This is a genomic window from Streptomyces bottropensis ATCC 25435 (assembly GCF_000383595.1).
Lineage (GTDB): Bacteria > Actinomycetota > Actinomycetes > Streptomycetales > Streptomycetaceae > Streptomyces > Streptomyces bottropensis.
Genome location: NZ_KB911581.1, coordinates 8,878,541 through 8,935,919 on the forward strand (window position 1 = coordinate 8,878,541; position 57,379 = coordinate 8,935,919).

Sequence of the window (57,379 nt, forward strand, 5' to 3'; positions counted from 1 at the left end):
TCACCGGCTTGGCCAGCAGATACACCACCGAGCCGTCGTCGATCTCCGGCCCGATCGCGCCCGTCCCGGCGATGACGCCGATGATCGGCACCATCGTGGCGAGAGCGAACCCGCCGAGGAGGTCCGAGGCAACCTGGTCGTCGGCGCCGCTCAGGGCGCGGACGGCCACCGAGAGCAGGATCAACAGGGCAGGAAGCGCACTGAGAATGAGGGCCCGACGGCGGCCGAGCAGAGCCCGGTAGGTGAGCCGGGCGACTGTGGGGTCGTACATCTTGGGCCTCCTACGCCGCGACGAGATACGAGAAGACGGACTCGAGCGACTCGTCCGACGGCGAGACCGTGAGCAGACGGATGCCGTGGTCCCGGGCCACCCTCGGCAACAGGGTCGTGAACCTGCCGAAGTCGACGGCCTGGATACGCAGGGCACCCTCGGCCAGGTCCACTTCGATCCCGGCGGTCGACGGGTCGGCGATCAGTGCGGCGGCCAGGGCACGGTCGTCGCTGGAGCGCACCAGATAGCGGTGCGGGCGGTCGGTCATCAGGCGGCGGATGCGCCGGAAGTCACCGCTCGCCGCATGCCGTCCGGCGACGATCACCTCGATGTGGGCCGCCAACTGCTCGACCTCTTCGAGGATGTGGGACGAGAACAGCACCGTGCGGCCCTCGTCGCCCATGCGCCGCAGCAGGTCCATGAGCTGCATGCGCTGGCGCGGGTCCATGCCGTTGAACGGCTCGTCCAGCAGAAGCAGGGACGGTTCGTGCACCAGCGCGGACGCCATCTTCACGCGCTGGCGCATGCCCTTGGAGTACGTGGAGATCTTGCGGTCCTGCGCGTACTCCATCTCCACCGTGGCCAGCGCCCGCTGGGCGGCCTTGGCCCCGAGGCCGTGCAACTCGGCGTTGGCGACGACGAATTCGCGACCTGTGAGGAAGTCGTACATCGCCTCGCGCTCGGGAACGATGCCGATGTGCTTGTAGATCTGCTCGTTGCGCCACACCGGCGTGCCGTCGAGCGTGACGGAGCCCGTGGAGGGGGCGAGGAAGCCGCCCATCATGTTGATGAGGGTGGACTTCCCGGCGCCGTTCGGGCCGAGCAGGCCGGTGACACCGGGGCCGATCGTCATCGTGACGTCGTTGACCGCCACCACGTTGCCGAACCAGCGTGAGACGTGGTCGATGTTGAGCGTGGTCACAGCCCGACCTTTCGGTAGCGGCGCATCAGCAGGCCGTAGGAGCCGGCGATGAGACCCAGGACGACGAGGACGTACAGGGCTCCCTGCCCGTCGGAGGGGCCGTGCCCGCCGGGGAAGGCGGAGGTGGCGCCCAGGAAGGCGGTCTGTACGCCGTCTATCAGCGTGATGGGCGAGAAGAACCCGAGCCAGGGCACCGCGTCCGAGCTGCTCTGCTCATTGGCGATGGCCTGGACCACGGACACCGCCCCGTAGGAGATGGTCAGGACGGCGATGACGGCCGCGATACCGAAGCCCCGCCGCGGGGTGACCGCCGAGATCACCAGGCCGATGCCGGCGAAGAGGAGCGACAGCAACGCCACGGACACCAGCCCCTGTGCCAATCCCTTGGTCTGGTCGGTGAAGTCGAGCTTGGCCAGCAGCGCGCCGATGTAGAGCACGAGCAGGGGCACCGCGGTGAGGATGAACAGTGCCGAGGTCAGCGCCGCGAACTTCGCGCGGACGTAGTCGGCGGTCTCGATCGGGCGTGAGAAGTACAGCGGGACCGTCTTGAAGCGCAGGTCGCGCGAGACGGACTGTGGTGCCTGGGAGGCGACATAGAGGCCGATGACGGCCTGCATGATGACCGCGTAGTCGGTGTACTTGATGGGAAGGTCGTTGGCCTGCGTGGCGACCGCGACGGCCACCATGATGGCCGCCGGCACGCACATCACCGCGAACAGCAGCATCGGCAGCACCTTGGACTTGGCCGAGCGGCCCAGTCCGTAGGCGCCCCGCAGGGACTGCGAGTACAGCGCGCGGCGGGCATAGGCGCGGCCGAGGCGGGGGCCGTCGTAGGAGCGGTATCCGATGTTGTGGATACGGCTCTGCTCGCCCGTGCGAGCGGGCTGTCCGGCGAGGGCCGATGCTGGTGCATCGTGCTGCTCAACCGCCATGGCCGACCGCCTCCTTCCCTGCGTCCTGGGCGCTGCGGGTGCCCGTCTGTTCGTCGTTGTCCTGGAAGACCTCGGCGATCTGGTGCCTGCGCTGCTCCATGCGGACGAGGCCGAGACCCAGGTCGGCGACGACGTCGCGGACCAGGTCGTAGGTCTCGTCCCCCTGGGCGGTGAGCAGCAGGATGTGCCCGGCTCCCGGGAGCCCGCCTCCTTCGGAGACGGTCACTCCGCGCGCGTGCAGTGCCTTGCGCAGAGCATCGGTGCCGTCGGGGTGTTCGTCGCTGTCGGTGACCTCGATCGCGAGGATCGCCGTGCTCTGGGTGAAGTCCCTGGTGGAACTGGACCGCAGGAGCTTGCCACCGTCGACCACGACGACGTGGTCGCAGGTCCGTTCCAACTCGCCGAGCAGATGCGAGGTGACGAGCACCGAGATGCCGAAGTCGGTGTGGATGCGGCGGATCAGGCCGAGCATCTCGTCCCGGCCGACCGGGTCCAGGCCGTTGGTCGGCTCGTCCAGGAAGACCAGCTGCGGGTCGTGCACCAGGGCCTGCGCGAGTTTCACCCGCTGTTTCATGCCCGTGGAGTAGCCGCCTATGGGGCGGTACCGCTCCTCGTACAGGCCGACGTGGCGCAGGGTGTCCGCGGTGCGCTCGCGCGCGGCGGTCGGTGGCAGTCCGGACATGCGGGCCATGTGCACGACGAACTCGGTGGCCGAGACGTCGGGCGGCAGGCAGTCGTGCTCCGGCATGTACCCCACGCGCTCGCGGATGGCGCCACCCTTGGTGGCGACGTCCAGGCCGAGCACCTCGGCACGGCCCTCCGAAGCGGGGGACAGACCCAGCAGGATTTTGATCAGTGTGGACTTGCCGGCGCCATTGGCACCGACGAGTCCCGTCACACCGGGTCCGATGTCCATGGAGAGCCGGTCAAGAGCGGTCACCCTCGGGAACCGCTTGCTCAGGCTTTCGGTCGCGATCACAGTCACGATCTAGACATTAGGACCACGGACCGCCGCCGTCGTCACCCCGCAGAGCTGTCTACGCGTCACCCTCTAGTCGTACGTGCCCGTAGGGGGTCTCCATCGCCAGGTCCCCTAGGGGTCGCCCTGAGGTCGAACGACCCGGCGAGGCCGCGCGCCACGAGCCGGTGGCCGTCATGCGTGGAACGACCGGCGTCGCCGTTTCGTGCCCGCCTTCCCCGTGCGTCTTCGCGCCCGTGTTCCAGCCTGTCCGTGCACATCCGTCCCGTGCGCATCCGACCTGTGCCCGCCCCTCTCGGGCCTGCTCGTCTCGTACTCGTCGGTTCTCCACAGTCCCGACCCACCCCATTGACTCAGCCACGAATCACTGTCACATTCGTTGGTGTCACGATGCCAACACGGACCGTAGCCGATGAGGACAAGTGAGGCAGGGACATGACCTCGGCACCAAAAGGCGGACTCACCGCAGAGCTGCGAGGGTTCCGGCAGGTCCAGACGCTCGCGTACGAGTGCGCCGAAGCGGTCGCGGCCCAGCTGAAGCCGGGCGTGACCGAGCGCGAAGCGGCCCGGATGCAGCGCCGCTGGCTGCGCGAGCGCGGGGTACGGGACTGGTTCCACCTGCCGTTCGCGTGGTTCGGCGACCGCACGGCGTTCGTGAACTTCCGCATACCGCTGCAGTTCTTCCCCACCGACCGCCGCCTCGAAGCGGGAATGCCCTTCATTCTCGACATGGCCCCCATATACAAGGGCCATACGGCGGACATCGGCTATTCGGGCTGCCTCGGCCCCAGCCCTCTGCACGACAAGCTGATGACGGACCTTCGAGCACACCGCGAGCTGATCCTGCGCGAGGTGCGCGAGCGCCGGTCGTTGCGCGAGATCTATGAGGACGTGGACCGGCTCATGGTCCGCCAGGGATATGCCAACCGGCATCGCGCCTACCCCTTCGGTGTCATCGCGCACAAGGTGGACCGGGTCACGGAACATCGCTGGTCACCCCATGTGTTCGGGTTCGGCGCGCGGGCGCTGAAGGGGCTGGCGGCCGACGCGCTGCGCGGGCACCGGGACGGCTGGTCGCCCCTGTGGTCGCCGTACCGGTTCTCCGATCACCCGCCCCGGCCGGGGCTGTGGGCGGTCGAGCCCCACCTCGGCTTCCGGGGCATGGGCGCGAAGTTCGAGGAGCTCCTCGTCGTCACCGATTCGGCAGAGGCCGAGGAGAGCGCGTTCTGGCTGGACGACGATCTACCGCACGTCCGGCGGTGGGCGGAGGAGAAGTGCCGATGACCGAAGGGGGAGACATGACGGGCGTGGTGACATGCGACGGCGCGCGGGAGCGTCGGGTGCGCGCGGACGGGGTCGAGCTGTGCGTCGCCGAGCTGGGCGACCCCGGGCAGCCGACCGTGCTGCTCGTGCACGGTTATCCCGACACCAAGGAAGTCTGGTCCGAGGTCGCCGTACGGCTGGCGGAGCACTTCCACGTGGTGCTGTACGACGTGCGCGGGCACGGCCTTTCGACGGCACCCGAGCCGTTGCGCGGCGGCTTCACCCTGGAGAAGCTGACGGACGACTTCCTGGCGGTCGCGGACGCGGTCAGTCCCGACCGCCCCGTCCACCTGGTGGGGCACGACTGGGGCTCCGTGCAGGGGTGGGAATTCGTGACCGTCGAGCGCACCGAGGGGCGCATCGCGTCCTTCACCTCGATGTCCGGTCCTTCCCTCGACCACATGGGGCACTGGATCAAACGGCGGCTGAAGCGCCCGACCCCGCGCCGGATCGGTCAACTCCTCGGTCAGAGCGCCAAGTCCTGGTACATCTACGTACTCCACACGCCTGTACTGCCCGAGCTCGCCTGGCGCGGTCCCCTCGGAAAGCACTGGCCCGGCATGGTCCGGCGGGCCGAGAAGCTGACCGGGGGCGGATACCCCCGTCCGTCGCTGCCCACGGACGCCGCGCACGGGGCATGGCTGTACCGGGACAACATGCGCACCCGGCTGGCCCACCCCCGTGACGACGCGTACGCCCACGCGCCCGTGCAGCTCATCACGCCCCTGGGCGACCAGTTCCTCTCCGAGCAGCTCAACGACGACCTGGAATCGTGGGCTCCGCAACTCATCCGCCGCACTCTGCCCGCCAAGCACTGGATCCCGCGTACACGCCCGGAGCAACTGACCTCCTGGATCGCCGAGTTCGTCACCGCGACCGAGGGCGGGCGCCCCGCCCCGGTGGCCACCGGGGCGTACACGGACCGGTTCGGTGGGCAGTTGGTGCTGGTCACGGGGGCGGCCGGCGGTATCGGGCGCGCCACCGCCTTCGCGTTCGCCGAGGCCGGAGCACGCGTCGTCGCCGTCGATCTCGACGCGGAAGGAGCGTCTCGCACCGCGGAGTTGTCCCGGTTGATCGGCGCGCCCGAGGCCTGGGCCGAGGTGGTCGACGTCTCGGACGAGCGAGCCATGGAGAAACTCGCCGAGAAGGTCGCCACCGAGTACGGCGTGGTCGACGTGTTGGTGAACAACGCGGGAGTCGGGCTGTCGGGATCCTTCCTCGACACCACTTCGGAGGACTGGCGGAAGGTCCTCGACGTGAACCTGTGGGGCGTGATCCACGGCTGTCGGCTGTTCGGCAGACAGATGGCCGAGCGCGGTCAAGGCGGCCATATCGTCAACACCGCCTCGGCCGCCGCGTATCTGCCCTCCAGATCACTGCCCGCGTACAGCACCTCCAAGGCGGCCGTCCTCATGCTGAGCGAGTGCCTGCGCGCGGAGCTGGCCGGTCAGGGCATCGGAGTGTCGGCGATCTGCCCCGGCATCGTCAACACCAACATCACCTCGACCGCGCGTTTCGTCGGCGTCGACTCCGAGGAGGAGAAGCGCCGGCAGCGGAAGACCGCGAAGCTGTACGGGCTGCGGAACTACCCGCCGGAGAAGGTCGCGGAAGCCGTTCTGCGCGCGGTCGTCCGCAATCAGGCGGTCGTCCCCGTCACCCCGGAAGCCCACGGCGGCCGCTTCCTGTCCAGGTTCGCCCCGCGGGCGCTGCGCGCACTCGCCCGACTGGAGCCACCACTGTGAGCCTTTGGGACGGCGGCACGGAACGAGCTTCATGGGGGCGCCCGGCGCACCTTCGGTTGGGAAGAGCAGGGCCGTGTCGGGTGTGAGCACACAGGCGGGATCGGCGTAGTCACCGGTGGCGGCCGGGCACGCACAGGAGAAAGGCACGAGGATGGTGAACGACGAATCCGCCGGGACCGCGTATCGCATCGAGGACCTGGCGAACCGCAGCGGCGCCACGGTCAGGACGATCCGCGCCTACCAGGACCGGGGTCTGCTCCCCCGTCCTGAGCGGCGCGGCCGGGCCAACGTGTATGCGGACACCCATCTGACCAGATTGCGCCAGATCGCCGACCTCCTCGACCGCGGCTACACGCTGGCCTCCATCAAGGAGCTTCTGGATGCCTGGGACACGGGCCGCGGCCTCGGCGGGGTGCTGGGCCTGGCCGCGGAGGTCGACGGACCGTGGACCGACGAGAAGGCCGTACGGATCTCACGGGCCGAGTTGGCCGAGCGATTCGGCGGTGCTCCGGACGAGGCGGCGGTGGCGGACGCCATCCGGCTGGGGGTGCTGGAGCAGGTACCCGGCGACGAGGACACCTTCCTCGTACCGAGCCCCCAAGAGCTGGCCGTGGCGGCCGAGTTGCATGGAGCCGGGGTGCCCCTGTCCGCGATCGCCGGTCATCTGCGGGAGTTGAGGGATCAGGTCGAGCACATCGCCGCCCGTTTCCTGGAGTTCACCACCGAGCATGTATTCGCTCGCTACATCGGCTCGCACCAGCCGCCGACCGAGGCGGACACGGTCGAGGCGGCGACGCTGGTCCGACGGCTACGCCCCCTCGCCCAGCAGGCCGTCGACGTCGAACTCGCGCGCGCGATGCGGCTGTTCGCGACCCGACACCTGCGTCGGCACCTCGATCCGGAAGCCGCCGTCGAACCGGCCGACGCGTCGCGTTCGGTCCGGATAACGGCATCCACGATGCGGGCCGTCGAGAGGCTGGTTGGGCCCGCGCACGCCTCCGCTTTCATCTCCGCGGCAGCCGAACGGGAGGTACAGTCACGCACCTTGGACGCTCTGGCGTCAAATAAGCCTGAAAGTAATGAACTAGCCTAATTACCCTATATTCGACGGATAGTTGTCCACAGAATTGTCAATTCCCCTGTGGATAACCTCACTTGGCTGTGGATCAAACATCCGGATCAAAATCACGTGCGTGACGCGGGTCTCGCCAGGCACGCTGGCGGGATGGACGAACGACGCACCGTGAGAGTGTCCAAGTACCTCTCCAAACACCTCCGCCACCAACCGGAGCGGATCGGGCTCACGCTCGACGAGAGCGGCTGGGTCAGGATCGACACCCTCATCGAGGCGGCCGCCACCCACGGCTTCCACTTCACCCGGGCGGAACTCGACCATGTGGTCGTAGCCAACGACAAGCAGCGCTTCGCCGTCGAGGGCGACCGGATCCGTGCCAGCCAGGGGCACACCGTCGACGTCGACCTCGGCTTGCCCCCGGCGACCCCGCCGCCGTACCTCTACCACGGGACCGTACCGGCCTTCCTCGGTGCGATCCGTGCCGAAGGCCTGCGCGCCATGAACCGCCACGACGTGCACCTCTCGTCCGATCGCGAGACCGCCACGCGCGTCGGCGCCCGTCGCGGCCGTCCCGTCGTGCTCTCGGTGGACGCGGGTGCCATGCACCGCGACGGCCACGTCTTCCGTGTCAGCGCCAACGGGGTCTGGCTGACCGAGGCGGTACCGCCCGAGTACCTGCGGTTCCCCGAGGCGCGCTGAGCGGAACCACCCGACGACTGCCCTTAGGGATCCTTGCAGAATGATCCTTTTGTGGCACGGTGGAGATGTATGTGATCCCGTCATTTGTGGGGTGTGACCATGGCGCGGCGGAAGCCGTGGGAGGTCGGTGACGAGCTGTGGGCGGTGGTCGAGCCGCTGCTGCCGAAGCATGAACGGCGGTTCCGGCACCCGGGGCGCAAGCGGATCGATGACCGCAAGACGCTGCAGGGTGTGCTGTTCGTCCTCTACACCGGAATCCAATGGGAGTACCTGCCGCAGGAGTTGGGGTTCGGTTCGGGTCCTACGTGCTGGCGGCGGCTGGCCGAATGGCAGCGCGCCGGGGTGTGGGAAGAACTCCAGCGCGTGCTGCTGGACCGGCTGCGGGCGGCGGACCGCCTGGACTTCTCCCGCGTCACCGTTGACGCCTCGCACGTGCAGGCCAAGCGGGGGCGAAGCAGCCCAAAAGTCGGTCCGAGCCCGGTTGACCGTGCACGGCCGGGCTCGAAGCACCACGTGCTGACCGACGCGCACGGCACCCCGCTGCGGGTCTCCCTGACCGGCGGCCACCGCAACGACGTCACCCAGCTCCTGCCGCTGGTCGACGGGCTGCCACCGGTGCGGGGCAAGCGGGGCCGGCCCCGGCGCAAGCCTGGGGCGTTGTATGCCGACCGCGGCTACGACCACGACATCTACCGCCGCCGTCTGCGCGAGCGCGGCATCGTTCCGAAGATCGCCCGGCGCGGTCAGCCACACGGCTCGGGCCTGGGCCGGGTGCGATGGGTTGCCGAGTCCGCCATCGCCTGGCTCCACGGCCCCCGCCGCTTACGGACCCGCTGGGAAGCCCGAGACGACATTCCTCCAGCTCGCCCACTGCATGACCCTCGCCCGCAAGCACCCAGCATTCTGAAAGGACCCCTTAGGCTCGACGCATGAGTCTGCGTCTGAGCACCGTGATCCTGCCGTACCTCCGTTGGCACGAGGGCGGCCGCGACAGCTGGCAGCGGGCCGAGCAGCTCGGGTTCCACACAGCGTTCACGTACGACCACCTGTCGTGGCGCACCTTCCGGGACGGGCCGTGGTTCGGCGCTGTGCCGACGCTGACCGCGGCAGCTGCCGTCACCGAACGTATGCGCCTCGGCACGCTCGTGACCTCCCCGAACTTCCGGCACCCGGTGACCCTCGCCAAGGAACTCATCTCCCTCGACGACATCTCGGGCGGCCGGGTCACCCTCGGCGTCGGCGCGGGCGGCACCGGCTTCGACGCCACCGCGCTCGGCCAGGAGCCATGGACGCCGCGTGAGCGCGCCGACCGCCTCGCCGAGTTCGTCCCCCTGCTCGACCGGCTGCTCACCGAGGACTCCGTCTCCTACGAGGGCGACCACTACTCCGCCCACGAGGCCCGCAACATCCCCGGCTGCGTCCAGCGCCCCCGGCTGCCCTTCGCGGTGGCCGCCAACGGGCCGCGCGGGATGCGGCTGGCCGCACGCTACGGACAGGCGTGGGTGACCACAGGGGACCCCAAACTGTTCGAGTCGGGCACCCCCGAACAGTCGGTTCAGGCCATTCGCGGCCAGGTCGAGAAGCTGGCCGACACGGCCGCCTCGCTCGGGCGTGACGCGTCCGGACTCGACAAGATCCTCCTCACGGGCTTCACCCCGGACCGCGGCCGACCGCTGGAGTCGCTGGACGCGTTCGTGGACTTCGCGGGCCGCCACGCGGAGCTGGGCGTCACCGACCTCGTGATCCACTGGCCGATCCCGGACTCGGACTTCGCCGCGGACGAGAAGGTCTTCGAGCGCATCGCCATGGAGGCACCGGCCCAGCTGGCCTGAGACCGCCACGCAGCGGTCACGGCCAGGTGTGCGCGACCCGCTCGCAGAAGCTCATGGACGGCGGCCGCCACCGTGTGGGCAGCCGACGGGCCGGGGCGGTGATCACTCACCTGTGCGACCACCCGCACGACCGTGCGCGCGTATGCGCGACAATGGGGCCCGTGACCTCAGCGACGAGACAGCCCGAGACCCCGGCCCCGACCGTCCCGCTCCGGCTGATAGCCACGGATCTCGACGGCACCCTGCTCCATGACGACAAGTCGGTCTCCTCCCGTACCGTCGCCGCCCTCGCGGCCGCGGAGGAAGCCGGCGTCGAGGTCTTCTTCGTGACCGGCCGGCCGGCCCGCTGGATGGACGTCGTCAGCGAACACGTGCACGGTCACGGTCTCGCGATCTGCGGAAACGGCGCCGCGGTGGTCGACCTGCACGGCGGCCCCGGCGCCCATCGTTTCGTCAAGGTCCGCGAACTGGTACGGGAGAACGCGCTCGACGCCGTACGGCTGCTGCGCGAGGCCGCGCCGGGCACGGTCTACGCGGTCGAGCAGACGTTCGGCTTCAACCAGGAGCCCGAGTATCCGAAACTCCACATGGAGATCCCCGACATCCTCGCCCCCGCCGAGAAACTGCTGGCCCCAGGTGGTGTGGCCGACGACGAGCCGGTGCTGAAGATCCTCGCGTACCACCCGTCGATCGACCCCGACGACTTCCTCGCCACCGCGCGTATCGCCGTCGGCGACCGTGCCACCATCACCCGCTCCAGTCCCAGCGCACTGCTGGAGATCAGCGGACCCGGAGTCTCCAAGGCCAGCACCCTCGCCCTGTGCTGCGCCGAGCGCGGCATCTCCCACGAGGAGGTCGTCGCCTTCGGTGACATGCCGAACGACGTCGAGATGCTCACCTGGGCCGGTCGGTCGTACGCCATGGGCAACGCGCATCCGGACGTCCTCGCGGCGGCCTCGGGCCGGACCGTGGCCAACAACGAGGACGGGGTGGCGGTCGTCATCGAGCGGCTGCTGGCGGAACGCCTGTAGCCGCTCGATGGCCGAGCCCACCAGCACCTAGCCGTCCACGACCGCCGGTGCCCACCGCCGTCCGCTCGGACCGCCGTATCGCCATGGGGCCGTGCCGCCGCTCCGCCGCGCCGTCCATGAGCGCCCCGTCGCCCGCGGCCGACCGACATCCGCCGCTCTCAGCAGCCGGCTACAGCTCCACGCCGTGGTCCCGCAGCCACGGCGCGGGGTCCACGCCGGACCCCAGCTCCGGGGTGACCCGCACCTCGAAATGCAGGTGCGGCCCGGTGGAGTTCCCGGTGGTGCCCGACTGGCCGATCCACTGTCCTGCCGTCACCCGCTGGCCCTGGTCGACGGTGACGGCGGCGAGGTGCGCGTACTGCGTGTAATAGCCGTCCGCGTGCTCCACGACGATCTGGATGCCGAAGGCACCCCCGCACGAGACCTTCACCACACGCCCCGCCCCGACCGCCCGCACGGGCGTACCGATCGGCACCGCGAAATCCTGCCCGGTGTGCTGACTGACCCAGCGCTCACCGCCGCTGCCGTATCCGGCGGAGAGTTCGTACGTGCCCACGGGCGCGACCCACGCGCTCGAAGGCACACCTTCCGGCTGATCCAGCCGGACGGCTCCCCGGCAGGCACCGGCCGCGACCGTCGCGTCGGCCTCTCCCTGGAGCGTCCACTGTGCCTCCTCGAGCTTCAGCTGGATCGCGCGCTTGATCCCCGCGAGTCCGGTCTTCCGCTCCTCCAGCGCCCGCCACGCCGCGGCGACCTTCGCCTCGTCCTCGGCGAGTCTCGCCTCCGCGCGACGATTCCTGCTCACGGCGTTGTTGACCGCCAGATCGGCCTGCCAGACGGCCCGCTGACCACGCATCACCTCCTCCGGATTCTCCGCCATCAGCATCTGCGCGGTGTACGGCACGCCACCTCCCTCCCGGTACTGGGCGCGCGCGATCCGGCCGAGGTCGGCGTTCAGCACCGCGATCTGCTTCCGCTCCCGCGCGAGCAGCTTCTCCAGCCGCCGCGCCTTCTTCTTCAGCGCTGCGGCCGCCCGCCGCCCCGCCTCGTACCGCTGTGTCGCCACCGCCGCTTCGTCGAACAGCCGCACCACCCGGGCGCTGAGCCCTGCCTCGCCGAGCGCACCCGCGGCCTGACCGCCGTCGCTGTCGGCCACCGTCGGCGGGGCATGGAAAACCGCCGCCGCGCACAGCAGCACGACGACGAACAGCGGGTTCCGGCGAGAGAAGCGCATGTCAGCGATCGTGGCCCGCCCCGGCGCCGCCGTCCTGTCCGAGTCGTACGTCTGGGGGACACGATGCCCCGGACGGGCCAAGAGGCTGGGCCGAACAGGGTTACTCCTGCGGCGTGTTCGGCGGGGAGACGTGCGGGCGTGGCCGGTCGTCGGCGTCGTCGCGGTCGGCCGCCCGACCGCGACTCGTCTCCACGGCGACAGGTGATGCGCAGGCTACGGCTCTCGGCGAAAAGCCCGCCGCGCCACCCGTTTCCCGACCCCGACGACGCGCTCAGACCCCGGCCGGCACCTCTCCCGCTGCCTCCCGCTCGACCATCGCCCGCAAGGGCCCGTCCGCAGCGACCAGTTCCGCGTAGATCCCACGCTGCACCACGCGTCCCTCCGCCAGCACGACGACCTCGTCCACGGCTTCCAGACCGGCCAGCCGATGGGTGATCAGCACAGTCGTACGGCCCTCGGTCGCGGACAGCAGGTCCGCGGTGAGCGCGTCGGCGGTCGGCAGGTCCAGGTGTTCCGCGGGCTCGTCGAGCACGAGGACGGGGAAGTCGGCCAACAGCGCGCGGGCGAGGGCAAGCCGCTGACGCTGGCCGCCGGACAGCCGCGCCCCGTGTTCACCGATCAAGGTGTCCAGCCCGGCGGGCAGTTCGTCGGCCCAGTCGAGCAGCCGCGCCCGCGCGAGCGCGTCCCGCAGCTCCGCCTCGCCCGCGTCCTTCCGAGCGAGCAGCAGGTTCTCCCGCACCGAGCTGTCGAAGAGGTGCGCGTCCTGGGCACAGAGCCCCACGTACCGCCTTACGGCATCTCCTTCGAGCGCGCACGCGTCCACGCCCCCCAACGTGTATGTCCCCGCCCGCGGGTCCAGGAAGCGCAGCAACACCTGTGCCAGCGTGGTCTTGCCTGCCCCCGAGACACCGACCACGGCGACCCTCTGCCCCTGTTCGAGGGTGAGATCCAGCCCGGCGAGCGCGTCCCGGTCCTGTCCGGCGTACCGCGCGCCGAGCCCTTCGAGCCGCAGCGGGAACGGTGACACCGGCGCCTCGGCCGGCTCCCGCGGTTCGCGTACGGGTTCGGGGGCGTCCAGCACCTCGTACACGCGCTCCGCGCTCCTGTGCACCCGCTGGCGGAACTGGACGGCCGACGGCATCCCCAGCACCGCCTCGAAGGCCGCCAGCGGGGTGAGCACGACGACGGCCATGGCCACACCGCTCAGCCGTCCGGTGACCACTGCCTGCACGCCGAGGAACGCGGTGGCGGCGACGGTGAGCCCGGAGACGAGCGCGGTGAGTCCGTCACCGAGGGCGGTCGCGGTGGCGGCGCGGGAGGTGATCCGGGTGAGCACCCGGTCGGCCTGCCGTGCCTCGGCGGTGCGCGTCGGCAGGGCGCCCGCGACCGTCAACTCGGCGGTGCCCGTGAGCAGATCGGCCACGCGGGTGGCGAGGACCCCGCGGGCCGGCGCCAGCCGGTGTTCCGCCCGCCGGGCGACGGCCCCGGTGACGAGGGGCACCCCGGCTCCGGCGGCGAGGAGCCCCACGGCGAGCGCGGCTCCGGCCTCGGGCAGCAGCCAGGCGGTGAACCCGACGGAGGCTGCGGAGACCGCCGTCGCGGCCCCCGCGGGAAGCAGCCAGCGCACCCAGTAGTCCTGCAGGGCGTCCACATCGGCAACCAGTCGCGAGAGCAGATCGCCCCGCCGGGTCGTCCGCAGCCCGGCGGGCGCCAGCCGCTCCAGTCGGCGGTAGACGGCCACCCTGGTGTCGGCCAGCATCCGCAGCACGGTGTCGTGCGACACCAGCCGCTCCGCGTACCGGAACACCGCCCGCCCGATCCCGAACGCCCTCGTCGCCGTCACCGCGACCATCAGGTACAGCACCGGTGGCTGCTGAGACGCCCGCGAGATCAACCACCCGGACGTCGCCATCAGACCGACGGCACTGCCCAGCGCGAGGCTGCCCAGCAACAGGGCGAGAGCGAGCCGGCCCCGGCGCGGCCCTGCCATGGCGCGGACGCGGCCGAGCAGACGTCGCCCGGGGGCGTCGGGCGTCGTGTCCGGGCGAGCCACCATGCTCCCTGCCCCGACTCCCGCCCTGGCCCCGAATCCGGCACCCGGCCCTCCTCCTGCCGATTCCGGGGGGCCACCCAGGACGGCGGTCTTCTCGTCCGTCCCCGCACCGGCGGCCCGCCCACCCGCCGTTTCGGGAACGCCGGTTTCCTGCAGCCCCTCGGCCGCCCGTCCCTCCAGCCGCACCACGCGGTCCGCCACCCCCAGCAGCGCCGGCCGGTGGACCACCAACAGGACGGTCCGTCCCACCGACAGCCGCCGTACCGCCTCCACGACCTCCGCCTCGGTCTCGCCGTCCAGCGAGGCCGTCGGTTCGTCGAGGAGCAGCACGGGCCGGTCGGCGAGGAAGGCACGGGCGAGGGCGAGCCGTTGCCGCTGTCCGGCGGAAAGTCCGGCGCCGTCCTCACCGAGGACCGTCTCGGCCCCATCGGACAACGCGTCCACGAACCCCAGTGCGCCCGCGTCGCCGAGCGCCCGCCGCACGGCCGTGTCGTCCGCGTCCGGCCGGGCCAGCCTGACGTTCTCGGCGATGGAGCCGGCGTACAGGTGGGGCCGCTGCGGCACCCAGGCGACACGCGAGCGCCATGCGTCCAGGTCGAGCGAGGCGAAATCGGCTCCCCCGACCCGAATCCCGCCCGTAGTCACCTCGGTGAAGCCCAGAAGGACATTCAGCAGCGTCGACTTACCCGCGCCGCTCGGCCCGACGAGAGCCACCGTCTCTCCGGAGCCCACGGTGAAGGACACGTCCGAGACGGCGTCGTACGAGCGCTCGGGGTAGCGGACGCTCACCCCGTCGAAGTGGATGCCGCCGACGGACGGCACCGCCCCCGTCCCGGACACCGGCACCGGGGTCTCCAGGACCTCGAAGATCTCCTCGGCGGCCGAGAGCCCCTCGGCCGCCGCGTGGAACTGGGCGCCTACCTGCCGGACCGGCAGGTACGCCTCGGGGGCCAGCACGAGGACGACCAGTCCGGTGTACAGGTCCATCTCGCCGTGCACGAGCCGCATGCCGATGGTGACCGCGACCAGGGCGACCGAGATGGTCGCAAGCAGCTCCAGCGCGAAGGACGACAGAAAGGCGATCCGCAGCGTGCGCATGGTCGCCTGCCGGTACTCACCGGTGATCCGCTTGATCGACTCGGCCTGGGCCTTGGCCCGGCCGAACACCTTGAGCGTAGGAAGCCCGGCGACGACGTCCAGGAAGTGCCCCGACAACTGGGACAGCAGCCTCCACTGGCGGTCCATCTGCGCGCGGGTGGCCCAGCCGATGAGCACCATGAAGACCGGAATCAGCGGGAGTGTGCCGACGATGATCGCCGCAGACACCCAGTCCTCGGTGACGATCCGTGCGAGCACCGCGACGGGCACGACGACGGCGAGGCCCAGCTGGGGCAGGTAGCGAGAGAAGTAGTCGTCGAGGGCGTCGACCCCCCGGGTGGCGAGGGCGACCAGCGAGCCGGTGCGCTGCCCACTCAGCCAGCCGGGTCCCAACTCGGTGGACCGCTCAAGCAGCCGCCCCCGTAGCTCCGACTTCACCGCCGCGCTCGCACGGTGAGCCGCCAGCTCGGTGAGCCAGGAGACCAGGTACCGTCCCAGCGCGACCGCCACCAGGAGCAGCAGGGGAGTACGGAGTTCACTGACCGGCATCCCGTACTGGAAGGCGCCGACCACCGCTTCCGCGATGAGCATGGCCTGTGCGATGACCAGCATCGCCCCGGCCACTCCCAGGCAGACGACCATCACCAGGAAGAAGCGGGTGGCGCGCGCGTACCGCAACAGTCGCGGGTCGATCGGTTTCACGTGAAACATCCCCTTCTCAGCGGGCATGTTTCACGTGAAACATGCCCCTTCAGCCCGAAGGAGGTGTGTTTCACGTGAAACATCGCCGACCACACCTCCACCGGGACTCAGTGCGCCGACTCGGCAAGGTGCTGCGTGCCGATCCGCTTACGGAACACCCAGTACGTCCAACCCTGGTAGAGCATCACGACCGGTGTGGCGATGGCCGCACACCACGTCATGATTTTCAGGGTGTACGGGCTGGACGAGGCGTTGGAGACCGTAAGGCTCCAGTCCTCGTTCAGCGAGGACGGCATGACGTTCGGGAAGAGCGTCAGGAAGAGCATCGCGACGGCAGCCACGATGGTGACCCCCGACAGGGCGAAGGCCCAGCCTTCACGCCCCGCTCGCACCGCCGCCAGCGCGGTCAGGAGTGCGGTGACCGCCACGGCCGCCGCGACCAGGGAGACGCCGTCACCCTTCTCGATCTGGGTCCAGAGCAGAAAGAGCAGCGCGAGCCCGGCCGTCACGGCACCGACGCGCAGCGCCAGCTTTCGTGCCCGCTCCCGGATGTCCCCCACGGTCTTGAGGCCGACGAACACCGTGCCGTGGAAGGTGAACAGCGTCAGCGTGACCAGACCGCCCAGCAAGGCGTAGGGGTTCAGCAGGTCGGCGAGACCGCCCACGTACTCGAAGTCACGGTCGATCTTCACTCCGCGCACGATGTTGGCGAAGGCCACGCCCCACAGGAACGCGGGGAGCAGCGAGGTCCAGAAGATCGCCGTCTCCCAGTTGCGCTGCCAGTTCTCCTCGGGCCGCTTCACCCGGTACTCGAAGGCGACGCCACGGACGATCAGGCAGACCAGGATGAGCAGCAGCGGCAGATAGAAGCCGGAGAAGAGCGTGGCGTACCACTCGGGGAAGGCGGCGAAGGTCGCGCCGCCCGCCGACAGCAACCACACCTCGTTGCCGTCCCAGACGGGACCGATGGTGTTGATGAGGACCCGCTTCTCCGGACGATTGCGGGCCAGCAGTTTGGTGAGGACACCGACCCCGAAGTCGAAGCCTTCGAGGAAGAAGTAGCCGATCCAGAGAACGGCGATGAGGACGAACCAGACGTCGTGAAGTTCCATGACTGTGCTCCCTTGGCCCGGTGCGGTCTAGTACGAGAAGGCCATCGGCTTGTCGGCGTCGCGGGAGTCGCCGCCGATCTTCGTGGGCGGGTTGAGGTCGGCCTCCGTCAGCTCCGGCGGCCCTGCCTTGACGTACTTCACGAGCAGCTTCACCTCGACGACGGCGAGGATGGCGTACAGGGCGGTGAAGACGAGCATCGAGGTGATGATCTCGCCCTGGGAGACACCGGGGGAGACCGCGTCCTCGGTGCGCAGCACGCCGTAGACGACCCAGGGCTGGCGGCCCATCTCGGTGAAGATCCAGCCCCAGGAGCTGGCGATCAGCGGAAAGCCCAGGGTCAGGACGGCGATGCGCCAGTACCACTTGGTGAGAGTCGGGCTCAGGGCCTTCTTCGGCAGCAGCACGAGATGGGGCACCTCGTCGTCGCCGACCCGCAGGTGCTGCGGCAACAGGAACTTCCGGCGGGTGAGCCAGAGTCCGACCGCGCCGTTCGCGACGGAGGCCATTCCGAAGCCGATCATCCAGCGGAAGCCCCAGTAGGCGACGGGAATGTTGGGGCGGTAGTCGCCGGGTCCGTACTTCTCCTGCTCGGCCTTGTTGACGTCGTTGATGCCGGGGACGTACGAGTCGAAGTCGTCGTTGGCGAGGAAGGACAACAGGCCGGGGATCTCGATGGCGACCTTGTTGTGTCCCTCGTCGACGTCGCCGTAGGCGAAGACGGAGAAGGGCGCGGGCGCCTCGCCGTCCCACAGGGCCTCGGCGGCGGCCATCTTCATCGGCTGCTGCTTGAACATGACCTTTCCGAGCAGGTCGCCGCTGATCGCGGTGAGCATGCCGGCGATCACCACGGTGACCAGGCCGAGTCGTAGCGAGGTCTTCATCACCGGGATGTGCTTCTTGCGGGCCAGGTGGAAGGCGGCGATGCCGACCATGAAGGCCCCGCCGGCGAGGAATGCCGCCGAGAGGGTGTGGAAGACCTGGGTGAGCGTGGTGTTCTGGGTCAGGACGAGCCAGAAGTCGGTCAGCTCGGCCCGGCCCTTGGCCTCGTTGATCCGATAGCCCACGGGGTGCTGCATCCATGAGTTGGCCGCGAGGATGAAGTACGCCGACAGGATCGTGCCGATGGAAACCATCCAGATGCAGGCCAGATGGATCTTCTGCGGAAGCTTGTCCCAGCCGAAGATCCACAGCCCGATGAAGGTGGACTCGAAGAAGAAGGCGATCAGCGCCTCGAAGGCGAGCGGGGCACCGAAGACATCACCGACGAAGCGGGAGTAGTCGGACCAGTTCATGCCGAACTGGAATTCCTGCACGATGCCGGTGACGACGCCCATCGCGATGTTGATCAGAAATAGCTTGCCCCAGAACTTGGTGGCCTTGAGGTACTTCTCGTTCCCCGAGCGCACCCACGCGGTCTGCAGGCCGGCGGTGAGCGCGGCGAGCGAGATCGTGAGCGGGACGAAGAGGAAGTGATAGACGGTCGTGATACCGAACTGCCAGCGCGCCAGGGTCTCCGGCGCCAGAGCGAGGTCCACGTCTTCTCCTTCCATGCCGTGGCACTGCGGCAGTTCGCCCCGCCTGTCACGTACATCTCAGGACAACCGGGACGAGCTTGTGAATGCATTCACATTCACAAGCAAGTATGACGCATGCCCGTTCGAGAAGGGAGTGGGGGGTGCCCATAAGCAGGGGGTCCGGAGAAAAGATCTCCGAACCCCCTGGTCAGAAGCCTCTGACGACCCCTAGAGCTCCTTGGTGAACGTCTCCGTCACCTTCAGGAGGATGTCGTTCGCCTCGGTCTCGCCGATCGTCACCCGTACGCCCTCCCCGGGGAAGGGCCGCACGACGACACCGGCCTGCTCGCACGCACCGGCGAACTCGACCGTGCGCTCCCCCAGCCGCAGCCACACGAAGTTGGCCTGAGTGTCCGGCACCGTCCACCCCTGGCCACGCAGCGCCTCGACGACCCGGTTGCGCTCACAGACCAGCGAACCGACCCGGCCGAGCAGCGCGTCCTCGGCACGCAGCGAGGCGACCGCGGCGTCCTGTGCGAGTTGGCTCACACCGAACGGCACGGCCGTCTTGCGCAGGGCGGCCGCCACCGGCTCATGAGCGATCGCGAATCCCACCCGGAGACCCGCGAGGCCGTACGCCTTGGAGAAGGTGCGCAGCACACAGACGTTCGGCCGCTCCCGGTAGAACTCGACACCGTCCGGCACCTCGACATCCCGTACGAACTCTCGGTACGCCTCGTCCAGCACCACCAGCACATCACTGGGAACCTGGTCGAGGAACCGCTCCAGCTCGGCCCTGCGTACCGCCGTCCCCGTCGGGTTGTTCGGGTTGCAGACGAAAATCAGCCGGGTCCGGTCGGTGATCGCGCCCGCCATCGCGTCCAGGTCGTGAACATCGCCCGGCGTCAACGGCACCTGCACGGACGTGGCCCCACTGATCTGCGTGATGATCGGGTACGCCTCGAACGACCGCCAGGCGTAGATCACCTCGTCCCCGGGCCCCGAGGTCGCCTGCAGCAGCTGCTGGGCGACACCGACCGAGCCGGTGCCCGTCGCCAGATCCGTGACCGGCACGCCGAAGCGGTCCGCGAGCTCGTTCACGAGCCCCGTGCACGCCATGTCCGGGTACCGGTTGAAGGACGCTGCCGAGCCCGTCACGGTCTCCAGCACGCCGGGCAGCGGCGGATAGGGGTTCTCGTTGGAGGACAGCTTGTACGCCACCGGGCCGCCCGCCGCGGCCGGCTTGCCGGGCTTGTAGGTGGGGATACCCTCCAGCTCGGCTCGCAGCTTGGGGCTCGTCTCGCTCACCGCAGTCCTCCTCGTCGACGTAATGCTTCTCACCTTATGAGGATTCGGTGCCCCTGCGAATGGCCTGTGGGCAACCGCGTCCGTCCTGTGTCCCCACCTCGGACGCCCCATCCGCCCCACGGGCATCAGCGCACGAAGGTGTACGAACTAGGGGGCGCACTGCTTCCGAGCGCACGCGCCGGTGGCTCACGCCGTAGCGCGCATCACCCGTGCAGGTGAGTTGAGACCTCTTCGAAACATCAGCTACTTGGCAGGCCCATGCGCGCCGACAAGTCACGTACTGGCGTCTGAACGTGCAACTCCCTTGCAATGCAAGGAATTTGACCCCCTATGACCATGCAGAAACGTGCCTGTCAACGAGTGCATATGCGTCCGCACTACCCCACCGCAAGAGCCCTACTATCGGCTCGCCATGACAGCAGCAGGGAAGCACCAGGTGAGCCGCGCGGAAACTCCCCGCCGAGGCAGCCGGTCAGGCCGGGCGGGCATCCGGGACGTGGCCGCCGCCGCCGGAGTCTCCATCACGACCGTTTCCGACGCCCTCAACGGCAAGGGCCGGCTCCCGGACGCCACCCGACGCCATGTACGCGAGGTCGCCGACCGACTTGGCTACCGCCCCTCGGCGGCGGCCCGAACCCTCAGAACCGGCAAGTCCGGCCTCATCGGCCTGACGGTGACCACGTACGGGGATGAACCTTTCACCTTCACCGAGTTCGCGTACTTCGCGGAAATGGCGCGGGCCGCCACATCGGCCGCGCTGGCCCGGGGCTACGCCCTGGTCATCCTCCCCGCGACCTCGCGGCACGACGTGTGGTCGAACGTCGCCCTGGACGGCACGGTGGTCATCGACCCCTCCGACCACGACCCGGTGGTCAGCGAACTGGTCCGCCAGGGCTTACCGGTCGTCTCCGACGGCCGTCCGGCCGGCACCCTGCCGGTGACCGCCTGGGTCGACAACGACCACGAGGCCGCCGTCCTCGGCATCCTCGACCACCTGGCCGACTCGGGTGCCCGCCGGATCGGACTCCTCACCGGCACGACGACGGACACGTACACCCATCTCTCCACCACCGCATACCTGCGCTGGTGCGAGCGTGTGGGCCAGGATCCGGTGTACGAGGCCTATCCGGCGCACGATCCGTGCGCGGGGGCCGTCGCCGCCGATCGGCTGCTGGCCCGCCCGGACCGCCCGGACGCGGTCTACGGCCTCTTCGACCCGAACGGCACCGATCTGCTGGCCGCCGCCCGGCGGTACGGTCTGCGCGTCCCCGAGGACCTGCTGCTCGTCTGCTGCAGCGAGTCCACCGTGTACGCGACAACCGAGCCCCCGATCACCACGCTCTCGCTCAGGCCGCGCAGGATCGGCACCGCCGTGGTCCAGCTCCTCATCGACGCCATCGAAGGGGTCGAATCCGACCAACCGGTCGAGCAGGTGATACCGACGGAACTGATCGTTCGGACCTCCTCCGAGCGGCGTCCGCCGCGTACGACGGTCAGTCCGCCGCGGTCACCCGAAGAGGGTTGACGCCCGAACTGAGGATCCGAACGGGAATTGGGCGGGGAGAGCCCCGCCCAATTCGGGAGAAAACCGCGGTGAACTGGGGCCCTGCGCCATTTCACCACCCCTGGGTCATCACATGGCGCGATCCGCATTCCTATGATGGGCGCACACACCGGCGGGCCGCTGCGACCAGGCAGTCCGATGCGGTGCAGATGCGGGCGATGGTGGTGGAGGGGTCGATGACGCAGGGGGCCGGTCAGGGACCCGAGGTGCGGACGCCGACGGTGCGCGATTTCCGTGTGCCCGCGTACGTCCACGAGGCCGGTCCGTACGGACAGACCACAGAAGCCGGTGAGGCCTCCAGGCCCGCCGAGGAACCCGAGGGCTACCCGGAGGGGTACACCCCGACCCAGCGCGACCTGCCGGTGATCAACCGGGGTGACACGCTGCAGGTCGTGATCGACCCGGAGGACGCGGTGGCGGAGCAGCCCTCCGCCCGGCCGGGCCCCCTCTTCGTCGTCGGAGACGTCCACGGCTATCTCGACGAGCTCCTAGCGGCGCTCCACGAGAAGGGGCTCGTCGACGACGCGGGCAACTGGTCGGCGGGCACCGCCCGGCTCTGGTTCCTCGGTGACTTCACCGACCGGGGCCCGGACGGCATCGGCGTCATCGACCTCGTGATGCGCCTGTCCGCCGAGGCGGCCGCCGCCGGCGGCTACTGCAAGGCCCTCATGGGCAACCACGAGCTGCTGCTGCTCGGCGCCAAGCGGTTCGGCGACACCCCCGTCAACTCCGGCGCGGGCACCGCCACCTTCCAGGCCGCCTGGCTTCTCAACGGCGGCCAGAAGACCGACATGGACCGCCTCCAGGATCACCACCTCCAGTGGATGGCCCGCCTGGACGCCATGGAGGAGGTCGACGGCCACCTCCTGGTGCACTCCGACACCACCGCCTACCGCGACTACGGCGACTCCATCGAGGCCGTCAACGACACCGTCCGCGAGACGATCACGCGCAACGACCCGGATGAGGTCTGGGACCTCTTCCGCAAGTTCACCCGGCGCTTCTCCTTCCGTGACGAGGGCGGCGCCGAGGCCGTGCGCTCGCTCCTGGAGACCTACGGCGGCACCCGCATCGTGCACGGACACAGTCCCATTCCGTACCTCCTGGGCGAGGTCGGCTCGGAGGACGGCGAGGACGGCACGGGCCCCTCGGTCGACGGACCGTACACCTATGCGGGCGGTCTGGCCGTCGCCATGGACGGTGGCGTGACCATGGCCGGAAAGCTGCTGGTCCAGGAACTCCCCTTGCGTACCTGAGCCGTCGGCGGGCAGGCGTGGGACGGCAGCGGACTTCGCCGGCCGGGGGCCAATTTCTTCAAACCCCCTGTCACCGCCCGCCGTCACCGCTCTACCATCGGCTTATCCGTAGCAGGCTCCCCTCCGTTTCTGCCCGACGGCTCGTCAGCATGCCGAGCCACAAGCCCTACGGAGCATCGGGGGATGCACATGAACAGCGTTCCGCAGCACCTGCTCAGTGAGGACCGCCAGGAGTTCGAGCGGATCCTCGGCGAGGTGCTGCGCTCCGCACCACACCGCCCGGAATTCGCCGCCGGCCTCCAGCGGCTCAACACCGAACAGCTGCGCACGATGGCGCTCAACGCCACGGCCATCATCACGGCCGCCGCGGCGACCGAATACCAGTACTACGTGAAGGTCCGCGACGAATTCCGCAGCCCGTCGGTGGCGACGCCCGCCCATGAGGGGACGGCGTCCGGCACCGGCGAACCGGACGGCACCGCCGTAGGCCTCGCGGCCACCGTGGGCGAGGTCACCGAGGCCGTCGGCGCGGGCGCCGGTGCCATCGCCGCGGTGCTCGCCCCCGTCCTCGCCGGAACCGCCGCGGTGCTCTTCCTGCTCGTGGGATACGTCATGAAGGCGCTCGACCCCGAACGGGCGATCGCCGAGACCCTGCTCACCACGGGGTGGGTCTTCGGCGCGGTCACCGCGGCGGCGATCCTGGTGGCCGCCGTCGGCCTCCTGCTCACCGCCCTGCGCAACAACGCCACCGCCCTCCTGGACGGCGGGGCCCGCAGCGAGTTGAACGAGGAGGTGACCCGGGCCCGGGAAGCCTGGCGCGAGACGCTGCTGGAGCGCGGCATCCTGCCGTTTCTCCGCGACGCCCTCGCCAACCCGAGCCCGGCACTGCTGAACGAGCCGGACCGACCGGCCCCGCCCAGCCGCATGCCGCACCTCGGCTACAACCGCCCGAGCTTCAGCAGCAGCCCGGACAGCGGCAGCTCACGCTCCCGCCCCAGCTACAGCAGCCCGGACTTCTCCAGCCCGGACTTCGGCGGGCCGGAACACCAGCCCGAGTAGGACCGCCCGGCCGCCGTCCCGGACACCGGCCGGCGCCGGTGCCCATGGCTCGACACCGAACGCTCAGATGATGCCCGCCCGGCCGGCATCGGTCACCCAGGTCGGGAATTCGGACAGGAGCCGGTCGTACAGCTCCTGGTCGGGGACGGTACCGATGTCGTCCACGGCGAAGAATCCGACATTGTCGACGCGACGGCCGGGCAGCGCGTCGAAGCGCTCCAGCACTCCGTAGTCGGCCCGTCCCAGCCCCACGAACTGCCAGAAGATCGGCTCCTCGACAGCATCCCGCAGCTCGCGCTCGATCAAAGCGTCCCGGTAGACACCCCCGTCGGAGAAGAACAGCACCAAGGTGGGGGCACCGGCGGGATTCTCCCGGACGTAGGTGCGTACCTGGGCGATCGCCTTCTGTTCCTCGTTCTGGATGCCGATCGTCCGCATGTCGATCTGGCCTGTCTGCAGTCCTCTGGCCGGCTTCTTGCCACGTCGGAAGAGGCTCATCTGTCCGACGCGCACATGCAGTCGCAGCCATGCGGGGAGTTCCCCGATGCGCAGGTCAGGCAGCCGCGCCGCGTTCGAAGCGAAGGTCCAGGCCTGCATCTCACCGTCGTCGTCCAGCTGCGCGGCAACCGCAGCCATGCGCTCGACGACATCGGCGACGACGCCCTTGGAGTAGAGGAACGACATGGATCCGGAGGCGTCCAGAACCAGGATGACGCGGGCGGTGACTCCCGCCGCACCATGCTTCCTGAGGCTGACGGCCACTTGCTCCTTACGCAGCGACAGTCGCTTGCGCATGTCGACGGGCAACCGTTCCTCGTCCTTGCTGAGACTCGGGCCCACCGGTGCCGCGGCCGGGACGTGTGGTGCCGTGGCCGGGGCAGGTGGCGCGGGGGACGCAACAGCTGGTGCCGCGGCGGGGACAGGTGGCGCGGGAGGCGGCGAGGACACGGGCGGGTCCGAGGGCGCGTCGTCGACGGTGATGCCGAAATCGGAGGCCAGCCCGGCGAGGCCGGAGGCGTATCCCTGACCGACCGCGCGGAACTTCCACTGCCCCGCCCGTAGATACAGCTCGCCACCGATGAACGCGGTCTCCGTCGCCGCCTCCATGGGAAACCGTGCGATCTCGGTCCGTCTCCCGGCGTCCCACAGCCGCAAGGTCAGTCCGGGCACCTGTCCGAACGTTCCGCCGTCGGCCGAGGCGCACAGCAGAACTCGTTCGACAGCGGGTTCGAGCGCTTGCAGGTCCACCTCGACCGTGTCGGTCAGGACACCGCCGGCGCTCTGTTTACCCCGGTGTGCCACAGCGCTCGACGCGTGCCGAGGCTGGTTGTAGAAGACGAAGTCACCGTCGTCCCGAACGCGTCCCACACCGGTGAGCAGCAACGCCGAGGCATCGACATCGGGTACGCCGGGCCCTTCGGGCCACGTCAGTTCGACGCGTACCGAAGGGGCGTCGACGGGAAGGTTGGCACCCTTGCTCAGTGCTCTCGCTGTCATGGGGGAAGTCTGCCCGCCGAGAGCGCGGGAGGGCAGACCTTCTGCGGTCCGCGAGGCGTGCGATGCCCCGCCGCGCCGGGGCATCGCACCCCGGGTCTCACTCCGCCAGCGGCAGATACACCCGGTTCCCGCTCTGCGCGAACTCCTTCGACTTCTGCAGCATCCCCTCGGCGATCTCCTTCTGGGACGCCCCCTCTGCCGCCGCACCGCCGAACCGCTCGGTGATGCTGTGACTGATCTTCATCGAGCAGAACTTCGGCCCGCACATGGAGCAGAAGTGGGCCGTCTTGGCCGGCTCCGCCGGCAGCGTCTCGTCGTGGAACTCACGAGCCGTGTCGGGATCGAGGGCCAGGTTGAACTGGTCCTCCCAGCGGAACTCGAAGCGGGCGTCCGACAACGCGTCGTCCCACGCCTGTGCACCCGGGTGCCCCTTGGCCAGGTCCGCCGCATGAGCCGCGATCTTGTAGGTGATGACGCCGGTCTTCACGTCGTCGCGGTTGGGCAGACCCAGGTGCTCCTTGGGTGTCACGTAGCAGAGCATCGCGGTGCCCCACCACGCGATCATCGCGGCACCGATGCCCGAGGTGATGTGGTCGTACGCAGGGGCGACGTCCGTGGTCAGCGGGCCGAGCGTATAGAACGGAGCCTCATCGCAGATCTCCTGCTGCAGGTCGATGTTCTCCTTGATCTTGTGCATCGGGACATGTCCCGGGCCCTCGATCATCGTCTGTACGTGAAAACTCTTGGCGATGGAGTTCAGTTCCCCCAGCGTGCGCAACTCCGCGAACTGGGCCTCGTCGTTGGCATCCGCGATGGATCCCGGGCGAAGGCCATCACCGAGGGAGTACGTGACGTCGTAGGCGGCGAGGATCTCGCACAGCTCCGGGAAGTTCTCGTAGAGGAACGACTCCTTGTGGTGCGCCAGGCACCAGGCCGCCATGATCGAGCCGCCGCGGGAGACGATGCCGGTCTTGCGGTTCGCGGTGAGCGGTACGTACGCCAGTCGCACGCCCGCGTGGACGGTCATGTAGTCCACGCCCTGTTCAGCCTGCTCGATGACCGTGTCCTTGTAGATGTCCCAGGTCAGCTCCTCGGCTCGGCCGTCGACCTTCTCCAGCGCCTGGTAGAGCGGCACGGTACCGATGGGAACGGGGGAGTTGCGCAGCACCCACTCGCGGGTGGTGTGGATGTTCCGGCCCGTGGACAGGTCCATGACCGTGTCGGCTCCCCAGCGGGTCGCCCAGGTCATCTTCTCGACCTCCTCCTCGATGGAGGAGGTGACCGCGGAGTTGCCGATGTTGGCGTTGACCTTCACCAGGAATCGCTTGCCGATGATCATCGGCTCGATCTCGGGGTGATTGATGTTCGCTGGCAGTACGGCCCTGCCTGCGGCGATCTCCTCACGTACGACCTCGGGCGAGACGTTCTCCCGTATGGCCACGTACTCCATCTCGGGGGTGATCTCGCCGCGCCGCGCGTACGCGAGCTGGGTCACCGCCCGGCCGTCACGGCTACGGCGCGGCTGGCGTGGCCGCCCCGGGAACACCGCGTCGAGGTTGCGCAGTCCGCCACGCGGCGAGGTGTGCTTGATCCCGTCGTCCTCGGGGCGCACGGGCCGGCCCGCGTACTCCTCGGTGTCTCCTCGGCCGATGATCCAGTTCTCGCGAAGGGGAAGCAGTCCTCGCCGGACGTCGGTCTCCGCTGTCGGATCGGTGTACGGGCCGGAGGTGTCGTACAGGGTGACGGATTGTCCGTTGGTCAGGTGCACCTGGCGGACCGGCACCCGCAGATCGGGGCGCGAGCCCTCGATGTACGCCTTGTGCCAGCCGATGGACTTCCCGGACTCCAGTGGCTGTTCACCCTCGTTGTGTCCGCCCTCGGACGAGACGGATGCCCCGTCCGGCTGGCTGGAGGCAGGCGTGCGTGTGTCCTCGATGGTCATGAGACCTACTCCCTACGCCGGCATTACCCGGTAACAGGTTCAGCGGTCGACGCAGCGATTTCCGCCCGACGATGTTCCACGTGAAACATCGCGTCTGCGGAGGTCAGCGCCCTCTCAGCCCGGTGCTCCGAGCTCCCGCGTGTGCAAAGGTGCCTCCACGCTAGCGGCAGATGTGGCGCGGTGAACAGTGGGCCTCGCTCGTTCTTGCGATGATCGGTCGGTGACCACGACGCAGCAGCCCCCGCCTCCGCCCCCCGAGCCGCCCCACGGCCATGGCCCCGGAAACGGTCATGGGCATGGATCCGACGGCGGCCACGGCTACGGCTCCGGGGGCGGCCACAGCTCCGGCGGCGGCCACGGTCCCGGTGACGGACATGGCCACGGCCCGTCCTCCGGCGGCGGCGGCGGCCACGGACACTCCCACAGCCACGGTCCCGCCGCTCCCGTCTCGCAGCATCTGCGCAAGGTCATCGCGGCGGTGCTGATCCCCTTCGCGACCGCGGTCGTCGTGGGCCTCGTCGTGCTCTGGCCGGGCGGCGCCCCCTCGCACGAGCGCACCGGCGTGGGCTTCGACCGGCAGACACAGCAGGCCACCGTCACCAGGGTCGAGGAGGTCGACTGCTCGTCGGTGAACGCCTCGGGCGACACCCCGACCGGTGACACCTCCACCGCCGAGGGATCGTCCGCCCAGCAGCAGGCCAACGGCACCTGCAAGAAGGCCACAGTCCGCGTCGACACGGGCGACGACAAGGGCCGTACGTTCACGGAGATCGTTCAGCCGGACCAGTCACGGCAGTTGGAGCAGGGCCAGGAGGTCGTGGTCGCGTACGAGCCCGCCGCGCCCAAGGACCTGCAGTACTCGGTCACCGATGTGAACCGGAAGCTCCCGATGGCCCTGCTCGCCGGGATCTTCGCACTCGCCGTCGTGGTGGTGGGCCGGATGCGCGGGGTCATGGCCCTGGTGGCGCTGGCCATCAGCTTCATGGTGCTGACCCTCTTCATTCTGCCGGCCATCCTGCAGGGCTCGAACCCGCTGGTCGTGGCGGTCATCGGCGCCAGCGCCATCATGCTGATCGCCCTCTACATGTGCCACGGGCTCTCGGCCCGGACATCCGTGGCGGTGATCGGCACCCTGATCTCACTGCTGCTGATCGGCCTGCTGGGTTCGGGTTTCATCGGCTGGGCCTATCTGACCGGCAACACCGACGACAACACGGGGCTGATCCACGGGCTGTACCCGACGATCGACATGAGCGGTCTGCTGCTCGCGGGGGTCATCATCGGCTCGCTCGGTGTGCTCGACGACGTGACGGTGACCCAGACGTCGGCGGTCTGGGAACTGCACGAGGCCAATCCGGCAATGGGCTGGCGAGGGTTGTACCGGGCGGGCATCCGCATCGGCAGGGACCACATCGCGTCGGTCGTCAACACCCTCGTCCTCGCCTACGCCGGTGCCGCGCTGCCCCTGCTGCTGCTCTTCTCGATCGCGCAGAGCAGTGTCGGCACGGTCGCCAACAGCGAACTCGTCGCCGAGGAGATCGTGCGCACGCTGGTCGGGTCGATCGGCCTGGTGGCCTCGGTACCGGTGACCACCATGCTGGCCGCCCTGGTCGTCTCGGCCGACCGCCCGGGTGCCCCCGAAGCGGCCGCCGTGCCCGCGCCGGCGCGCGGGGGACGAGGCCGCCGCCGCAAGCGCTGAAGCGTTACGGCACCTCGGGGCCGTAACGGTTCATCCCGCGCTCTGCTCCTCCGCCAGGATGCGGTCCAGAGCCTCGTCGAGCAGCGTGTCGAAGTCGGCGAGGGAGCGCTCCTGCCCCAGCGGCACAAGCTTGTCCGTACGGTCGAGGAAGGCCACCAGCGGCGCCGTGCCGACCCGGAACATCGCCTGGTCGGTGCCCACCTGAAGCCGGATCAGGACCTCCCCGAACGTCTCCGGATCGGCGGGGGCGATGTGCACGTCCCCGTCGCCGCACGGCCGCCCGACGCCGTCGATGAGCAGCTCCCGTCCGAAGGCCCAGGTCACCGGGGCATCGCCGGGCAGGTGGAAGGTCAGCCGCACGGCATAGGGATCGCAGGTCTCATAACGGAGCTCCACCGGGATGCGGAAGGAGAGCTCCTCCGAGACGAGAAAGCTCATCATGACCTCTGCCTGTACCGACTCGCGCATCGCCTACCCCGCCGTGTTCGTCGATTGGCCAGGAATCATCCGCCTGACACCTCTGGAAGTTTGCTGAAAGTACACGAGAGATCACAAGGAGTGATTTTTCAGATGCTGATAGAGATCGCGAGTGTCCCTAGCAGCTTCCCGATCTCGGTCTGCAACTGACGGGCGAGGGGCAGCAGTCGGTCCGCCTGGTGCGAGGGCAGCGAGATGGCGAGAGTGCCGGCGGTCGACCCCGCCGTGATGGGAAGAGCGGCGCAGACCGTCCCCAGGGCGTACTCCTGCCGCTCCACGACCGGTTCCATCCTCCCCATCCGCCCGAGGCGCCTTAGCAGCGTCTCGTCGTCACGGACCGTGTAGGGGGTCAGCGACTGCACCGGATAGCGCTCCAGGTGGTCGCGGCGGTCCTCGTCGCTCAGCTGGGACAGCAGACACTGCCCGATGGCGTGCGCGTGACCGGTCTCCCGGAAGTCGGCCCACTCCTCGACCGCCGGGGTGTTGGGGCTGTCCGCGACGCACTTGACCTCGATCTCGCCGTCCCGGTAGATCGCGAAGTACACCGGCACGCCGAGGGTGTCCCGCCAGTGCGCCAGGGCCTCACCCACCGTGCTGCGACGTTTCTGCTGCGCTCCGCTGCTGCTCAGCCGCTCGGCCGCCTCACCCAGGAAGAACAGCCCCTTCTCCCGGCGGAGATAGCCCTCATGGACCAGGGTGCGCAGCAGGTGGTAGGCCGTGGGCAGCGCTAGCCCGGCATCCCGCGCCAACTGCTTCGCGGGCGCTCCGTGTTCTCGCTCGGCGACGGCTTCCAGCAGTCGCATCGCCCGCTGCACCGAGCCGATCAGGGTCCCGGAGTTCGCCTCGCTCGCGGTGGGCGACGCAGGGGACGGGATACGCGCCCCCCGTCCCGGACCGTGTCCGAGCGGGGACCCTGGGCGTACGGGCCCCGTCTGCGGCCGGGGCTTGGTCGGTGGCGCCAGTGGCTGTGCCTGCGCGCGGGGCGACGGCGGAGGGGGCTGCGCCTGCGTGCGGGCCGTCGGCGCGGGTGGCTGCGTCCGCGGCCTCGTCCGTTCCTGTGCCTGCGCCAGCGGAGGTTCGGGGCAGCGCACCTTCTCCTCGCCCGGCGAGGTGCGTGGCTGAACGGGGGGAGCCGGGGTCGTCGACGGCGTCGTACGCGGCGGGGACTGCGGGACATGAGCCTCCGCCTCCCGGACGCGCGCGTGCTCGGCGGCGGCCACCGGTGTCGATCGAGGGCCCGGCTGTGTGGGCGGAACCGCGCTCTGTGCCGACCGGGAGAGCGGTCGGCCGGAAGAGGCGAGGGGTTCTGCGGGTGCGGTGTCAGCCGTGGCCAAGGGGTCACTCCCGAAGCGCGAGGAGGGCCGCCCGTGCGAGGGACACGGGAGGGAGATGCGCCGCCCGCGGGGGTCGAGCCCGCGACGAGTTCCCGGACTCTAGCCGCCCGTCACCGCCTGTAGACGGCCCCGCCGGGAAACTTCCCCCTGGCGAGGGAACCTCACGTTCCTGTTACCGCCGCGCCCTGACCGGGGTTCACCCACTCACGCCTCACCTGTGACGCGACGCTGACGCCTCACCAGTCGCCGCGCGAGGAGGATCCCGCCGTGAACTTCTTGACGACGTAGACCAGTCCACCGACCAGCGCCACGAAGACCAGCACCTTGAAGAGCAGGCCCACCACTACCTGGACGACGCTGACTATCAGCCCTCCGAACACCAACAGGGCGATGACCGGCACCGCGACCCACTTCACCCACCACGGCATCCCCGCGAAGATCTCCCGCATCGCCCTTGCTCCTCGTGTCTCCACCCGTCGCCCCGCCACCGGGGCACTCATTCCGGGCCTTTTGCTGTCCTGCCGTCGATGCTAGGGCCACGCGGGGGCCGTCCGGGGGCCTCGTACCCCTTGTCCATCCCTGATCGTCCCCCTAGGGAACACCGAAGCGGATGTCAGCCCTCCGGCGGAGAGAACACCACCACGACCCTCAAGTCCTCGGTGATGTGGTGGAACTTGTGGGCGACCCCGGCAGGCACGTACACGACACTGCCGCGCGCGACCTGGGTGGTCTCCAAGCCGACCGTGATCGATGCCCGGCCGCTCACCACGAGATACACCTCGTCCTGACCGTGCGGCTTCTGCGGATCGAGCTCGCCGGCATCGAGCGCGTATAGGCCGACCGACATGTTCCGTTCGCGCAGGAACTGCAGATAGGCACCGTCATTGGCGGCGCGCTCCGCCTCCAGCTCGTCCAACCGGAATGCCTTCATCGACTTAGTCGCCCCTGCCCGGTGCTCGTACCGATCGCTTCTGCCACGATCAGACACATGATGAATTTCCTAGTCAAGACGATCGCCAACGCGGGCGCCCTGGCGGTCGCCGTCTGGCTGCTCGACAAGATCACGCTGACCGGTGACAGCACGGGCAAGGAGGTCGGCACCCTGCTGCTGGTCGCGCTCGTGTTCGGCCTGGTGAACGCCGTGGTCAAGCCGCTCGTGAAGCTGTTGACCCTCCCGCTGTTCATACTCACGCTCGGCCTGTTCACGCTGGTCGTGAACGCCCTGATGCTCATGCTCACCTCGTGGCTGGCCGACGTCGTCGACCTGAGCTTCCATGTGGAGGGCTTCTGGACCGCCGTCCTCGGCGGCCTGATCATCTCGATCGTCTCGTGGGCGCTCTCCCTCGTCCTGCCCGACGGGGACTGAGGTCCGGCATGACCTATCGAGTCTGCTTCGTCTGTACCGGCAACATCTGCCGCTCCCCGATGGCCGAGTCCGTCTTCCGTGCCCGGCTGGAGGAGGCCGCGCTGGAGAACCTGGTCGAGGCCGACAGCGCGGGCACCGGCGGTTGGCACGAGGGCGACGGCGCCGATCCGCGCACCGTCTCCGTCCTGAAGGCGAACGGATACTCCGGCGTCCACACCGCCCGCCAGTTCCAGGTCTCCTGGTTCTCCCGCCTCGACCTCGTCATCGCCCTCGACGAGAGCCACCTCAAGGCACTGCGCCGCCTCGCGCCGACCGCGGCGGACGCGGACAAGATCCGGCTGCTGCGTTCCTACGACCCCGCCGCCGACGGAGATGATCTCGACGTCCCGGACCCCTACTACGGAGGCCTGGACGGTTTCGAGGAGTGCCTCGAACTGGTGGAGGCGGCGAGCCCCGGCCTGCTGGCCGCCGTACGCGAGAAGGTGGAGGGACGGGCCGCATGAGCACGCAGAACCCCGCCGTGGAACCCGGGGACGGCACCCGCGCGGTACGGGCCGGGCTGCCCGAGCCCGTCAAGCACGAGCCGACCCTCCCCGGGCCGGTCTTCGCCGCCCACTACCACCTGCCGGGCGAGCCCACCGGCCCGTACGCCTACGGGCGCGACCAGAATCCCACCTGGACCCTCCTGGAACGCGCCATCGGCGAACTGGAGGCACCGGGACAGGACGACGCCGAGACGCTCACGTTCGCCTCCGGCATGGCCGCCATCTCGGCCGTCCTCTTCTCCCAGCTGCGTTCCGGTGACGTCCTGGTCCTGCCGGACGACGGTTACAACGTGCTGCCGCTGGCAGGTGAGCAGCTGCGGTCGTACGGCATCGAGGTGCGCAGCGCGCCGACGGGCGGCGACGCCCAGCTCGACGTCCTCGACGGCGCCAGGCTGCTGTGGATCGAGACCCCGTCGAACCCGGGGCTGGACGTGTGCGACGTGCGGCGGCTCACCGAGGCGGCGCACGCGCGTGGCTGTCTCGTGGCCGTCGACAACACCCTGGCTACCCCGCTCGGGCAGCGGCCCCTCGAACTGGGCGCCGACTTCGCTGTGGCCAGCGGTACCAAGCAGCTGACCGGACACGGGGACGTCCTTCTCGGGTACGTCGTCGGGCGGGACGCCGCACTGATGGCCTCGGTGCGGCGCTGGCGCAAGATCGTCGGCGCGATCCCGGGCCCGATGGAGGCCTGGCTGGCGCATCGCTCGCTCGCCACGCTCCAGCTGCGCGCCGACCGGCAGAGCGCCAACGCCCTCGCCGTGGCCGAGGCCCTCAAGGGGCGGCCCGAGGTGACCGGGTTGCGTTACCCGGGGCTGCCCGACGACCCCGCGCACAAGATCGCCTCGCGGCAGATGAGGCGCTACGGGTGCGTGGTGTCGTTCACCTTGCCCACGCGCGCGCGTGCCGACCGTTTTCTCGACGCGCTTAGTCTGGTGGACGACGCCACGAGTTTCGGAGGAGTCCGTTCCACCGCGGAGCGGCGCGGCCGTTGGGGCGGCGACGCTGTGCCGGAGGGTTTCATCCGCTTCTCGGCCGGTGCGGAGGACACGGCCGATCTCGTGGCGGACGTGCTGCGTGCGCTGTCGGTTGCGACCGGCTAGTACTCCGCACGCACAACGGGCGGTCCGAGCCTCCCCCCTCGTGGCTCGGACCGCCCCCGGTTCCGCGCGCGAACCGCGCGAACAAGGCTAATTGACTCTGCGTCAGTGTCCAATCACAGTAGCGACAGGGGCCTATCGACTTATTTATGGTTGGGCGCTCCGGGCAGCGAGGGGAGGAACGACCATGGATCTGGCCTTACTGCGGACCTTCGTGACCGTGCACCGGGCCGGCTCCTTCACCCGTGCCGCCGCCCTGCTCGGCCTCTCGCAGCCGGCCGTAACCTCGCAGATACGCACCCTGGAGCGTCAGCTGGGCCGCCCCCTCTTCCTTCGCCAGGCACGCGGAGTGACGCCGACGACCATTGGCGACGAGCTGGCCCACAAGGCGGCCCCGCATCTCGACGCGCTGGTGGAGATCGCCGAGACCGGCCTCGACGACGACTCCTCCTTACGAACCCTCCATCTCGCCGGCCCACTGGAGTTCACCGCCGAGCGGGCTCTGCCTGCCCTCACCGAGCTGACCGGGGACGACGGCCAGGGCTTCGCGCTGCGGGTCTCCTTCGGCAACTCCGACAAGACGCTGGAGGGTCTCGCCGCCGGCCACCACGACCTGGCCATCACCACCGCCCAGGCCCGCGGCCCCCTGCTCAGCGCGACCCCTCTCTGCGACGAGGAGCACGTTCTGATCGCCGCCCCGCGCTGGGCGGACGAGATCGGGCCCGAGAGGCCGTGCCGCAAGGGAGCACACCTGCTGGAGGGGCTTCCCGTCGTCGAGGTACACGAGTCAATGCCCTTCGTCACCCGATACTGGGCGTCGGTCTTCGACGCCCGGCCCACGGCTTCCGGCACCGTCGTCGTCCCGGACCTGCGGGCGGTCCTGGCCTGTGCCGTCTCCGGCGCCGGACTTGCCGTGCTGCCGCGCTATCTGTGCGCCACCGCTCTGGACCGCGGTGACGTGGTCACGCTCCTGGAGCCCGCGGTGCCGCCGCTACGGACCTACTTCCTCGTGGTCCGGACCGGAACGCTGGCCTTGCCGCACATCGCGCGGGCGCATGAATGGCTGATGAGGGCCGCCGCGAGCTGGTCCTGAGGCCGCGTTGCAGCCACTCGACGGATGCGAGCGCGGGCAGCGAGCCCGCCCTGCGCCGCCAGGAAGCCACTCTTCACCTACAGCGATGTTTCACGTGGAACATGGAGGGCCACATTTCTCCCATGACCGTACGACCCGTGGTCAAGCGCACTGCCCGTGCCGTTCTGCTCGACGGCGACGACCTGATCCTGATCAAGCGGACCAAACCGGGCATGGACCCCTACTGGCTCACGCCGGGCGGCGGTGTCGAGCCGGAGGACACCACCGTCGTCGACGCGCTCCACCGCGAAGTGCACGAGGAACTCGGCGCGAAGATCACCGATGTGGTGCCCTGTTTCGTGGACACCGTCGAACACATCGGGGAGGACGGCGGCGCCACCGGTGTGAAGGTCCAGCACTTCTTCGTCTGCCGCCTGGAGTCCATGGACCCCTCCAAGCGGCACGGTCCCGAGATGGACGAGCCGCTGGGCGAGTACGAGATCGTACGCATCCCCTTCACTCGGGTCGGCATCGCTTCCGTGCACCTCGTCCCGCTGTCCCTGCGGCACTATCTGGACGGGAACATCGAGGGCGTGCGGGCGATGCACGCGCCGGACCTGGGCTGACGTCGCCGGCCGCCGGAGCGCTCGGCCTGGGGCCCCCGCCGGTCAGTCTCCGGCCGCCACCAGTTCCTCGACCGAGTCGTGCCGTATGCGGTCCGCGGGGATGCCGGCGTCCTTCAACGCGTCGACACCGCTGCGGATCATGCCGGGCGGGCCGGAGAGATAGGCGTCATATCCGTTCCAGGGCCCGTGGTCCCGTATCGCGTCCGGCAGTTGAAGCAGTCCGTGCCGGTCCACGACCGGGCGCACCTCGAGCCAAGAGTTGGTCTGCTGCAGCCGCAGCAGGGTGTCGAGATCGTAGAGGTCCTGACCGGTGCGGGCGCCGTAGAAGACCTCCACCGGGCGGTTCCGTCCGTGCTCGGCGACGTCCTCCACCATGGCTTTGATAGGTGCGATACCGGTGCCGCCGCCCAGGCAGAGCAGCCCGCTGTCGGTGGTGTGGTCGACCGTCATCGTGCCGGCCGGCGGCCCCAGCCGCAGAACGTCGCCCGGCCGGGCGCGATGCACGAGCGCGTTGGAGACCCAGCCCGCGGAGATCGCCTTCACATGGAACGTCAACAGCCCGTCCGAGCGGGGCGCCGAGGCGAACGAGTAGTGCCGCCAGATCCGCGGCCACCAGGGAGTCTCCAGGCTCGTGTACTGCCCGGCGAGGAAGGGATATGGCTGGTTCGGACGGACCGTGAGGACCGCGATGTCCGCGGTCCTCGGATCGTGCGAGACGACCTCAGCCAGCCACCAGGGCGGCGACCGCAGTTCGTCCGCCGCCGCCGCGTCGATCATCACCTGGGAGATGGTCGTGTACACCCGAACCCAGGCTGCCTCGGTCTCGTCGTTCCAGCTCGCCTTGGCATACCGGCTCAGAGCGCCGATCAGGCACTCGCCGACGGCCGGGTAATGATCGGCCTGCGTGCCGTACTTGCGATGACCGCGACCGAGATTCTGCAGGTAGTCGACGAGGACCGGGGTGTTGTCGATGTGTTCGGCAGCGGTCAGGAGAGCCTTGAGCAGGCGGTCGCGCTGGGCGTCCATCGCCGGAGGGAACATCGAGCGCAGCTCAGGGTGCTGGACGAAGAGCAGCGCGTAGAAGTACGAGGTGACCTTGTCGGCGACGGGTCCGACCTCGGCCATGGTCCGCTGGATGAGAACGGCGTCGGGGGAGGCCGTGGGGCCGCCTGACTGGTTGGGCACGTGGGCGACGGAGTGCTCGGAACCGTGCTCCTCTGCGGGCTGCGCGGCCCGGGCAGGCGGGGAATACGGCGGGACGCCTGGCGGAAGGTCGGCGGAGCTCTGTATTCGCTCCCGTGCCACGCCTTCCCGGGCCTGCTCCACACTGCTCGGCGGCTCCAGGGAACGACCCACGGGCCGCAGGCCGGCGAGGCGGTAACCCTCGGGCTCCAGGTCTTCGCCGGGGGACGGCGGAGACGTACGTGGTGTGAACCAGCCGCCTCCGTCACTGCCCCCCGAAGTGCCGTTGCCGGCCGACGTGGTGGTCGGAGCGTCCATGGTCTGCCTCGCCTCGAACATCTTTCGGTCGATCTAGTACGCCCCCACTCGGAAGTCGCACGCTTTCCCCCGCGGACGGCCTTGCTTTCCCCGTTCGTTCCCCGTCGGCCAATGCGGCCACAGTCAGTCCGGATTCCCGATCCGTACGGTCAAGTAGGCGAGAGTGTGACGTGAGCCGCAGCTCTCACCGCAGCGTTCCACGGCGCACGAACGCCCCCACCTCGTAACGGCAAACGCGGGTCTCCGATCCCCTGTCCGGTTAGGCTGCATTGAGCTGCGTTCGCACCCCTGTCATGAGACGGCTGCATCTCACTTCGGACACGAACCGGACTCGACCCTACCGGCAGGGCCGCCACACACAAGTCCCCCCATCCCGTACCGCGAATTCCATGGGGGCGAATCAGTGATTCCTTCAATTGCTGGGCCAGGGCACATCAATTCATAGATATCCCACAGATCCGACTCGCGCACGAGTGGGTGTCCGGCCTCAGTCCCGGTTCTCATGTCCCAAATGTTTCGCAGCCGCGGCGAGCCGGTCCTCCCAGGCCCGGAGACCGGTGTTTCACGTGAAACATCGGTCCGCCCACTGTGTGGTTGGGCGCGAAATGGCCAAACAGGTGTGTGTCTGACCGCAAACCGGTGGACGCCAAGGGCTCATGTCGGACAGCCTGACCCGCGTGTCGACACTTTCCCCCGCAGCTCTGCCCATCCGCCGCCTGACGCCTCGCGACCGCACCGCCTGCTCCGACCTGTCCGAGGACCGGGGTTGGCCCCGGGAGGAGCACAAGTGGGGGCTCCTCCTTGCGGCCGGCACCGGCTACGGCGTCGATGCTCCCGACGGCGGGCTTGTCACCGCCTGCGTGGTGACCGAGTACGGCCCCGTCGGCAGCCCTGAACTGAGTGCGATCGGCATGGTTCTGGTCGCCGAACGGTATGCCCGCCAGGGCATCGGCCGCTGTCTGATGCGTCATGTGGTCACAGAGATGGGCACCACTCCGCTGACCCTGCACGCGACCCCGTACGGACGTCCGCTCTACGAGGAGCTGGGCTTCAAGGTCACCGGGCAGGCCGAGATGATCCGCGGACACTTCACACCTGGGGCGCCCGACGTCTCGGTCCGTACGCGCCCGGCCACGGCCGAGGACCTGACCACGATCCTCAGGCTCGACGCAGAAGTCTTCGGCACAGACCGCACGCACATCCTGACCCGGCTTCCCGCGTTCGCCGATCAGCTGCGTGTGGCCGTGGAGAACGACAGGATCATCGGATACGCGGCTGCCTGGCCCAACATGGACGATCATGTCGTCGGCCCGTTGATCGCCCGTGACACTCGGACGGCAAAGGCGCTCATCACGTCCCTGGCCGCCCACACCGAGCGACCTTTGCGCACCGACATCGACGTACGTCACGACGAACTGCTGGCGTGGGCGAAGGAACGGGGCCTGGCATCGATCGCCTTCAACTCGGTGATGACGTACGGGCTCTCCGAGCTGCCGGGTGACTGGACCCGGCGCTACGCCCCGCTGACCGTGGCAGCGGGCTGAGCCACCGAACCCAGCGGGCTCGTCAGCGGTCAGTGATGCACGGGTGTCCGCCGTGCGGCCGCTCCAGAGCCCTCGACGACGGTGTCGGCGGCCGCGCCCCCACGCTCCAGCAACGATGCGATGAGCGCGAGCACGAGAGCACTCCCGGCGAGGACGGCACCGACCCAGCTGGGCGCCGTGTAGCCGAGACCGGCGTCGATGACGAGTCCGCCAAGCCAGGCGGAGAGCGCGTTGCCGAGGTTGAAGGCGCCGATGTTCACGGCCGAGGCCAGCGTGGGGGCGCCATGCGCCTGGTCGAGAACCCGCTTCTGGAGCGGCGGCACGGTCGCGAAACCCAGAGCACCGACCAGCGTGATGGTCACCGCAGCGGCGATCTTGTCGTGGGCGGTGACGGAGAACAGTGCGAGAACGACCGCGAGAGCGCCCAGTGAGACGTAAAGCATGGGCATCAGCGCGCGGTCGGCGTACTTGCCGCCCACGAGGTTGCCGCCGACCATGCCCAGACCGAAGAGGACGAGAAGCCAGGTGACGGAGGAGTCGGCGAAGCCGGCGACGTGCGTCATCATCGGGGCGATGTAGGTGATGGCCGCGAAGACGCCGCCGAAGCCCAGCACCGTCATCGCCATGGCCAGCAGTACCTGGACGTTCCTGAAGGCGGCCAGTTCGTCGCGGAGGCGGACGTCCTGCGGCTTGGGAAGGTCGGGGACCAGCCGGGCGACGCCCAGCAGGCCGACGACTCCCAGCGCGGCGACCCCGGCGAAAGTGACCCGCCAACCGACGGACTGCCCGATGAGGGTGCCCAGCGGCACTCCGACCACGTTCGCGACGGTCAACCCGCTGAACATCATCGCGAGGGCACCGGCCTTCCGGTCCGGGGCGACGAGTTCGGCCGCGACCACCGAGCCGATGCCGAAGAAGGCACCGTGCGCCAGTGAGGCGATCACGCGGCCAAGCAGCATGACAGAGAAGGCGGGAGCGAGCGCGGAGAGCAGGTTGCCCGCGATGAACAACCCCATCAACAGCATGAGCATCCGCTTGCGGGACACCCTCGTCCCCAGAGCGGTCATGACCGGCGCTCCGAACACGACGCCGAGTGCGTAGCCGGTCACGAGGAGGCCGGCGGTGGGGATGGAGACCCCGAAGTCGCCCGCGATCTCGGGCAGCACTCCCATGATCACAAACTCCGTCGTGCCGATGCCGAAGGCGCCGATCGCCAGTGCCAGAAGCGCGAGGGGCATGAGGACATACACCTTCCAGAAGATTGCAGGGGCGCTTATCGAGCGTACACAATACTTGCATACGCGCACTATCGGCAGGTGCGGGCAATTGCGTGAGTGGCCTACCCTGGGGGCGAGCAGCTTCAGGACGGAGGAACACCGATGACGGCGACGGATCCCGCACTCACCGCCCTCGCTCAGGGCTGGTGCGCTCTCTCCCTGTTGCACGGGCGGATCGAGGCCCGCATCGAGCGCGCACTGCAGTCCGGGCACGGCCTGAGCGTGCGGGAGTACTCCCTGCTCGACGTGTTGAGCCGCCAGCACGACGGCGAGGGCGGGCACCTGCAGATGAAGCAGGTCGCCGACGCGGTCGTGCTCAGCCAGAGCGCCACGACCCGGCTGGTCACCCGGCTCGAGGACCGTGGTCTGCTCGCGCGCTATCTGTGTCCGACCGACCGCCGGGGCATCTACACGGACGTCTCCGAGGCGGGCTTGCGGCTCCTCGCCGAGGCACGTCCCACCAATGACGCCGCCCTGCGCGAGGCCCTGGACGAGGCGGCCGAGAACCCTGAACTGGCCCCTCTGGTCCGCGTCGTGGAGTCACCGAACGTGTCCGCCTAGGGTGGTCCCATGGGAGATCTCGACATCCGCCCGGCGACCGAGGACGACATACCGGAGATCGTCGCGATGCTGGCCGACGACCCTTTGGGCGCCCGGCGCGAATCGCCCGACGACCTCACCCCGTACATCGCCGCACTGAAGCGCCTCAACGGCGACCCCCATCAGCATGTGGTGGTCGCAGTCCGCGAGCACCGCGTGGTCGGGACACTCCAGCTGACGATCATCCCCGGCCTGTCCCGGCGCGGTGCCACCCGCTCGATCATCGAAGGGGTGCGGGTCCATGGCGACGAGCGCGGCAGCGGTCTCGGTACGCGACTCATCGAGTGGGCAGTCGACTCGTCGCGGCGCCAGGGCTGCCAGTTGGTGCAGCTGACGTCCGACGTCACGCGCGCCGACGCCCACCGCTTCTACGAACGGCTCGGTTTCGAGGCCACCCACGTGGGCTTCAAGATGCCGCTCTGAATCTCGCCTCTGTTCCTGTTCCTGTTCCAGCTTTTGGCGCGACTGTGGGGTCCCGTTTCACGTGAAACATCACAAGCGGGCCCCACTGCCCCCGAAGTCGTGGCTACGAGACGCCGCGCCACCCCTCGGGATCCACTCCGCCAGGCACGGGAGCCCCCTCCTCGTACGGCTGACGCGTGAACACGAACGATCCGAGGTCCAGGTGGCTCACGGTCCCGTCGGGCCTTCGTACGGCCCGCAGGACCTCTCCGGAGAAGTAGCCGTTGAGCCCGGTCCAGCTGCCGTCGTCGTTGTCCCGGAAGCGAGCACCGCGCAGAGTCGCGGAGATCGGGTCCAGTGAGAGCCCGCCGTCGGCGACTAGACGCAACGCGAAGCAGTGCGTCCCCCAGTACCAAGGCCCAGCCAGCTCCAGAACCGAAGGGTCCACCTCGGGCAGCGGTCGCCACGGGTCGGGGATCCGCGGCTCGGCCTCCGCCACGATGCGTACGAGGTCCGCGGCCACCTCCGACACCACTGGCCCCGAGGTGCAGTTGGTCAGCACGACGGCCGCCACGTCGTCCTCGACGCTGATGGTGAGCTGGGCGAGGAAGCCGGGCACCGAACCGCTGTGACCGACCAGGAACCGGCCGTCCCGGTGCTGAAGCTGCATGCCGAGCCCGTACGCCGAACCGGCCGACACGTCGGCGGCCTCCCCCGGTGCGGCGGGCGCCCGCATCTCCCGGACGGATTCCGCACCCAACACCCGGTCGTGCCCCCTGGCCAGGAAGACCGCGAAGCGCGCCAGATCGGCTGCGGTCGACCAGAGCTGCCCCGCAGGACCCATCCTGCCCAGGTCCTCGACCTTCTCCGGCAGCATCACATCCGCCCAGGGATGCACGGCCCAGCCGCCGGCGTGCGGCGCCACCGGGTGCCACGTCGTGCGGCGCAGGCCGAGTGGTTCGAGCACCTCGCGTCGTAGGACGTCCTCCCAGGCGGCGCCCCGCAGCTTTTCGACGAGCGCACCGAGGAGGGTGAAGCCGGGGTTGGAGTAATGGAAGCGGCGGCCGACGGGATGACGGTGAGGCTGCTCACCGAGCACATCTGCGAGTTCCGGACGCAGGGATCCCGGGGTGCGCTCCCACCAGGGCGACGGCGACTCGGCCGCCAGTCCGCCCGTGTGGGCCAGCAGTTCGGCGATGGTCGCCTCCCCCACGCCGGTACCCGGCAGGTGCTTCTCCAGCGGATCGCCGAGGTCCAGGGCACCCTCGTCGCGTAGCCGCAGCACCAGGACAGCGGTGAAGGTCTTGGTGATCGAGCCGATCCGGTACTGCACGTTCTCGTCCGGCGCGTGCCCCTCGACCGAGGTCCGTGCTCCGTTCCACACCGTCTCCCCGCCCCTGACCAGCGCCGCGACCAGTGACGGAGTGCGTCCCTCGGCCTGGGCGACGGCGATGCGGTGCAGCAGAGCCCGACGCGTGGCGGGAAGGAGCTCTTCCTGAGGTGTTGTCATACGCCCACTCCATCGGCCCGGACACCGCGCGTCGAGCGCATTTCCCCGGGTCAGGTCTGTGCCATGTCCACGAACCGCGAGTAGTGACCCTGGAAGGCGACCGTGATCGTGGCCGTCGGACCGTTACGGTGCTTGCCCACGATGATGTCGGCCTCGCCTGCGCGCGGCGACTCCTTCTCGTACGCGTCCTCACGGTGCAGCAGGATCACCATGTCCGCGTCCTGCTCGATCGATCCCGACTCACGCAGGTCGGACACCATGGGCTTCTTGTCCGTACGCTGCTCAGGACCACGGTTGAGCTGCGACAGCGCGATCACCGGCAGCTCCAGCTCCTTGGCCAGCAGCTTCAGGTTTCGCGACATGTCAGAGACTTCCTGCTGGCGGCTCTCGGACCGCTTGCCGCCGGACTGCATGAGCTGCAGATAGTCGATGATGACCAGCTTCAGGTCATTGCGCTGCTTCAGGCGCCGGCACTTGGCGCGGATCTCCATCATCGACAGGTTCGGGGAGTCGTCGATATAGAGCGGAGCGGCCGAGACGTCCGGCATCCGGCGGGCCAGGCGTGTCCAGTCCTCGTCCGTCATCGTGCCGGACCGCATGTGGTGCAGGGCCACACGCGCCTCGGCCGACAGCAGACGCATCGCGATCTCGTTGCGCCCCATTTCGAGCGAGAAGATCACGCTCGGCATGTTGTGCTTGATCGAACAGGCGCGCGCGAAGTCCAGAGCGAGGGTCGACTTACCCATGGCGGGCCGGGCCGCAATGATGATCATCTGACCCGGATGGAGACCGTTGGTGAGCTGGTCGAGATCGGTGAAACCTGTCGGCACACCAGTCATCTCGCCCGACCGCGAACCGATCGCCTCGATCTCGTCGAGCGCGCCCTCCATGATGTCGCCGAGCGGCAGATAGTCCTCGGTGGTGCGCTGCTCGGTGACCGCGAAGATCTCGGCCTGCGCCCTGTTGACGATCTCGTCGACGTCGTCGTCGGCCGCGTATCCCATCTGCGTGATGCGGGTGCCGGCTTCGACCAGGCGGCGCAGGACTGCACGCTCATGGACGATCTCCGCGTAGTACTCGGCGTTCGCCGCCGTCGGCACCGTCTGGACAAGGGTGTGCAGATAGGAGGCGCCGCCGACCTTGGTGATCTCGCCGCGCTTGGTGAGCTCGGCGGCGATGGTGATGGGGTCGGCCGGCTCACCCTTGGCGTAGATGTCGAGGATCGCCTGGTAGATGGTCTCGTGGGCCGGCTTGTAGAAATCGGGACCCTTGAGGATCTCGACCACGTCGGCAATGGCGTCCTTGGACAGCAACATGCCGCCGAGGACGGACTGCTCGGCGTCGAGGTCCTGCGGTGGAACCCGCTCGAAGGCCGAACCCCCGCCGTCCCATTGCCCGTTGTCCCTGCCGCGGTCGTGCCGCTCCTCCCGGCCTCGGCCGCCGTCGTCCTGACGCCGTCGGGAAGCAGGCAGACGATCACCGGGCCCGCTGTCGGCCCACGGGTCGTCCAAGGGCTCGGAAATGCTCACCGAGCGACCTCCTCCCGTCCGCCGAGCGGACCTCGCCGTGCTTCTCTTTCTACGGCACGACACTGACAAATGAGACGGCCCAACTCCGGTTCTGGCGCGTCGGTTTTGCGAGGTTTCCGTGATCTGCCGAGGAGCGGGCGCCGCACCACCGTAGGCCCGTCGGCACCGTCAGCCAATCTGGTTATCCACAGGCCATGTGGACGACGGCCCAGATGCTGTGGAGAACCCCGCAAAACCTGTGCACGACTCGGTGGACAGGCCTGTGAACAAGACCTCTCCCCTCTCACCGAAAGCGCCCTGAGCTGCACTTTTACCGTCCACCGGCTGTGCAGAAGAAAAACTTTCCCGACCCGGTCAAGATCATCGCGATCTGCGCGCGAGAACGCCCTCGACCGAGCGCCGTGTAATAGTCATAGGCACGTTGCATCTCTTACCTGTGGAAGATTAGATTGGTGGTCATGACACAGGCTTCCGCACCCCCCAAGGCCACCGGGCGTCGGCACGATCGTGAGATCATCACGCTGGCCGTTCCGGCCTTCGGTGCGCTCGTCGCCGAGCCGCTCTTCCTGATGGTCGACACCGCTGTCGTCGGCCACCTCGGCACCGCACAACTGGCCGGCCTCGGTGTCGCTTCGGCCCTTCTCATCACTGCCGTGAGCGTCTTCGTCTTTCTGGCCTACGCCACCACAGCCGCTGTCGCCCGACGCGTCGGAGCCGGGGATCTGCGGGCCGCCATCCGGCAGGGCGTGGACGGCATCTGGCTCGCTTTGCTACTGGGCGCTGCAGTCGTCGCCGTCGTCCTGCCCACCGCGCCCACGCTCGTCGCCCTCTTCGGTTCCTCGGACACCGCAGCCCCCTATGCCACGACCTATCTCCGGATCTCGGCACTGGGCATCCCGGCCATGCTCGTCGTGCTCGCCGCCACCGGTGTGCTGCGCGGTCTCCAGGACACGAAGACACCTCTGTACGTCGCCGTGGCGGGCTTCGTCGCCAACGGCGCCCTGAACGCAGGCCTTGTCTACGGCGCCGGTCTGGGCATCGCAGGATCGGCCTGGGGAACAGTCATGGCCCAACTCGGCATGGCGGTCGCCTATCTCTGGGTCGTGATCCGCGGTGCCCGCAGACATGGCGCCTCTTTGCGGCCCGACGCCCTCGGGATACGTACCGCGGCCCAGACGGGGGTGCCGTTGCTGGTCCGCACGCTCTCCCTACGTGCTGTCCTCATGATCGCGACCGCGGTCGCTGCCCGGCTCGGGGACGAGAACATCGCCGCGCACCAGATCATCCTCTCGCTCTGGAGCCTGCTCGCCTTCGCCCTGGACGCGATCGCCATCGCCGGACAGGCCATCATCGGTCGCTACCTCGGCGCGGGCGACGCTCAAGGAGCCCGTGAAGCCTGCCGCCGGATGGTGCAGTGGGGGATCGCCACCGGCACGGTCCTCGGACTGCTGGTGATCCTCGCTCGTCCCATGTTCATTCCGCTCTTCACGGACGACCCGACGGTGCAGGAAGCCGCACTCCCCGCTCTGCTCGTGGTGGCGCTCGCCCAGCCGATCTCCGGAATCGTCTTCGTGCTGGACGGCGTACTCATGGGCGCGGGAGACGGCCCCTACCTCGCCCGGGCCATGGTGCTGACCTTGGCCGTGTTCGTTCCGGCCGCCCTGCTCGTCCCCGCCCTCGGGGGTGGCCTGACCGCGCTCTGGGGCGCCATGACGTTGATGATGGCGACGCGCATGCTGACGCTGTGGCTGCGATCCCGTTCCGGCCTCTGGATCGTGACCGGAGCAACCCGCTGAGAGCGGGACCTGAATTCCACGTCGTTTCACGTGAAACATCGCTTGGTTCCCTCTGTTTCACGTGAAACAGAGGCTCCGTCGGCTTCGGCATCATCAGTGGATTGACCTCAGTCAGCACGGCATGCGGGCAAGCATGTGGGGCCGCACCCCTTACAGAGTGCGACCCCATACACCGCTTGAGCGTGAGCGACCCTTAGGCCGCGATGACCTCGATGTTGACCTTGGCGGCAACCTCGGGGTGCAGACGCACGGACGTCTCGTGGGCGCCCAGCGTCTTGATCGGAGAGGTCAGCTCGATGCGGCGCTTGTCGACCTCGGGGCCACCGGAAGCCTTGATCGCGGAAGCGATGTCGGCCGGAGTGACGGAACCGAAGAGCCGACCGGCGTCGCCGGAGCGGACAGCCAGACGAACCTTGACGGCTTCGAGCTGACCCTTGACCTGGTTGGCCTGCTCGATGGTCTGGATCTCGTGGATCTTGCGAGCACGACGGATCTGCTCGACATCCTTCTCGCCACCCTTGGTCCAGCGGATCGCGAACTTCCGCGGGATCAGGTAGTTGCGAGCGTAGCCGTCCTTGACGTCGACGACGTCGCCGGCAGCGCCGAGGCCGGAGACCTCGTGGGTAAGGATGATCTTCATTGGTCGGTCACCCTTTCCTTAGCGCGCGGTGGACGTGTAGGGCAGCAGTGCCATCTCACGGCTGTTCTTGACGGCCGTGGCGACGTCACGCTGGTGCTGCGTGCAGTTGCCGGTCACGCGGCGGGCACGGATCTTGCCGCGGTCGGAAATGAACTTCCGCAGCATGTTCGTGTCCTTGTAGTCCACGTACGTGACCTTGTCCTTGCAGAATGCGCAGACCTTCTTCTTAGGCTTGCGCACAGGCGGCTTCGCCATGGTGTTTCTCCTGTGTGATCAAGAAGTTTGGGGTTACGGCCCCGCCCTCGTCCTTTCGAACCGGTGATCCGGCCCGGAAAGACTTAGAAGGGGGGCTCGTCCGAGTAGCCGCCACCGCCGCCGGAGCTTCCGCCCCAGCCGCCGCCACTGCCGGCGCCCTGGTTGCCAGCGGCGGGTGCGCCGCTGGCCCACGGGTCGTCGGCGGGGGCGCCGCCGCCCTGCTGGCCGCCGCCGGGGCTTCCGCCCCAGCCGCCGCCACCCTGGCCGCCGCCGTTACCGCCGCCGCCACCGCCGTAACCACCCTGGCCACCGCGGCCACCGCCGGCGGTCTTGGTGACCTTGGCCGTGGCACTGCGCAGGCTGGCGCCGACTTCCTCGACGTCCAGCTCGTAGACCGTGCGCTTGACGCCCTCACGGTCCTCGTAGGACCGCTGCTTCAGCCGGCCCTGCACGATCACGCGCATGCCTCGCTGGAGCGACTCAGCGACGTTCTCCGCCGCCTGACGCCAGACCGAGCAGGTCAGGAACAGGCTCTCGCCGTCCTTCCACTCGTTGGTCTGACGGTCGAAGGTGCGGGGGGTGGACGCGACACGGAACTTCGCGACCGCCGCACCGGAGGGGGTGAAGCGCAGCTCGGGGTCGTCGACAAGATTGCCGACGACCGTGATGACGGTCTCGCCTGCCATGGGGGTACCTCTCGGCGGGTTTGCTGCTGGCTGCTTGTGCTGCTACTCGAATCCCGGGACCAGCTGAGCGGAAGCTCAGTGGGTCTCGGGGCGGAGGACCTTGGTCCGGAGGACCGACTCGTTCAGGTTCATCTGGCGGTCGAGCTCCTTGACGACCGCAGGCTCGGCCTGCAGGTCGATGACCGAGTAGATGCCCTCAGGCTTCTTCTTGATCTCGTACGAGAGACGACGACGGCCCCAGGTGTCGACCTTCTCGACCTTTCCGTTGCCCTCACGGACGACGGAAAGGAAGTTCTCGATCAGGGGGGCGACAGCGCGCTCCTCCAGATCGGGGTCGAGGATGACCATCACCTCGTAGTGACGCATGTGGAACCCACCTCCTTCGGACTCAGCGGCCACGGTCGTTCCGTGGCAGGAGGGTTGTGATGCGTACGCAACGGTATCGGCCACCACTGACAATCGGGTTCCCCGCGAGGGGGCCCCTGTCATGGCTTGGGCAGACAACGGTGCAGACGGTACAGACTACCTGCACCCCCGCTTCCGGTTGAAATTGGGGGCCGGGGACCGTCAATCTGTACACATCGGGTGTGTATGGCGCTACGATGCGCCGCCTTCCGCAGGAGGTGCCCTATGGCACAGACATTGCGACCCAACATCGCCGGCTCCCTGTTCGCCACCGACGACAAGCCCCACCCCGTGCAGGACACCCTGCTGGCCGTGACGCTCGTACTCGGGGCGGTCTCCTTCATCACGGCGATGTTCCACCATCTGCACCTGCTCAGTTCCTGGACGGGGCTGGTGGGGATTCTGACCGGCGCGTACGGGCAGTTCATCTCGGAGACGACCCGTGAGCGCTTCGGTCTGATCGTGGGTCTCGGTGCCTCGGCAGTCGGTTTCTTCCTCGGCATGGCCCATGGAGGTCTCTTCGGCGGGGTCATCGGCTGACTTCGCACCCTCGGCCGCGTCGGCGGCGGACCGCGCTCCAGGCTGTCCGCCGCCTCACATCGGACCAAGCGGCCCAATAACACCGCCTGACGTCCTGGCTGCGTACCGGCCGGGCCCCAGGTTCCATACGGCCATTCGAGGCGCCCGCAGGGCGCAGTAGGCTTCGGCGCGAGAGCCGGAGCCCCTGTACCCATGGGGACACACCAGCCCGAGGAGCGCCCTGAATGAGCCTGACCCTGAGGACGATCAGCCGTGAGCAGCACCTGGCATACATCCAGAGCCTGCCCTCGGCTAGCCACATGCAGGTCCCGGCCTGGGCCGACGTCAAGGCCGAGTGGCGCTCCGAGAGCCTCGGGTGGTTCGACGACAGGACCGGTGAGATGGTCGGCGCCGGCCTGGTGCTGTACCGCCAGCTGCCCAAGATCAAGCGCTATCTCGCCTATCTGCCCGAGGGCCCGGTCATCAACTGGTTCGCTCCGAACCTCACCGACTGGCTGGAGCCGATGCTGGCCCATCTGAAGCAACAGGGCGCCTTCTCGGTGAAGATGGGCCCGCCGGTGATCATCCGACGCTGGGAGGCCACCTCCATCAAGGCGGGCATCCAGAACCCGGACGTGAAGCGCCTGCGCGACATCGAGGCCGACTTCATCGAACCACGGGCCTTCGAGGTCGCCGACAAACTGCGCCGCATGGGCTGGCAGCAGGGCGAGGACGGTGGTGCCGGCTTCGGTGACGTGCAGCCCCGCTACGTCTACCAGGTGCCGCTGGCCAACCGCTCCCTGGAAGAGGTCCACAGAAACTTCAACCAGCTGTGGCGCCGCAACATCAAGAAGGCCGAGAAGGCCGGCGTCGAGGTCGTCCAGGGCGGTTACCAAGACCTGGAGGAGTGGCAGCGGCTGTACGAGATCACGGCCGTGCGCGACCGCTTCCGGCCGCGCCCGCTGTCGTACTTCCAGCGCATGTGGACGGCCCTCAACACCGAGGACCCCAACCGCATGCGGCTCTACTTCGCCCGGCACAACGGCGTGAACCTGTCCGCCGCCACCATGCTGGTCGTCGGCGGGCACGTCTGGTACTCCTACGGCGCCTCGGACAACATCGGCCGTGAGGTCCGGCCCTCGAACGCGATGCAGTGGCGCATGCTGCGCGACGCCTACGCTCTTGGTGCGACGGTCTACGACCTGCGCGGCATCTCCGACTCGCTGGACGAGACGGATCACCTCTTCGGCCTGATCCAGTTCAAGGTGGGCACGGGCGGACAGGCCGCCGAATACCTCGGCGAGTGGGACTTCCCGCTGAACAAGCTGCTTCACAAGGCGCTCGACATCTACATGTCGCGCCGCTGACGCCCCCGTTTTTGTTTCCATACCTCTGATACACCGCAGCCACCAGAAAGGTTCCGGGACCGTCCATGGCGCTCACGCTGTACGTCGACACCGCGCGCTGGCGGGCACACCACAAGCATGTTCAGGAGCAGTTCCCGGGACTCGTGCCCGTCTGCAAGGGCAACGGCTACGGCTTCGGGCACGAGAAGCTGGCGGAAGAGGCCACGCGCCTCGGGTCGGACATCCTCGCCGTCGGCACCACGTACGAGGCCGCCCGGATCAAGGACTGGTTCAGCGGCGACCTGCTGGTGCTGACCCCCTACCGACGCGCTGAGGAGCCCGTCCCCCTGCCCGACCGCGTCATCCGCTCCGTGTCGTCGGTCGACGGCGTGTACGGCCTCGTGGGCGCCCGTGTCGTCATCGAGGTCATGTCCTCGATGAAGCGGCACGGAGTGAGTGAGCAGGAACTGCCCCAGCTCCACGCGGCCATCGAGAACGTGCGCCTGGAGGGCTTCGCCATCCACCTGCCGCTGGACCGCACCGACGGCTCGGACGCCGTCGAGGAGGTCATCGGCTGGATGGACCGGCTGCGCGCGGCCCGCCTGCCGCTGCACACCATGTTCGTGAGCCACCTCAAGTCCGAGGACCTCATCCGCCTGCAGCAGCAGTTCCCACAGACCCGTTTCCGGGCCCGGATCGGCACGCGGCTGTGGCTGGGCGACCACGAGGCGACCGAGTACCGCGGAGCGGTGCTGGACGTCACCCGCGTCGCCAAGGGCGACCGCTTCGGTTACCGCCAGCAGAAGGCCGCTTCCGACGGCTTCCTGGTGGTCGTGGCGGGCGGTACGTCGCACGGCGTGGGTCTGGAGGCGCCGAAGGCGCTGCACGGCGTCATGCCGCGCGCCAAGGGTGTCGCCCGGGCGGGCCTCGCCACGGTCAACCGGAACCTTTCTCCCTTCGTCTGGGCCGGCAAGCAGCGCTGGTTCGCCGAGCCGCCGCACATGCAGGTGTCGATCCTCTTCGTCCCCTCGGATGCCCCGGAGCCGAAGGTCGGCGAGGAACTCGTGGCCCATTTGCGGCACACGACCACGCAGTTCGACCGGGCCGTCGACCGCTGAGGGCTCGCATCCCCAAGGGTTTGGCGGACGAATCACCCGAGTGGTCACTCCCAGCACCACGCGGAAGGCCGTACACGAGAACGTCGTGTACGGCCTTCCGCGTCACCTGTCCGCACCTTGTTCGCTCAAAGCGAACTTCTCTCCGGTCCGCGGCTGCCCCAGTCCACCTGCGGTCCGTCGACGTGCACGGCATGCCGCGGAGGGCGGGCCGCCGCGCCGTAGACGTGTACGTCCTCCGCGCCGTCGAGCACTCCGCCGGAGGGATCGTCGTCACCTGCCCGGCGCACCGTGTCCCGATCGGGCCTGAAGATGTCCCGCACGACCACGACGCACAGGTACAGCGTCCCCAGCAGGTGAGCCATGATGGCGAGTTGGTAGCCCTCGGCAGGCAGCCCCTTGTGGGCGTCCCCACTGGTCGTGTAGGCGAGGTACATCCAGATCCCCAGGAAGTACGCCACCTCGCACGCCTGCCAGATGAGGAAGTCCCGCCACCGGGGCCGGGCCAGCGCGGCGAGGGGGACCAGCCAGAGAACGTACTGCGGTGAGTAGACCTTGTTGGTGAGGATGAAGGCCGCGACGATCAGGAAGGCGAGCTGGGCGAAGCGCGGGCGGCGCGGTGCGGTCAGCGCGAGCGCGGCGATACCCGCGCAGACGAGCAGCATCGAGACCATCGCGTACGCGTTCGCCGTCTCACCCGTGATCTGGATGTTCATCCGCTGCGAGATGACGAGGAAGAAAGAGCCGAAGTCGACGCCGCGTTCCTGACTGAAGCGGTAGAACTTCGCCCATCCGTCGGGTGCCAGGAGCATCACTGGGAGGTTCACCGCGAGCCAGGCGGCGACGGCACCGAGCAGCGCGGTCGCGAACGCGCGCCACTTGCCGGCCCGCCAACACAGCACGAAGAGCGGGCCGAGCACCAGGAACGGATAGAACTTGGCGGCTGTGGCGAGCCCGATCAACACACCGAAGGCAAGCGGACGCTCACGAGACCACATCAGCATGGCGACGGCCAGCAGGGCCACGGCGAGCAGGTCCCAGTTGATGGTGGCCGTCAGCGCGAAAGCGGGCGCCAGTGCCATCAGAAGGCCGTCCCAGGGGCGCCGGCGATGGATGCGCGCGCAACAGACGGCGATGACGGCCGCACAGGCCATCAGCATCCCGGCGTTGACCATCCAGTACCACTGCTCCTGGTGCTGAATGGTGCCGCTGCCCGGGGTGAGCCAGGCGGCGACCTCCATGAAGACGCCCGTCAGCACCGGGTACTCGAGGTACTCCATGTCACCGGGGATCTTGTCGAAGTACGGCACGAGCCCGTCGGCGAAGCCACGCCCCTGGTAGAGGTGCGGGATGTCCGAGTAGCAGGCATGCGTGTACTGGGAGCTGGCCCCGAAGAACCAGCCGCCGTCGTAGCAGGGCAGCTTCTGCACCATGCCCAGCGCGAACATTCCGATCGCCACGAGCGCGACGACCCGTACAGGCGTCCACCAGGACGTGCCGAGCAGCGCCCGCCGCCCGATCGGGCCGCCGATCAGCTCGCTGCCGGTCGCAGCGACCTCATCCTCCTTGGTCGGCCGTACGGGCTCCGGCTCGTCCACGCTCACTCGCGTCGTCTCTGCACTGGGCATGCCGCACATCCTGCCGTACGCGCCTGGGAATACGTCCAGGGCCGCCGGGTCCGGTCGCGGGGCGAGCGCCCGTGTTTCACGTGAAACACGGCCCCACCCTGCAGGCTTTCCCAGCACCACAGCAAGGGCCACCGCGCCTGATCGGTGCGGTGGCCCTTGTTTCACGTGAAACACATCCTGCGGGGCGCGGAGCTACCCGTTGGAGCCTCCGAAGAGTCCGCCCCCGTTCTGGTTGCCTCTCGTATCGTCCTCCGACTCGGTCGGTGTCGGCGTCACTCCGCCGTCGGCACCACCGACAGCCGTACCGCCCGTGTCCGTGCCGCCCGTGTCATCACAGGTGGGGTTGAACGGGTTGGTGCAGCTTTCGCTGGGCGTCGGTGACGGCTCGATCTCGCTCTCGGTCGGCGTCGGGCTCGGCTCGGGGATCTCCTCCTCCGACTCGGTCGGGGTCGGGGTCGGGGTCGGGTCCGGGTCCGGGTCGTCGTTCACGATCACACCGATCGGCTGGGGCTCCGGGAAGTTCTCGACCGGCTCGCCCTTGAGGGCGTCCTCCATGTAGTCGTGCCAGATCTCGGCCGGGAACGAGGCACCGTGGATCGTCTCCTGACCACCCGTGCCGTACATCTCCAGGAACGTCCGGTTCTTGTTGGACTCGTCGTCGTCCATGCGGTACATGCTGATCGCAGTCGACAGCTGCGGGGTGTACCCGACGAACCAGGCCGACTTGTTGCCGTCCGTGGTACCGGTCTTGCCCGCCACCTCACGGCCGGCCAGCTGGGCCGACGTACCGGTTCCCTCGTCGACGACGGTCTTGAGGACGTCGGTGACGTTGTCGGCGACATCCGCCGTGAAGGCCCGCTTGGGCTCGGCGATGTCGTCGTGGTCGAACATGGTCAGACCCTTGTGCTCCACGGTCTTCACGGAGAACGGGTCGTTCTGCTTGCCGCTGGCGGCGAAGGTCGCGTAGGAGCCCGCCATACGGATCGCACTGGGATCGGAGATGCCGATCGAGAAGGACGGGAAGCTGGTGCCGGTGAGGCTGCCCTCCTTGAGGCCTGCCGCAACGGCGGCCTCCTTCACCCGATCCAGACCGACATCCATGCCCAGTTGCACGAAGGCCGAGTTCGCGGAGACCCTCATCGCCTCACGGAGGTCGATCTGGTACTTCGGCGCACTGCCATACGACGCGTCATCGTCGTTGGCCTGCAGCCACTCCTCACCCTTCTCGTTGGTCCAGACCTGACCGTCGTAGTCCTTGATCTTGAGGTTGTTCTTGCCGCTGTACAGGCTCTTCGGCGAGACGACGGTGCGCTCGTCCTGCGCCTGGTCCCCGTCGAGGTCGGGATCGCGCTTGCCCCAGGTCATGGCTGCCGCGAGCACGTACGTCTTGAACGTCGAACCGACCTGCGCACCGGTGACGTCGGCGTTGTTGGTGAAGTGCTTGGTGGCGTCCTCACCACCGTAGATCGCCTCGATAGCACCCGACTTCGGATTCACGGACGCGCCGCCGAACTGCACATGGGTGTCGGTCTTCGGGCGCTGGCCGGGCTTGATGTTCTCCTTGCGGACCTTCACCACGGCCTTCTCGAGTTCCTTGACCTTCTTCTTGTCGAAAGTCGTGTGGATCTCGTAGCCGCCCTGCTCCAGCTGCTTCTGGGTGATGTCCGTGTTGTTGAGGATGTATCCCTTGGCGGTGTCGACGAGGTAGCCGATCTGACCGCCCAGCTGCGCGTTGGACCGAGGACTCTGAATCTTGGGGAAGTCGGGGTACTTGGCCAGCTCGGCCGCGGGCAGGTGCTTGTCCTTGACCATTTCGGTGAGGATCCAGCGCCAGCGGTCTGTGGCCCGCTTGCGGTTGTTCTCCGGTGAGGCCTCCGGGTCGATCGACGGCGCGCCGGCCGGGTCGTAGTACGTCGCACCCTTGAGGACAGCGGCCAGGAAGGCGCACTGGCTCGGGTCGAGCTTCGCGGCGTCCTTGCCGAAGTACGTGCGGGCGGCCGCCTGGATGCCGTACGCACCGCGGCCGTAGTACGCGGTGTTCAGATACCCCGACATGATCTCTTCCTTCTCGACCGAGGTTCCCACCTTGACCGAGATGAAGAGTTCCTTGACCTTCCGCGACAGGGTCTGCGACTGGTCGTCGAGCATGGCGTTCTTCACGTACTGCTGGGTGATGGTCGAGCCACCCTGCGTCTGGCCACCCTTGGCCATGTTGACGACGGCTCGCGCGATACCCATGGGGTCGACGCCGCTGTCGTTCTCGAACGTCTTGTTCTCGGCAGAGATGACGGCGTAGCGCATGGCCTTGGGGATCTTCTCGTACGCGATGATCTGGCGGTTGACCTCGCCACCCGTCGCGACCATCTGCGAGCCATCCGACCAGTAGTAGACGTTGTTCTGCGCCGTCGCGGCCTCGGCCGGGTTGGGCACGGCCACGACCGCGTATCCGATGCCGGCCGCCGCCACCAGGCTCCCGACGAAGCCGATGAACAGCCCCGTCGCCTGGCGCCACGACGGCACCCAGCGCATCGCCCCGTACCTGCCGGCACGCGGGTAGTCGATGAAGCGCTTCTTCCCGGGCGGAGCCGCGCGCCCACGGCCGCGGCTCGGAGGCTCGGGGGCTCTGCGACGGCTTCCGCCGACGCCGGTGTCGGCGTTTCTCACCGACCCCCGACGCGTGGCGGCACGGCCCTCGTACGAGGTCTCCTCACCTCCCGAGCCATAGGTCTCGGATAGTGACCCGGTGGCGCCCCGCGGTGCCGCGCGGCGGCCGGAGGACGCCGACTGGCCGCGTCGGGCCGCGGCACGTCCGCCGCCCTGCGGCTGCGGCGGTTTGCGACGGTGCTCGCTCATCGAACGACTACTCCTCGGGCAGGCGCACCCGTGCGCGCCTGGAAACGGCGACTGGTTTCCGGTCCCCCCGAAGTACGGATGCGGTCGTGCTGGCATTCATCCGTACCGCACTCAGGACGGCGACGTGCTCAAACGTCACTCGGCTCCCAGTGGTGTGCATGCCGCACAGACTACGCACCACCAAAACCCATTGAGCACCGAACTTCACCCCAAATCAGGCAACTTGCTTCCTGCCCATCGGTGATGTGACCCCGTTCACCGGATCCTCACTTGTCGCATCCGTAGGGGCGTTCTATCGTCTGGATGTATCGAGTCGATACATCAGCTCGGCATAAGACGTGTCGACGGGGTCATCGAGAGAGGGGAGGCGACGATGAGCCGGCGCTCCGGGATACTCGAGTTCGCCGTCCTCGGCCTGCTCCGCGAGGCCCCGATGCACGGTTACGAGCTGCGCAAACGACTCAACACGTCGTTGGGTGTGTTCCGTGCGTTCAGCTACGGGACGCTCTACCCCTGCCTCAAGACGCTGGTCGCGAGCGGCTGGTTGATCGAGGAGCCGGGTGGTACTCCGGAGGATCCTGCCGCCGTCCCGCTCACGGGCCGCCGCGCCAAGATCGTCTACCGGTTGACGGCGGAAGGTAAGGAGCACTTCGAGGAGCTGCTCTCGCAGACGGGTCCCGATGCCTACGAGGACGAGCACTTCGCTGCTCGGTTCGCGTTCTTCGGCCAGACCTCCCGTGATGTGCGTATGCGCGTCCTGGAGGGCCGTCGCAGCCGTTTGGAGGAACGGCTGGAGAAGATGCGGGCCTCACTGGCGCGCACTCGAGAGCGCCTCGACGACTACACGCTCGAGCTCCAGCGCCACGGGATGGAGTCCGTGGAGCGCGAAGTGCGCTGGCTGAACGAGCTCATCGAGAGCGAGCGGGCAGGCCGGGACCTGAAAGGTCCCGGCCACGCAGAGCCCGCTCGCGACACCACAGAGGGAGCGTCGGGCGCCCTGCCCCGGCCCGGGGATCTCCCCGGGCCGGATGCGCCCGGCGACACCACCACGTGAGGTCCCTGCCAGGACCTCACTCGTACACACAGGGAGCAGCCGGAATGGGTTCGGTTCGCGTAGCCGTCGTAGGTGTGGGCAACTGCGCCGCGTCGCTGGTGCAGGGAGTCGAGTACTACAAGGACGCCGACCCGGCGTCGAGGGTCCCGGGCCTCATGCACGTCCAGTTCGGCGACTACCACGTCCGCGACGTGGAGTTCGTCGCCGCCTTCGATGTCGACGCCAAAAAGGTCGGTCTCGACCTCGCGGACGCCATCGGTGCCTCCGAGAACAACACCATCAAGATCTGTGACGTGCCCGCCACCGGTGTGACCGTGCAGCGCGGCCACACCCTCGACGGTCTCGGCAAGTACTACCGCGAGACCATCGAGGAGTCCGCCGAGGCCCCGGTCGACGTGGTCCAGGTGCTCAAGGACAAGCAGGTCGACGTTCTCGTCTGCTACCTGCCCGTCGGGTCCGAGGCTGCGGCGAAGTTCTACGCCCAGTGCGCCCTCGACGCCAAGGTCGCCTTCGTCAACGCCCTTCCGGTCTTCATCGCCGGTACCAAGGAGTGGGCGGACAAGTTCGTCGAGGCGGGCGTCCCGATCGTCGGTGACGACATCAAGTCGCAGGTGGGTGCCACCATCACACACCGCGTCATGGCGAAGCTGTTCGAGGACCGGGGTGTCGTCCTGGACCGCACGATGCAGCTGAACGTCGGCGGCAACATGGACTTCAAGAACATGCTCGAGCGTGAGCGTCTGGAGTCCAAGAAGATCAGCAAGACCCAGGCCGTCACCTCGCAGATCCCCGACCGGGATCTCGGCGAGAAGAACGTCCACATCGGTCCGTCCGACTACGTGGCCTGGCTCGACGACCGCAAGTGGGCGTACGTCCGCCTGGAGGGCCGCGCGTTCGGTGACGTCCCGCTGAACCTGGAGTACAAGCTCGAGGTCTGGGACTCCCCGAACTCCGCCGGCGTCATCATCGACGCGCTGCGGGCCGCGAAGATCGCCAAGGACCGCGGCATCGGCGGCCCGATCCTGTCGGCGTCCTCGTACTTCATGAAGTCCCCGCCGGTGCAGTACTTCGACGACGAGGCCCGTGAGAACGTCGAGAAGTTCATCAAGGGCGAGGTCGAACGCTGACCAGGCGTTCGTAATGGGCTGTTGAGGGTCTCCGGGTCATGCACCCGGGGACCCTCCCCATATGTGAGGCTGGGCCCATGTCCGTCGTGCGCGACCTGCGCGTCCTGCTCCGTCTTCGGGACTTCCGGCGTCTGCTGGCCGTACGTCTGCTGTCCCAGGGCGCCGACGGTGTCTTCCAGGTCGCGCTCGCCACGTACGTCGTGTTCTCCCCCGAGAAGCAGACGTCAGCGG

General features: G+C 68.6%; 50 protein-coding genes and 1 pseudogene (2 of these 51 cut by a window edge). 26 read left to right on the top strand and 25 right to left on the bottom strand.

What is annotated here, in order from left to right; translation table 11 throughout:
- The 4 genes in view from STRBO_RS0139405 to STRBO_RS0139420 are tightly spaced (at most 10 nt apart) and all read right to left on the bottom strand, a layout consistent with a single transcriptional unit that may run on beyond the window.
- A protein-coding gene (locus STRBO_RS0139405) for an ABC transporter permease (RefSeq protein ID WP_005482878.1) crosses the window boundary here: on the bottom strand, window positions 1-271 show its 5' portion. It extends 449 nt beyond the left edge of the window; 271 of the gene's 720 nt are visible here — the first part of the coding sequence; the start codon lies at window positions 269-271; its stop codon lies beyond the left edge, outside the window.
- 10 nt (window positions 272-281) lie between these two features.
- Window positions 282-1,193, bottom strand: a complete 912-nt coding sequence (locus STRBO_RS0139410) for an ABC transporter ATP-binding protein (RefSeq protein ID WP_005482879.1) — start codon at window positions 1,191-1,193, stop codon at window positions 282-284.
- Window positions 1,190-2,125 carry an ABC transporter permease subunit gene (locus STRBO_RS0139415; protein WP_005482881.1) on the bottom strand — a complete coding sequence of 312 codons (936 nt, stop codon included), beginning with the start codon at window positions 2,123-2,125 and terminating at the stop codon, window positions 1,190-1,192. Before STRBO_RS0139415 ends, STRBO_RS0139410 begins: the two co-directional genes overlap by 4 nt.
- Window positions 2,115-3,104, bottom strand: coding sequence for an ABC transporter ATP-binding protein (locus tag STRBO_RS0139420; protein WP_005482883.1), 990 nt, complete (start codon window positions 3,102-3,104; stop codon window positions 2,115-2,117). Before STRBO_RS0139420 ends, STRBO_RS0139415 begins: the two co-directional genes overlap by 11 nt.
- Before the next feature lie 435 nt (window positions 3,105-3,539).
- Here STRBO_RS0139420 and STRBO_RS0139425 point away from each other — a divergent pair, with 435 nt between their 5' ends.
- From STRBO_RS0139425 to STRBO_RS0139455, 7 genes and pseudogenes are all read left to right on the top strand, one after another.
- On the top strand, window positions 3,540-4,388 hold the full coding sequence (locus STRBO_RS0139425) for a M24 family metallopeptidase (protein ID WP_005482885.1): 849 nt from the start codon (window positions 3,540-3,542) through the stop codon (window positions 4,386-4,388).
- Window positions 4,385-6,169: an SDR family oxidoreductase gene (locus STRBO_RS0139430; RefSeq protein WP_005482887.1), complete on the top strand. Its 1,785-nt coding sequence runs from the start codon at window positions 4,385-4,387 to the stop codon at window positions 6,167-6,169. The genes STRBO_RS0139425 and STRBO_RS0139430 overlap by 4 nt, the downstream gene beginning before the upstream one ends.
- Window positions 6,170-6,320: 151 nt before the next feature.
- On the top strand, window positions 6,321-7,262 hold the full coding sequence (locus STRBO_RS0139435) for a MerR family transcriptional regulator (protein WP_020115808.1): 942 nt from the start codon (window positions 6,321-6,323) through the stop codon (window positions 7,260-7,262).
- A gap of 132 nt (window positions 7,263-7,394) precedes the next feature.
- Window positions 7,395-7,943, top strand: coding sequence for an RNA 2'-phosphotransferase (locus STRBO_RS0139440; protein WP_020115809.1), 549 nt, complete (start codon window positions 7,395-7,397; stop codon window positions 7,941-7,943).
- A 99-nt stretch (window positions 7,944-8,042) separates the two neighbouring features.
- Window positions 8,043-8,850, top strand: a pseudogene (locus tag STRBO_RS40860) (IS5 family transposase).
- Window positions 8,851-8,872: 22 nt separating this feature from the next.
- Complete coding sequence (locus tag STRBO_RS0139450) at window positions 8,873-9,775, top strand: LLM class flavin-dependent oxidoreductase (RefSeq protein ID WP_005482894.1); 903 nt, start codon at window positions 8,873-8,875, stop codon at window positions 9,773-9,775.
- 161 nt (window positions 9,776-9,936) lie between these two features.
- The gene (locus STRBO_RS0139455) at window positions 9,937-10,806 is read left to right on the top strand and encodes an HAD family hydrolase (protein WP_020115810.1); all 870 of its coding nucleotides are present in this window, start codon (window positions 9,937-9,939) and stop codon (window positions 10,804-10,806) included.
- Between the two features lie 169 nt (window positions 10,807-10,975).
- Here the strand turns inward: STRBO_RS0139455 and STRBO_RS0139460 are convergent, their stop codons facing one another.
- The 5 genes from STRBO_RS0139460 to hisC form a co-directional block, all read right to left on the bottom strand.
- Window positions 10,976-12,040: a M23 family metallopeptidase gene (locus tag STRBO_RS0139460; protein WP_020115811.1), complete on the bottom strand. Its 1,065-nt coding sequence runs from the start codon at window positions 12,038-12,040 to the stop codon at window positions 10,976-10,978.
- A 271-nt stretch (window positions 12,041-12,311) separates the two neighbouring features.
- Window positions 12,312-15,902: a thiol reductant ABC exporter subunit CydD gene (gene cydD / locus STRBO_RS0139465; RefSeq protein ID WP_005482899.1), complete on the bottom strand. Its 3,591-nt coding sequence runs from the start codon at window positions 15,900-15,902 to the stop codon at window positions 12,312-12,314.
- A gap of 98 nt (window positions 15,903-16,000) precedes the next feature.
- Window positions 16,001-17,005, bottom strand: a complete 1,005-nt coding sequence (gene cydB / locus STRBO_RS0139470) for a cytochrome d ubiquinol oxidase subunit II (RefSeq protein ID WP_005482901.1) — start codon at window positions 17,003-17,005, stop codon at window positions 16,001-16,003.
- Between the two features lie 27 nt (window positions 17,006-17,032).
- Complete coding sequence (locus tag STRBO_RS0139475) at window positions 17,033-18,541, bottom strand: cytochrome ubiquinol oxidase subunit I (protein ID WP_020115812.1); 1,509 nt, start codon at window positions 18,539-18,541, stop codon at window positions 17,033-17,035.
- Window positions 18,542-18,748: 207 nt separating this feature from the next.
- Window positions 18,749-19,828, bottom strand: a complete 1,080-nt coding sequence (gene hisC / locus STRBO_RS0139480; protein WP_005482904.1) for a histidinol-phosphate transaminase — start codon at window positions 19,826-19,828, stop codon at window positions 18,749-18,751.
- Between the two features lie 412 nt (window positions 19,829-20,240).
- On the opposite strand from hisC, the gene STRBO_RS0139485 reads away from it, so the two are divergent.
- From STRBO_RS0139485 to STRBO_RS0139495, 3 genes are all read left to right on the top strand, one after another.
- A complete protein-coding gene (locus STRBO_RS0139485; protein ID WP_078531534.1) occupies window positions 20,241-21,353 on the top strand; it encodes a LacI family DNA-binding transcriptional regulator in 1,113 nt (370 codons plus the stop codon).
- Window positions 21,354-21,553: 200 nt separating this feature from the next.
- Window positions 21,554-22,648, top strand: coding sequence for a metallophosphoesterase family protein (locus STRBO_RS0139490; protein WP_086016351.1), 1,095 nt, complete (start codon window positions 21,554-21,556; stop codon window positions 22,646-22,648).
- 183 nt (window positions 22,649-22,831) lie between these two features.
- A complete protein-coding gene (locus STRBO_RS0139495) occupies window positions 22,832-23,707 on the top strand; it encodes a hypothetical protein (protein WP_005482907.1) in 876 nt (291 codons plus the stop codon).
- A 63-nt stretch (window positions 23,708-23,770) separates the two neighbouring features.
- Here STRBO_RS0139495 and STRBO_RS0139500 read toward each other — a convergent pair whose 3' ends face one another.
- Window positions 23,771-25,204: a VWA domain-containing protein gene (locus STRBO_RS0139500; RefSeq protein WP_005482908.1), complete on the bottom strand. Its 1,434-nt coding sequence runs from the start codon at window positions 25,202-25,204 to the stop codon at window positions 23,771-23,773.
- A 97-nt stretch (window positions 25,205-25,301) separates the two neighbouring features.
- Window positions 25,302-27,146, bottom strand: coding sequence for a phosphomethylpyrimidine synthase ThiC (gene thiC / locus STRBO_RS0139505; protein WP_005482909.1), 1,845 nt, complete (start codon window positions 27,144-27,146; stop codon window positions 25,302-25,304).
- 220 nt (window positions 27,147-27,366) lie between these two features.
- Between thiC and STRBO_RS0139510 the strand changes: the two genes are divergently transcribed.
- Window positions 27,367-28,845: a YibE/F family protein gene (locus tag STRBO_RS0139510; protein WP_005482910.1), complete on the top strand. Its 1,479-nt coding sequence runs from the start codon at window positions 27,367-27,369 to the stop codon at window positions 28,843-28,845.
- Window positions 28,846-28,875: 30 nt separating this feature from the next.
- On the opposite strand, the gene STRBO_RS0139515 is transcribed toward STRBO_RS0139510, so the two are convergent.
- The 4 genes from STRBO_RS0139515 to STRBO_RS0139530 all read right to left on the bottom strand — a co-directional run bounded on the left by STRBO_RS0139515 (window position 28,876) and on the right by STRBO_RS0139530 (window position 31,587).
- Window positions 28,876-29,313, bottom strand: coding sequence for an SsgA family sporulation/cell division regulator (locus STRBO_RS0139515; RefSeq protein WP_005482911.1), 438 nt, complete (start codon window positions 29,311-29,313; stop codon window positions 28,876-28,878).
- Window positions 29,314-29,411: 98 nt separating this feature from the next.
- Window positions 29,412-30,125 carry an IclR family transcriptional regulator gene (locus STRBO_RS0139520; RefSeq protein ID WP_202500220.1) on the bottom strand — a complete coding sequence of 238 codons (714 nt, stop codon included), beginning with the start codon at window positions 30,123-30,125 and terminating at the stop codon, window positions 29,412-29,414.
- Window positions 30,126-30,892: 767 nt separating this feature from the next.
- Window positions 30,893-31,105 carry a DUF5326 family protein gene (locus STRBO_RS0139525; protein WP_005482913.1) on the bottom strand — a complete coding sequence of 71 codons (213 nt, stop codon included), beginning with the start codon at window positions 31,103-31,105 and terminating at the stop codon, window positions 30,893-30,895.
- A gap of 164 nt (window positions 31,106-31,269) precedes the next feature.
- Entirely contained in the window at window positions 31,270-31,587 is a 318-nt protein-coding gene (locus tag STRBO_RS0139530) for a cupin domain-containing protein (protein ID WP_028797115.1), read from the bottom strand.
- 57 nt (window positions 31,588-31,644) lie between these two features.
- On the opposite strand from STRBO_RS0139530, the gene STRBO_RS0139535 reads away from it, so the two are divergent.
- The 5 genes from STRBO_RS0139535 to STRBO_RS0139555 all read left to right on the top strand — a co-directional run bounded on the left by STRBO_RS0139535 (window position 31,645) and on the right by STRBO_RS0139555 (window position 35,362).
- Window positions 31,645-32,022, top strand: a complete 378-nt coding sequence (locus STRBO_RS0139535) for a phage holin family protein (protein ID WP_005482915.1) — start codon at window positions 31,645-31,647, stop codon at window positions 32,020-32,022.
- 8 nt (window positions 32,023-32,030) lie between these two features.
- Entirely contained in the window at window positions 32,031-32,525 is a 495-nt protein-coding gene (locus STRBO_RS0139540; protein ID WP_020115816.1) for a low molecular weight protein-tyrosine-phosphatase, read from the top strand.
- The gene (locus STRBO_RS0139545; RefSeq protein WP_005482919.1) at window positions 32,522-33,667 is read left to right on the top strand and encodes a cystathionine gamma-lyase; all 1,146 of its coding nucleotides are present in this window, start codon (window positions 32,522-32,524) and stop codon (window positions 33,665-33,667) included. Before STRBO_RS0139540 ends, STRBO_RS0139545 begins: the two co-directional genes overlap by 4 nt.
- Window positions 33,668-33,851: 184 nt before the next feature.
- Complete coding sequence (locus STRBO_RS0139550; RefSeq protein WP_005482921.1) at window positions 33,852-34,757, top strand: LysR family transcriptional regulator; 906 nt, start codon at window positions 33,852-33,854, stop codon at window positions 34,755-34,757.
- A 122-nt stretch (window positions 34,758-34,879) separates the two neighbouring features.
- Complete coding sequence (locus STRBO_RS0139555) at window positions 34,880-35,362, top strand: NUDIX domain-containing protein (RefSeq protein ID WP_013002277.1); 483 nt, start codon at window positions 34,880-34,882, stop codon at window positions 35,360-35,362.
- A gap of 42 nt (window positions 35,363-35,404) precedes the next feature.
- On the opposite strand, the gene STRBO_RS0139560 is transcribed toward STRBO_RS0139555, so the two are convergent.
- A complete protein-coding gene (locus STRBO_RS0139560; RefSeq protein WP_005482924.1) occupies window positions 35,405-36,883 on the bottom strand; it encodes a globin domain-containing protein in 1,479 nt (492 codons plus the stop codon).
- 635 nt (window positions 36,884-37,518) lie between these two features.
- Here STRBO_RS0139560 and STRBO_RS0139565 point away from each other — a divergent pair.
- Window positions 37,519-38,406, top strand: coding sequence for a GNAT family N-acetyltransferase (locus tag STRBO_RS0139565; RefSeq protein ID WP_020115818.1), 888 nt, complete (start codon window positions 37,519-37,521; stop codon window positions 38,404-38,406).
- Between the two features lie 29 nt (window positions 38,407-38,435).
- On the opposite strand, the gene STRBO_RS0139570 is transcribed toward STRBO_RS0139565, so the two are convergent.
- On the bottom strand, window positions 38,436-39,644 hold the full coding sequence (locus STRBO_RS0139570) for an MFS transporter (RefSeq protein WP_020115819.1): 1,209 nt from the start codon (window positions 39,642-39,644) through the stop codon (window positions 38,436-38,438).
- Between the two features lie 141 nt (window positions 39,645-39,785).
- On the opposite strand from STRBO_RS0139570, the gene STRBO_RS0139575 reads away from it, so the two are divergent.
- Window positions 39,786-40,244: a MarR family winged helix-turn-helix transcriptional regulator gene (locus STRBO_RS0139575; protein ID WP_005482931.1), complete on the top strand. Its 459-nt coding sequence runs from the start codon at window positions 39,786-39,788 to the stop codon at window positions 40,242-40,244.
- 9 nt (window positions 40,245-40,253) lie between these two features.
- Window positions 40,254-40,706: a GNAT family N-acetyltransferase gene (locus STRBO_RS0139580; RefSeq protein WP_005482932.1), complete on the top strand. Its 453-nt coding sequence runs from the start codon at window positions 40,254-40,256 to the stop codon at window positions 40,704-40,706.
- 103 nt (window positions 40,707-40,809) lie between these two features.
- Here the strand turns inward: STRBO_RS0139580 and STRBO_RS0139585 are convergent, their stop codons facing one another.
- Window positions 40,810-42,195 (bottom strand): serine hydrolase domain-containing protein, encoded by a 1,386-nt coding sequence (locus tag STRBO_RS0139585; RefSeq protein ID WP_005482934.1) that lies wholly within the window; start codon window positions 42,193-42,195, stop codon window positions 40,810-40,812.
- Window positions 42,196-42,245: 50 nt separating this feature from the next.
- On the bottom strand, window positions 42,246-43,724 hold the full coding sequence (gene dnaB / locus STRBO_RS0139590) for a replicative DNA helicase (RefSeq protein WP_028797117.1): 1,479 nt from the start codon (window positions 43,722-43,724) through the stop codon (window positions 42,246-42,248).
- Between the two features lie 449 nt (window positions 43,725-44,173).
- Here dnaB and STRBO_RS0139595 point away from each other — a divergent pair, with 449 nt between their 5' ends.
- A complete protein-coding gene (locus STRBO_RS0139595; protein ID WP_028797118.1) occupies window positions 44,174-45,520 on the top strand; it encodes an MATE family efflux transporter in 1,347 nt (448 codons plus the stop codon).
- 193 nt (window positions 45,521-45,713) lie between these two features.
- Here STRBO_RS0139595 and rplI read toward each other — a convergent pair whose 3' ends face one another.
- From rplI to rpsF, 4 genes are all read right to left on the bottom strand, one after another.
- Window positions 45,714-46,160 carry a 50S ribosomal protein L9 gene (gene rplI / locus STRBO_RS0139600; RefSeq protein ID WP_005482940.1) on the bottom strand — a complete coding sequence of 149 codons (447 nt, stop codon included), beginning with the start codon at window positions 46,158-46,160 and terminating at the stop codon, window positions 45,714-45,716.
- Between the two features lie 18 nt (window positions 46,161-46,178).
- Entirely contained in the window at window positions 46,179-46,415 is a 237-nt protein-coding gene (rpsR, locus tag STRBO_RS0139605; protein WP_003949403.1) for a 30S ribosomal protein S18, read from the bottom strand.
- 83 nt (window positions 46,416-46,498) lie between these two features.
- Complete coding sequence (locus tag STRBO_RS0139610) at window positions 46,499-47,101, bottom strand: single-stranded DNA-binding protein (RefSeq protein ID WP_005482941.1); 603 nt, start codon at window positions 47,099-47,101, stop codon at window positions 46,499-46,501.
- Between the two features lie 75 nt (window positions 47,102-47,176).
- Window positions 47,177-47,467, bottom strand: a complete 291-nt coding sequence (gene rpsF / locus STRBO_RS0139615; protein ID WP_005482942.1) for a 30S ribosomal protein S6 — start codon at window positions 47,465-47,467, stop codon at window positions 47,177-47,179.
- Window positions 47,468-47,731: 264 nt separating this feature from the next.
- Between rpsF and STRBO_RS0139620 the strand changes: the two genes are divergently transcribed.
- The 3 genes from STRBO_RS0139620 to STRBO_RS0139630 all read left to right on the top strand — a co-directional run bounded on the left by STRBO_RS0139620 (window position 47,732) and on the right by STRBO_RS0139630 (window position 50,489).
- Window positions 47,732-48,046, top strand: coding sequence for a hypothetical protein (locus STRBO_RS0139620; RefSeq protein WP_005482944.1), 315 nt, complete (start codon window positions 47,732-47,734; stop codon window positions 48,044-48,046).
- 224 nt (window positions 48,047-48,270) lie between these two features.
- Window positions 48,271-49,392: a peptidoglycan bridge formation glycyltransferase FemX gene (gene femX, locus STRBO_RS0139625; RefSeq protein WP_020115820.1), complete on the top strand. Its 1,122-nt coding sequence runs from the start codon at window positions 48,271-48,273 to the stop codon at window positions 49,390-49,392.
- Between the two features lie 65 nt (window positions 49,393-49,457).
- Complete coding sequence (locus tag STRBO_RS0139630) at window positions 49,458-50,489, top strand: alanine racemase (RefSeq protein WP_005482946.1); 1,032 nt, start codon at window positions 49,458-49,460, stop codon at window positions 50,487-50,489.
- A gap of 125 nt (window positions 50,490-50,614) precedes the next feature.
- Here STRBO_RS0139630 and STRBO_RS0139635 read toward each other — a convergent pair whose 3' ends face one another.
- Together STRBO_RS0139635 and STRBO_RS0139640 are read right to left on the bottom strand one after the other, a co-directional pair.
- Complete coding sequence (locus STRBO_RS0139635) at window positions 50,615-52,114, bottom strand: glycosyltransferase family 87 protein (RefSeq protein ID WP_028797119.1); 1,500 nt, start codon at window positions 52,112-52,114, stop codon at window positions 50,615-50,617.
- A 192-nt stretch (window positions 52,115-52,306) separates the two neighbouring features.
- On the bottom strand, window positions 52,307-54,967 hold the full coding sequence (locus tag STRBO_RS0139640) for a transglycosylase domain-containing protein (protein WP_202500221.1): 2,661 nt from the start codon (window positions 54,965-54,967) through the stop codon (window positions 52,307-52,309).
- 373 nt (window positions 54,968-55,340) lie between these two features.
- On the opposite strand from STRBO_RS0139640, the gene STRBO_RS0139645 reads away from it, so the two are divergent.
- The 3 genes from STRBO_RS0139645 to STRBO_RS0139655 form a co-directional block, all read left to right on the top strand.
- Window positions 55,341-56,021, top strand: a complete 681-nt coding sequence (locus tag STRBO_RS0139645) for a PadR family transcriptional regulator (RefSeq protein ID WP_005482949.1) — start codon at window positions 55,341-55,343, stop codon at window positions 56,019-56,021.
- Between the two features lie 44 nt (window positions 56,022-56,065).
- Window positions 56,066-57,148, top strand: a complete 1,083-nt coding sequence (locus STRBO_RS0139650; protein WP_005482950.1) for an inositol-3-phosphate synthase — start codon at window positions 56,066-56,068, stop codon at window positions 57,146-57,148.
- A 77-nt stretch (window positions 57,149-57,225) separates the two neighbouring features.
- Window positions 57,226-57,379: the start of an MFS transporter gene (locus STRBO_RS0139655; protein ID WP_005482951.1), read on the top strand. Its footprint extends 1,181 nt past the window's final position; only the first 154 of its 1,335 coding nucleotides appear in the window; the start codon lies at window positions 57,226-57,228; the stop codon falls past the right edge of the window.

Coding starts and splice junctions, on each gene's coding strand:
- STRBO_RS0139585 (WP_005482934.1), bottom strand. CDS start 42,195: ATGACAACACCTCAGGAAGAGCTCCTTCCCGCCACGCGTCGGGCTCTG.
- STRBO_RS0139515 (WP_005482911.1), bottom strand. CDS start 29,313: ATGCGCGAGTCGGTACAGGCAGAGGTCATGATGAGCTTTCTCGTCTCG.
- STRBO_RS0139565 (WP_020115818.1), top strand. CDS start 37,519: ATGTCGGACAGCCTGACCCGCGTGTCGACACTTTCCCCCGCAGCTCTG.
- thiC (WP_005482909.1), bottom strand. CDS start 27,146: ATGACCATCGAGGACACACGCACGCCTGCCTCCAGCCAGCCGGACGGG.
- STRBO_RS0139560 (WP_005482924.1), bottom strand. CDS start 36,883: ATGTTCGAGGCGAGGCAGACCATGGACGCTCCGACCACCACGTCGGCC.
- rplI (WP_005482940.1), bottom strand. CDS start 46,160: ATGAAGATCATCCTTACCCACGAGGTCTCCGGCCTCGGCGCTGCCGGC.
- rpsR (WP_003949403.1), bottom strand. CDS start 46,415: ATGGCGAAGCCGCCTGTGCGCAAGCCTAAGAAGAAGGTCTGCGCATTC.
- cydD (WP_005482899.1), bottom strand. CDS start 15,902: ATGTTTCACGTGAAACCGATCGACCCGCGACTGTTGCGGTACGCGCGC.
- rpsF (WP_005482942.1), bottom strand. CDS start 47,467: ATGCGTCACTACGAGGTGATGGTCATCCTCGACCCCGATCTGGAGGAG.
- STRBO_RS0139495 (WP_005482907.1), top strand. CDS start 22,832: ATGCACATGAACAGCGTTCCGCAGCACCTGCTCAGTGAGGACCGCCAG.
- STRBO_RS0139555 (WP_013002277.1), top strand. CDS start 34,880: ATGACCGTACGACCCGTGGTCAAGCGCACTGCCCGTGCCGTTCTGCTC.
- STRBO_RS0139425 (WP_005482885.1), top strand. CDS start 3,540: ATGACCTCGGCACCAAAAGGCGGACTCACCGCAGAGCTGCGAGGGTTC.
- STRBO_RS0139535 (WP_005482915.1), top strand. CDS start 31,645: ATGATGAATTTCCTAGTCAAGACGATCGCCAACGCGGGCGCCCTGGCG.
- STRBO_RS0139460 (WP_020115811.1), bottom strand. CDS start 12,040: ATGCGCTTCTCTCGCCGGAACCCGCTGTTCGTCGTCGTGCTGCTGTGC.
- STRBO_RS0139640 (WP_202500221.1), bottom strand. CDS start 54,967: ATGAGCGAGCACCGTCGCAAACCGCCGCAGCCGCAGGGCGGCGGACGT.
- STRBO_RS0139485 (WP_078531534.1), top strand. CDS start 20,241: ATGACAGCAGCAGGGAAGCACCAGGTGAGCCGCGCGGAAACTCCCCGC.
- STRBO_RS0139550 (WP_005482921.1), top strand. CDS start 33,852: ATGGATCTGGCCTTACTGCGGACCTTCGTGACCGTGCACCGGGCCGGC.
- femX (WP_020115820.1), top strand. CDS start 48,271: ATGAGCCTGACCCTGAGGACGATCAGCCGTGAGCAGCACCTGGCATAC.
- STRBO_RS0139620 (WP_005482944.1), top strand. CDS start 47,732: ATGGCACAGACATTGCGACCCAACATCGCCGGCTCCCTGTTCGCCACC.
- STRBO_RS0139645 (WP_005482949.1), top strand. CDS start 55,341: ATGAGCCGGCGCTCCGGGATACTCGAGTTCGCCGTCCTCGGCCTGCTC.
- STRBO_RS0139500 (WP_005482908.1), bottom strand. CDS start 25,204: ATGACAGCGAGAGCACTGAGCAAGGGTGCCAACCTTCCCGTCGACGCC.
- STRBO_RS0139530 (WP_028797115.1), bottom strand. CDS start 31,587: ATGAAGGCATTCCGGTTGGACGAGCTGGAGGCGGAGCGCGCCGCCAAT.
- STRBO_RS0139415 (WP_005482881.1), bottom strand. CDS start 2,125: ATGGCGGTTGAGCAGCACGATGCACCAGCATCGGCCCTCGCCGGACAG.
- STRBO_RS0139570 (WP_020115819.1), bottom strand. CDS start 39,644: ATGCCCCTCGCGCTTCTGGCACTGGCGATCGGCGCCTTCGGCATCGGC.
- STRBO_RS0139430 (WP_005482887.1), top strand. CDS start 4,385: ATGACCGAAGGGGGAGACATGACGGGCGTGGTGACATGCGACGGCGCG.
- STRBO_RS0139450 (WP_005482894.1), top strand. CDS start 8,873: ATGAGTCTGCGTCTGAGCACCGTGATCCTGCCGTACCTCCGTTGGCAC.
- cydB (WP_005482901.1), bottom strand. CDS start 17,005: ATGGAACTTCACGACGTCTGGTTCGTCCTCATCGCCGTTCTCTGGATC.
- STRBO_RS0139520 (WP_202500220.1), bottom strand. CDS start 30,125: ATGCGACTGCTGGAAGCCGTCGCCGAGCGAGAACACGGAGCGCCCGCG.
- STRBO_RS0139635 (WP_028797119.1), bottom strand. CDS start 52,114: ATGCCCAGTGCAGAGACGACGCGAGTGAGCGTGGACGAGCCGGAGCCC.
- STRBO_RS0139540 (WP_020115816.1), top strand. CDS start 32,031: ATGACCTATCGAGTCTGCTTCGTCTGTACCGGCAACATCTGCCGCTCC.
- STRBO_RS0139575 (WP_005482931.1), top strand. CDS start 39,786: ATGACGGCGACGGATCCCGCACTCACCGCCCTCGCTCAGGGCTGGTGC.
- STRBO_RS0139580 (WP_005482932.1), top strand. CDS start 40,254: ATGGGAGATCTCGACATCCGCCCGGCGACCGAGGACGACATACCGGAG.
- STRBO_RS0139440 (WP_020115809.1), top strand. CDS start 7,395: ATGGACGAACGACGCACCGTGAGAGTGTCCAAGTACCTCTCCAAACAC.
- STRBO_RS0139545 (WP_005482919.1), top strand. CDS start 32,522: ATGAGCACGCAGAACCCCGCCGTGGAACCCGGGGACGGCACCCGCGCG.
- STRBO_RS0139650 (WP_005482950.1), top strand. CDS start 56,066: ATGGGTTCGGTTCGCGTAGCCGTCGTAGGTGTGGGCAACTGCGCCGCG.
- STRBO_RS0139435 (WP_020115808.1), top strand. CDS start 6,321: ATGGTGAACGACGAATCCGCCGGGACCGCGTATCGCATCGAGGACCTG.
- STRBO_RS0139630 (WP_005482946.1), top strand. CDS start 49,458: ATGGCGCTCACGCTGTACGTCGACACCGCGCGCTGGCGGGCACACCAC.
- STRBO_RS0139610 (WP_005482941.1), bottom strand. CDS start 47,101: ATGGCAGGCGAGACCGTCATCACGGTCGTCGGCAATCTTGTCGACGAC.
- STRBO_RS0139525 (WP_005482913.1), bottom strand. CDS start 31,105: ATGCGGGAGATCTTCGCGGGGATGCCGTGGTGGGTGAAGTGGGTCGCG.